This is a genomic window from Saccharothrix sp. NBAS 001, from assembly GCF_056640475.1.
Genome location: NZ_CM153251.1, coordinates 5,675,001 through 5,732,671, shown reverse-complemented (window position 1 = coordinate 5,732,671; position 57,671 = coordinate 5,675,001). Strand labels below are relative to the sequence as shown.

Below are 57,671 nucleotides of genomic sequence, written 5' to 3'. Positions count from 1 at the left end.
ACAACGGGCGTGCTGGCCGGTTGGACTTGGTGCTCCAGAGAACGATCCACACGCCCGACCTCCAGCACCGGCTGGTAATCGAGTTGAAGCGCCCGAAGGTGGCACTGGGCAACAAGGAACTGCGCCAGGTGCGCAGCTACGCACGAGCGCTGAGCAAGAACGCGGCGACCGGGCGGGGCAAGTGGACCTTCTGGCTGGTCGGCGCCTCCATCTCCGAAGAGATCGAAGACGAGGTCAACCAAACCGACCGCGAGTGGGGGCACGTCACCAAACAAGCCGACTACGACATCTATGTGAGACCCAGTGGGGACAGCTGCTCGACGACGCGGCCAAACGCTTGGAGTTCTACCGCGAGCAACTCCGCTACGACATCAGCCAAGAGGAAGCCGTCGCCCGAGTGCGTGAACGCCACTCGGCTCTGCTGCCCGAAGAACAACGCTCTGCATAGGAGCGAAGAGGCTTTCCGTGCAACTTCTTGTGACGTTGGGTGATCAACTTTGTTGATCACGTGGACCGGCGGGGCTCGTGATGGAGGAGGACCAAGGCGGCCGCGACGATGTCCCCGAGGCGCCAAGCCGCGGTAGCGGCGTGGAAGCATCCGCTCCTGTAGCGGTTATGTCCACCGCTCCTGCGTAAGGGGGGCATTGTTCAGTTGATCGCGGAGGGTTCGCCAGTTCGGCATGAACGTGTCCATGAGCTTGGTGAAGCGCGGACCGTGGTTGCGTTCGAGGTGGTGCGTCATCTCGTGAACGACTATGTACTCCAGGCAGTCCGGGTGTTTCTTGGCGAGCTCGACGTTGAACCAGATGTGGCCGGTTTCGCGGTTGCATGATCCCCACTTGGTCTTCATGCGCCTGATAGTCCACCTTGGCACTGACGCATCCAGCCGTGGTTCCCACTTGGCAATCAGGCTCGGGATCGCCTGTCGCAGTTGTTCCCGGTGCCATCGATCGAGCAGTGTGCGTCGATGTTCGGCTGCGGTACCCGCTGGTACATACAGCAGCAGCCGCTCGCCGTCTGTCTCGAAGTGAGCTCGTCCAGAGCGCTCGATGACCTTCAGTCGGTAGCGAGTTCCCCACACGTAGTGAGACTCGCCTGTGACCATCTCGCGTTCGGACTGACGTGCAGCGGAGCGAAGCTCCTCGCGTCGCCGCTTGATCCACGGCAGCCGCTGGATGACAGCCAGCCGGACCTGCTCATCGTCGAGTCTGTCCGGGGCGGCTACACGAACCCGTCCCAGGGGTGGATAGACACCGATGTGTAGGTGCTTGATGTCCTTATAAAGGACGTCGACGTCAATGCCGCGGATGGTCAGGTGCGCACTAGCGGTACTCATGACGTGCCCTGATCAGCTCGAACAGTTCATCGAGATGCTCGAAGTCATCAGGCAGAGCCAGTGCGAGTGCGCGCTTGACCTTCTTCTCCTTGATCGGGTTACCCACCCACGAGTCGGGCTTGGTATGCCACATAGTTTCGTCGATCTTGACGGCCAGTTCGGCCGATGGCCAGCAGAAGTCGATCAGGGCGCGGCGTGCACCGTTGTTGGCCCACTCTGGATACTCGGTATCTGATTCACCCTTGCCGAGCTTCGTCGCATGCTCCAGCAGCTTCGCCAGGTACTCCTTATAGTCCAGAGCTCCCTGACGTCGCTCCTCAAGGATGGCGTCGAGCACCTCGGACATCTTGTCGTAGTACTTCGGGTTCATGGCGCGCTCGTCGATGATGAGCTTGCGCATGTTGTTGGTGATCGTTTCCGCTACCGCTTCGGGGTCCTTCTTGATACCCGAGGGAAGCTTGTCGAGCGCACCAGTTCCCATCTCGACGATGAGCTGGATCAGCCCGGTGTCCTGGAAGTTGGAGACCACTTCGGAGGGCTTGGCGCTGATGTAGGTGTCGAGCAGGTGGCGCATGCCAGCCTCGTACTGCTTGAAGTCGACGTTCTCGCCGGCTCCGAGCTTGACCTCGTCACGCACGTTGGCGTAGTGAGCGATCTCGTCCTTGATCGCTACGGCTTCGGCATCGCTGTAGCCAGCGGCGCTCATCTCGTTGGCGAGGTTGCCGTACGCCCGGGTTACAGCCGCGACCGCCTTGTAGAGTTCGACGCGCTTGGGCTCGTTTGCTTTTAGCTGCTCGGCGTTGCCCTGCTCGTGGGCGCAGAAGTACTGCTGATAGTGCAAGGTGTTCTTCGGCGGTTCAACCGGCTCGCACAGCGCTCGCATCTTCTCCAGCGCTTCATCGAGGTCTTCGCGGGCCTTCTCGATGCGGTCGGATAGCAGGCCCTCGATGTCCTTCTTCTCGTAGCCATCCAATGCACCGCCGGTATAGTCGGTGATGGCGGACTCAAGGGAGTTGAATAGGTCTCGGTAGTCGACGATGTAGCCGTAGTCCTTGTCGTCGCCGTCGAGGCGATTGACCCGGCAAATTGCCTGGAACAGACCGTGGTCCTGCATCTTCTTGTCGATGTACAGGTACGTCGCGCTCGGTGCGTCGAATCCAGTCAGAAGCTTGTCGACGACAATGAGTAGCCGCATCTGGCCCGGATGGTTGATAAACCGGTCCTTGACGTCCTTCTCGAACTGTTCGACCTTAGTCATAGCCTTATCGGCAGGCTCATTGAAGTGATCGGCGAGCATCTGCCGATAGATCTCGTACTGGCGCAGCCGCTCCGTAGCGCCGTGGCCAGAGTCCTCCTTGGCGATATCGCCAGCCTGCGGTGTGTAGGACGTGACGATGGCGCACTTGCCCTTGAATCCAGCCCGAGTGAACAGCTCGTAGAACTTACATGCCTGGTAGATGCTCGAACTGACGAGGATCGCGTTGCCGCGGCCATCTGACAGGCGCGGCTTAATCTCCATATCGAGCAGGATGTCGTCGACGATCTGTCGGGCGCGCGGCTCCGAGCTGACGACCTTCTGCATGGTGCCCCAGCGCTTCTTGAGCTCGGCACGGGACAGGTCCGTCATGCCCCTCGTTTTAGCTTCGAACCACTTGTCGACCTTCTCGGGCGAAGTCAACTCCTGATCGATACTGCGCGCCTCGTAACGCAGGTCCAGCACGACGCCGTCGGCCACACCCTCATCGAACCTGTAGATGTGGATGAAGCTGCCGAACTTCTCGATGGTGGTGGCTTTGTCTGCCTTGAGCAGCGGTGTGCCGGTGAAGCCGATGAACATAGCGCCCGGCATGAGCGCTTTCATGGCGTCGTGCATCTTGCCCGACTGGGTGCGGTGGGCCTCATCGACGAAGACGAAGATGTTGCCCTTGGCGTGGAAGTCTTTGGGGATGGTTGCGTTCAGCTCCCGGATGAAATCGCTCTCGGCCTGGTCATCAGCAAGGTCGCCTTCCGTGCTGCGGAACTTGTGAACCAGCGAGCATATCAGCCACTCCTCGCTCGCGTTCAGCGTAGCGATGAGGTCAGCGCCGCTCTTGGTGCGGTAGATGGACTCGTTGACCCCGCCGAACACCTTCTCGATCTGATCATCCAGCTCGGTACGGTCGGTGATCAGCAAGACTCGTGGGTTTGTCCCAGCCTGAGACTCCCGGATCCACTTGGCCAGCCACACCATCGTCAGCGACTTGCCAGAGCCCTGCGTGTGCCAGATGATGCCGCCCTCGCGCTTGGCTATCCGCTCTTGAGCCTCCTTGACCCCGAAGTACTGGTTATGCCGACACGTCTTCTTCTGGCCCGAGTCGAAGACCATGAAGTCATGGACCAGCTCAAGCAGGCGCTTCTTCGAGCAGAGCTGCGCCAAGGAACGATCGAGCGGGTCGGCGATATCGGACGGCTCACGCCACGCCAGCCAGTATTTCTCCGGCGTATCGATGACGCTGTAGCGCAGCCCTTCCACGTCGTTACCGGCCATTACGAGCTGCACTGTCGTGAAGAACGACCGAATGAACTCGGGCCGTTGGTTTCCATAACTTTGCCGAATACCCTCGGAAACGGCGACCTTCGAGCGCTTCAACTCGATCGTCCCGAGTGCGATTCCGTTGACGTACAGCACGATGTCCGGGCGCTTGGTGTGCTGGCCCAGCACCGTCACTTCCTCCGCCAGGGCGAAGTGATTGGCCTCCGGGCGTGCCCAGTCGATGAGCCACACCGTCTCCGTCTGCTCGCCAACGCCGGGCTTGGCCTTCACCCCATACCGCAGCAGGCCGTAGACATCACGGTTTGCCTCATACAGGTCACGACCACCACCGAGCGAAGCGTCGCTCTTTAGCTTGTCAACCGCCTTGTTGATCAGGTTGTCACTGTAGCCGCGAGCACGGAGGTTCTGCGCGAGCAGTTCGACCTCAACGTTGGAGTTTCCCTCGCGATACTCCCAGTTGCCGAAGTATTCATAGCCGAGTCGCTCGCGGAACAGGTTGACGACGCGCTCTTGGGCCTTGCGCTCAGGTTGTCCGACGTTACTCATACCTCGCTCTCCTTGACCGGAAGGCGGGTACGGCCAGTCAGTAGCTGCTGCATCATGCCTTGCCTGACGGCATCGACTTTGGCCAGACGCTTATCAAATAGACGGACCTCTTCGTCGACCTTCTGTACCGCGCTGACGATGGCCTGCTGTTCTCGAATGCCCGGCACTGCTATCTGAAGTTGCGCATACTCGCGTCCGTTAATACCTGGCTGACCGCTACGAACAGAAGTCCGACCTACCCAGTCCCAATAGCGCGTCGTCTGCGCAAAGAAGGCTAGATATTTTGGCTCAAGAACTTCCGGGTTTGGAGCAATGTTAATAAGGAAGCCCGCATAGACGAGTACCCCATCCCGGGTGTCGTACAAATATGACTTACCCACACTGGCACCTGTACGCGCGAAGACGAGTTCTCCGTCATGGAGTATGTAGTCGGCCGCATTACGGTGCCTAACGCCTACCCGCGGGTGAGGTGTAAAGCGTCCGGAATCGTCGATATCTGTGATGCGGATGTAGGTGTGTGTGTCAACCGAAATCGACACTGCTGCCGCATTGATTCCATATCGAGGCGGACGCTTCAAGAGACTTTCCAACCTAGCTTCGCGCCAAGGGTCGTCGAATCCAGGCAATCGCGTCCTGCCCGTCAAGAGCTGCTGAATCATACCCTGCTTGATCGCCTGCTTCTTGGCGATCATCCGTTCTAGCGTGGCGATGTGGTCGTCGGCATCCGTTAGAGCGTCTGCAATTCTCGATTGCTCCGCCAGCGGGGGAACTACAGTCGACAACGCCGCAACAGCGGTAAGATTCATTCCAGCCTTAGCTCCGGTATCCGTCGATCCGACGAACCGGCGCTGCGGCTCCCAACTTGCGAGGTAATACGCAACGAAACGGCTATCCACAAGTCTAGGATCCAGGCGTACTCGTGCAATATGCTGGTTGATATACGCAGGCTTGGGGACTTGATCGTCGACGTAGCCAATAATCCCGATGTCTGCCGTGATCGAGATTAGGAGATCGCCAGATTCGAGTCTTGTGCGCCGCGCCTCGGCATCGTTGGGATCGATTTGAACAAACCGTGAACTGCTCAGGTCGAGGTGAATGTTGCTTCGATCGAGATTCGTGATTCGAACGAACAGGTTGCCGTGATCAGCGTAGTATGCTGCCCAGCCTCGCGACCCGCTAGTGACCTGGCCGCCGAGCTCGGCCAATGTTTTGACTTGCCAGTCCTGCGGAATTGTGGCCCTATGAGAAGTCATCGATGAACTCCCATCGTAGCAAGGTGCTCTTCGATTCTTGCCTCAATGCCCGCAAGCGATGCGTTCAAGTGTTCGACTGTCTCGGCGTAGCGCTTGCCCAACTGCTCGATACGGCGCACGAGGTCGAGTGTCAGCGACTCAGTCTCCGACGCCACGCGGTTGATAACCGTTGCGCGCCACTTGTCATCGAGCACCAGTTGCTTGATCTCGGGTAGCGTGAGGTCGCCGTACTTTTTGAGAATCACCAGATCGAGCGCAGCCTGGGCTTCCTTGACGGTTTTCTTGGCGATGGCCTCGTCGTTGTACAGCCTGATCAGATGTTGGAGAGCATTGATTTCCTCGGGGTCCGCTCTTTCGTGCTGTGCCACCTTGAGTCGGGTGGAAGCAAGAGCCTTAGTGATCTTGCCATCATCGATCACCTCGGCGAGCACGCCGTCTTCGGCGGCATGTTCCTCGATGTACTCCTCGACAGCACGGCTGGCTTCCTCAGCTGCCGCGTTTAGCATGTCGACCTCGGCCTGCTCGTCCGCAAGGTAACGCGCGACGACAAGTGGAGGAGGGATGAGGTCCATCTTGTACTTGGTGGCGCTACGCCCCGACCCGACGACAAGGTCCGGCGTCTCGGAGAGCTTGCGCTCCTTGTCTTCGATGGTCTTGCGAGGCTTCGCCGCGTCGGTCCATCCCTCGTTCATGATGAGGAAGACATCGTCGTGCATGACGCCGTGCCAGTACGTCATGAGCTGCTCGTAAACGTCGTACTCGTCGAGCAACGGCGTGTCCTTGAACCGCGCCAGTAGGTCGTCGCTGATGTGGGCGATCAGATCCTTCGGGACGGTGTCAGCGTTCAAGGCTTGCAGGATCGGCCGGTGAGTCGCAAACCAGTCGTTGACCTGGCCGCGCACATCGGTAGCGAACTTCTGAAACTCGACCGAGTCCAAGATGGTCTGCTGCACCTCGCCTACGCCGACCGCCAGGTCGCTGTAGCCGGGGCGGTTTGGCTTGAAGAGTGTGGCGCGAAGGCTTGGGAACGCCTTCCAGTACTCGCTGAGTGCGTCCAGATCACGGTCCGGGATCCCACCATGCAGGTGAGCGTGAAGGTCTTGGATGTCCTCTGGCTCGGAGGAATCGATGTAGCGCGGGATGTTGAGATTGTAGTCGTTCTTCGGGTCGGCGATCTCGTGGAGCGGCACCATGCGTGAGTAGCGCTCGATCTCGAGCTGCCTGTTGAAGACGTCGACGATCTTGTGGATGTCCTGGCTGCGAAGACGGTTCTTGTTACCGTCCTTGATGGACCCCTTGGATGCGTCGATCATGAACACGCCGGTGCGCGCCTGCGCGTTCTCCTTGTCGAGGACAATGATGCAGGCCGGGATGCCGGTGCCGTAGAAGAGGTTGGCGGGCAGGCCGATGATGCCCTTGATGTAGCCGCGGCGCAGCAGCTCCCTGCGGATGCTGGCCTCGGCGTTGCCACGGAAGAGGACGCCGTGCGGCAGGATGACCGCGGATTTGCCGTTGCTCTTGAGCGACTTGAGAATGTGTAGAAGGAAGGCGTAGTCACCGTTCTTCTCTGGCGGCCGGCCGAACTCGAATCGCCCGTATTCGTTCTCCAAGCCGTTGCTCCACGACTTGAACGAGAACGGCGGATTGGCCACGGCGAAGTCGAAGGTCCGCAGCTGGCTTCCCGCGGTGAATTGCGGGCTGGTGATCGTGTCACCCTTGAGGATGTCTGCGTCCTCGTTGCCGTGGAGGATCATGTTCATTTTGGCCAGCGCCCAGGTGGCGTTGTCCTTCTCCTGGCCATAGATCGTGATGCCGCGGGGTGCCTCGTCGGCCACTTTGAGGAGCAACGAACCCGACCCACACGTGGGGTCGTAGACCGTGTGATCCTGCCGAGTGCCCGGTCCGACGCCGACAACCTTGGAGAGTACGCGCGAGACCTCGGCCGGGGTGTAGAACTGCCCCTTCGACTTGCCTGACTCGGTTGCGAAGTGCCGCATCAGGTACTCGTAGGCGTCGCCGAGCAGGTCGTCGCCCTCAGCGCGGCTTCCCCGGAAGTCCAGGTCAGCGAAGATCGTCACCAGCTTGGAGAGCCGGTCCTGCATCTCCTTGCCCTTGCCGAGCTTCTCCTCGTCGTTGAAGTCGGCAAGGTCGATCACCTTTTCGAGCTCGTTGGCCTTGGCGAGCCGGCCGATGATCTTATTGATCTTGTCGCCGATCTCCTTGTCACCCTTGAGAGCGACCATGTCGTCGAACGACCCACCCGTCGGGACGTCGATCAACGAACTTCGGTCGGCCTTGGCCTTGTCCGTCACGTACTTCACGAACAGCAGCGTGAGGATGTAGTCCTTGTACTGGCTGGCGTCCATGCCGCCGCGCAGCTCGTCGCAGCTCCGCCAGAGCGAGCTGTACAGGTCCGACTTCTTGAGAGCCATTACGCCGTCACCCCCTTGCCCGCGTCGAGATCAGAACCTGGCCGCGAATCCGCGGCGAGGCGTGCGGGTGACCTATCCATTCTGCGGTATCCATCCCTTACGTCACGTTGTGTGACGGTCCTGTTGCGAGCCGTGACAGTCAAAGTCGAGTGTCTCAACGATAGTGTCGAACACGAACGAAGCCTGTCGTCGACGCGCATCTCGTTGAGCACCTTGACCAGCCGCTCGAACAGCGAGGCGTGCTCAGGCGCCATGCGCACGCGTGCTCCGATGATCTCTGCCCGGAACGGCCCTGTGGCCGTACAGTCGCGCACCCGCGCCTGGGCTGCGGCGGGCGCGCGGGCACCTGGCACGAGACGAAGGTAGTCCGGCCGCGGGGAACGGGGCTTCGCCCGCCTCGATTCGCGCGGCCAGTGTCACCTCGTCCAGACCGGGTGCCAGCTGCGGCCGACGGCGCTCGGGTGGGTGTTCCAAGGAGTCGGAACACGGCTCTGAACCGGCCTGTTAGGGGTGGCGAGAAGGAAGCCGTGGTGCTCTGACCGTGGCCGGAACGCGGCTTATTCGTGCAGATCAACGGCTGTTCGCTTGGCCACAGTGAGGTCGGAACAGGGCGCAGGGGTCGGAACGGATGTTCCGACCCCTGCGCCCTGTTCCGACCTTCCTCAGCCAGCGATCATGGCCTGGACTGCAGCCAGATCCACCACGGACACCGGGTTGGGGTAGCCATCCACGCGCCGCTTGCCAGCCGAGGGCACTCCGGCTGTGCGCAGCGCCTCCCCGAGCCGCTTGGCGTCCCAGCCGATGCGCCCGGCCAGCTCCGACGTAGGCACCACGCCGTGTTCGTCGTCATTCAGCACATCGGCCAGCAGCGTCAGTACCTCGGGAAGCTCGTGCACCAGCTCGGCGTCTACCGGCTCCGGACCGGTCACGGTGGCGGTCACCTCGTCGGCCAGGCGCACGGCCACCGTCGCGTCCAGCATTGCCAGGTTGTGCTGCCCGGCCGCGTCCCCGGTGAGTGTCCCGGCTTGCTCGCGCAGCGCCCGACCGCGCTCGCACGCGGCCCGGATCGCGGCGATGTGCAGCAGGTGCATGCGCACCGTAACTGCGTCCCCGGCGGACAGCTCGGTCTCACCGTCCGCGCCCAGCAGCAGGCCGACGCCCTTGTGGCTGGTCAGCAGCTTTGAGGTGTCCAACCCGGCCTTGTAGGTGCCCGCGCCGAGGATAGTTTCCGATGCCTGGTAGGTCATGACCTTCAGCGCGAAGCGGGTGCCGAGCTGCCCGCGCAGTCCGTCCGGGATGACTTGGGCGTCGGGCTTCTGGGTGGCCAGGATGAGGGAGTAGCCGGCAGCTGGGCCGGTCTTGGCGATGTAGGTCAGCAGCTCGCAGATCCGCTGCCCGATCTTCTTGCCCTTGGGGTTGTCCTCGCCCAATGGCACGTCCAACCCGAGGAAGTTCTGGACCTCGTCGATGCCGATCACGGTCAGCGGCATCCGGTGGGCGGGGTCGCGGGTGATCTCCGGCGTCACCTTCGACTCCGGGCACAGCTCGTCGTCCATCTCCGCCAGCCGGTCGAACCGGTCGGCCAGGTCCGCCGCGCACTCCTCCAGCACGTGGATCAGGCGGCGCGCGTCGGTCTCCCGGGAGCCCCGGATGAACCGGTGCGCCACCTGCTCGAACGGACGGAAGTCCTTGCCGCCCTTGCCGTCGGCGATGACCACCCGCACGTGCGGGTCCAGCGCGGCGGCGGTGAGCGGCAGGCGGGCGACGAAGGTCTTGCCCTGGCGGGGGATCGCGCCGATCAGCAGCGAGGTCCACACCACCGGCAGGGTCACCGCCGCGCCGCGGGCCGTGGTGCCGAACGGCACCGGCCGCCACAGGTCCCACGAAGCCGCCGACGCCAGCGGGCTGGGGACCGGTTCGGCGGCGTTCGGGTCGGCATCGCCCACCCACAACGCCAGCCTGCCCGCGTGGCCGTCGTCGCCGCGCACCCGCTCCACGATCAGCCGCACCTCGTCCACCGCCAATGCCGAAGCCAGCGCCTCCCACTTGCCGATCACGTCGGACGCCTTGCGCGACGGTGGCAGGTCGAGCGTGAGTGCCCACCCGGCGCCGTCGTGGCGCGGGACCTTGACCAGCATCAGCGACTCGTCGCGGCCGATCAGCCTGGCGTCGCGGAACGCGGTCACCAGGTGGTCGCCGTTCATCAGCCACGCCAGCGACCGGGAACCGAGCTGCGTCCTCCGGCCGCCCGCGCCGTCCTTGCGCCGACCGGCGACCGCCAGGAGCACCGACACCGCGCCGCCCGCGACCAGCAGCGGCAGCGAACCGGCGGTCAGCCCGGTGATGAACCCGCCCACGATCCCGCCGACGGCCACCACCGAGATCACGCCTCGGCTGCGGCGCACAACGGCGATCTCCTGCCACTTGTCGGCCAGCCGGTCGGCGGCCTTGGACGCCTCGTAGAAGTCGGCCACCCGTACCCACACCCACCACGCGCGGGCCGACGCCGTCAGGCCGCGCCCGACGGCCGCCGGGTACCGCACCGGCACCAGCACCGCCCGGCCCGCCAGCTCCGCCCCGGCCTGGCGTGCGGACTCGGCGGTCTGCCACTGCGCGGGCAGCCGCGACACCGCCGACTCGGCCAGCCGGCGGGCACGGGAACGCTGGTGCTCGGCCTCGGTGATCAGCTCACCGTCCAGAACCGGCGCAGCCTGCACCACGCTCGTCCCCTCGGCGTCCGCCCCGCCGGCCACGGCGGCGTTCGGGAACGGGATCAGCTCGCCAGCCACGTCGTCCTTCTGCTCGGTCAGGCTCACGCCGCACCGCCGCGCAGGGCGTCGCGGACCTCACGGGCGGTGTCGGTGCCGCACCCCAGTGCCTCCCGCAGCCGGGTCGCGGACGGGTTGCCGGGCAACCGTCCGGCGGCGATCAACCGCAGGGCACGGTCCACGAGTAGGGCCATCCGGTCGTCGGTAGCCCCGTGCTGTTCCGCACCCGTCTGGGGGGCGTTTTGCCTGTACTGCGCGTCGGTAGGGCCTACTGGGACGCCGTGGTCGAGGTCCGCGAACGCCGACCAGATCACCGGCAGCACCGCCACCGCGCCGACCGCCACCAACGGGCCGATCGCGTGGGCGAGGAGTTGCATCGCGTCGAACCGCGACCACGGCACCGACACCCACGGCAAATACGGCCACACGTTGAACGTCAGCGTCACCGTCAGCGCTCCGTACTCGACCACCGCCAGGTGAGGGTGGCGCAGGGTCCGGCTGCGGGTCGCCAGGTACGCCCGTGCGCCGACTATCGCCAGCAGCACCGCCGAGATTGCTGGCTCGACCGCCCACGCGCCCCACCAAGCTGCGCCCTGCTCGGTCATCGACCGGGTCAGGGTGTGGTGTACGCCTGTGGTTGACCAACCCAGCGCGCAGACCAGCGCGGTCAGGGCAACGACGGTGAGCACCAGGCGCACCCGCGCCGCCTGCCACGCCCGTGCCGCAGGGTCCTGAGCCAGCTCGTGCAGGCGAGCGGCTTCGGCAGCGCGTTTGCGGCTGCGCCGGACCCGGTCGGTATCCAGTAGCAGTGGCGCGGTGTCGGCCTGCAACTTGAGCAGCACGTGCGCCTCATCTACTTCGGCGCGCAACTCCTGGACCCGTTTGGTGGCTGGAGGCTCGGCCGCTTGAGTTGGGTCGGGTATGGCAGGGGCATGCTCAGCGACGTACCTCTCCACTTCCGTCACGGTTCGCCGCACGTGGTCGTCATCCGGCTCGGGAATCGGCAGTGTGGCGGTCATCGCTGCACCCCGCAGTCGTCGCCGGGGCAGTCGGTGATGTGCCAGGTCCGACGCCGTGCAGCGGCCTGCCCGGACAGCAGGTTCGTCGCGTTGCGCAGTCGCTCGGCGGCAGCCCGGTCCTCCAAGCAGTCCGCTGGGGAAAGCCACCCGTTCGGGTGGAAGCCGGTGGCTGGCTCCCGGTAGGCGAGGTGAACACGCCGGCTCATCGCACACCCGCCAACCGCTGCGGCGCGCAACGCGGGCACGGAGTGGACAGGGTGCGATCCTCATCGGCCCACACCACCCGGGCACTGACCGGGTCACCTGGCCGGGCATCGCACTGGCCACATTCTGGCCACGTTGCCGAGCGCCCATCGGGCGCGCTCGGCGTAGGACGGTTTCCTGGACGGTTGAAGGACGGTTCGGGCGTCATGCTGACGCCCCGTCCGGTTGCTGTTGACGCCCCGCTCGGGCCTTGCTGACGCCCCGTGCTGGTCAGCGGGGCGTCGTCTTGACGCCTCGTCGTTGGGCCTGTGGACAACCTGGCTGACAGAACGAGGTCGTAGACCTGTGGGCGCTGGTCGGCGCGTTCGATTCGGGCATCCCGGACGCGGGTGTTGCCCTTGCGGATCAGGCCCAGTTCTTCCAGAGACCGCAGCGCACGCTGGACGGTCCGCCGGGACAGCCTGGTGTAGCCGATCATGCGTTCCACCGACGGGAACGCCTCGGACCCGTCCGGGCCTGCGTGGTTGGCTAACGCGATGAGCGTGATGGCCAGAGCGGCGGCGTCTTTGCGGTCGGTGGGGATGGGGGCGTGGTTCAGCGCCCAGTTGATCGCCTCGATGCTCACGGTTCCACCACCGGTGAGCGCGAGTTGCGGCACGATGTGCGCACGGTCGGACCTCCAGCGTCCGATCGAGGCCCCGTCGCGCTGGTGCAACAGCAAGACGGGGCCGCCTGATAGTCAGGCGGCCCCGTCCGGGAAGTGCTTCAGCTCACCAACCTCGCTCGCGCCACTCGCCGAGCTTGGGGCGTTCCACGCCTAGCGTGGAGTCGTCGCCGTGACCGGGGTAGAACCAGGTGTCGTCAGGCAGTTCGCCGAAGACCCTGGCCTCCAGGTCGTCCATCAGGCTGGTGAAGTCCTCCGGACTTGTTGTCCGTCCAGGTCCGCCGGGGAACAGCGAGTCGCCGGTGAACAGGTGGGCACGGCCGGACGGCTCGCGGTACAGCAGGGCGATCGAGCCCGGCGTGTGGCCGCGCAGGTGGATCACGGTCAGCGCCACCTGGCCCACGTGCACCGTGTCGCCGTGCTCCACGAACTGGTCCGGGGGGATCGGGAGGACGTCCGCGTCCAGGGCGTGGGCGACGGTGTTCGAGCCGTTCGCTCCCGCCACCGCCCCCAGCGCTCCCCAGTGGTCGCCGTGGCGGTGGGTGGTCACGACGGTTTTCAGGCGGGGGCGTTCCAGGCCGTGGCCGACGAGGTCCGACAGGCGGGTCGGGTCGGCGGCCGCGTCGATCAGCAGGGCCTCGTTCGTCGACCGGCACACGAGCAGGTAGGCGTTGTTGTCCATCTCGCCCACCGAGATCTTCGTGATGGTCAGTTCGTCCAGCGTGCGGCGGGTGGCCGGGCCGTTCGGCTCGACGTGGCCCGTGTAGTCCTCAAGTACGTCCACGAGGGCCGACGGTAGCCGAACCGACACCCTTCAGGGTCCCTACAGGTTGGTCCAATAGGCTTAGTAACGATCAAGCTCGGACCGACGACCTCATTTGAATACGCTCTGAACTGGGTAACACGCTCTCGTGCCAACACCTCGCCGAATCAACTGGGACGTCCTGCGCGTCCTCGCCGTGGCTGCCGTGCTGCTCCAGCACGCCACCCACGCGGGGCCGTCCGTCCACCAAGAACTCGGCCCGCCTGTGTTCACCGTCTCCCTGGAGATGGGGGCGAGCACGCTCGTCGTCATCTCGGCCTTCTTCGCCTGCGCTTCCCTGGCCAAGGGCGAACCCGGCCGCTTCCTGCGCAACCGGCTCGCGCGCCTGCTGCCGCCCTACGCCGCCGCGGCCACCCTGACCTACTTCGTGCTGACCCGCCTCGCCCCCGAGGGCTGGAGCCAACTCGAACCGCGTGACCTGGTCGTCAACGTCTTCATGCTGCAGAACTGGTTCCCCGACGCCCGCCTGGTCGACTTCTCCTACTGGACCCTCCCGGTCCAGGTGACCGGGTTCGTCGCGGGCGCGGTGCTGGCCTCCCGGGTGCGCGGCCACTCGCTGCGGGTGATGCTCTGGGTGCTCGTGGTGGGCCCGCTCGTGCTGCGGTTCTGGACCGACGACCCCGGGCTGGTCCGCACCCTCTACGACGGCCTGGGCATCCACCGCGCGCAGCTGTTCGCGGCCGGCGTCGGCATCTGGCTGTGGTCCAAGGACCGGCTCGGCACTGGGCACCTGGGGGCGCTGCTGGTGGCCGCGCTCACCGCGCAGGCGATCCACAGCGACGACCTCAAGTCCACGCTCGGGCTCGGTGTGATGCTGCTCGCCGTCGCCGCGTGCGCCAAGGGGCCGGACTGGGACGTCCGGCCGGTGCGCCTGCTGCGCCGCCCGATCAAGTGGCTGGCCGGCATCTCCTACGGCGTCTACCTGGTCCACCAGGAGATCGGCTACGTGGTGATGGCCGCCGTCGCCCGGTACGGGCCGTGGGTCGAGCTGCTCGCGTTCCTCGGGGTCGCGGTCGTGCTGGGCTGGCTGCTGACGAAGTTCGTCGAACGGCCCGCCCACCGGGCGCTGACCGCGAGTTCACGCCCGGTGCTGGTGCGGCTGGTGCTCGCCGCCCGCCTGCGCTCCGCTCAGAGCCACCTGGGCAGCTCGGGCGCGCTGCCGCTCAGCAGCGCCCCGCTCTGGCGGCCGGTGAGCCACCCCAGCGCGACCGCCGCCGACCCCTCGACCACGGTGGACGGCTCGGCCCCGGTCAACGCCCAGCTGCGTTGACGGCCGTCCGGCAGGGTCACGTCCAGCCGCACGTCGGGCACGTCGGCGCGGTCGGCGTACTGCCCGACCGCGCTGTCCACGAAGCCCTCCAGCAGGTGCTCGGGCAGGTGTTCGAAGCCCGTGCCCGCGTCCAGGTCGACCAGGTGGAACCACACCTCGCGCAGGCGCAGCCACGGCACCCGGTGCGCCAAGAACGGCCCGTTGACCGGGTGCGCGACCTCCGCCTCCCAGGCGGTCGGCGGCAGCTCCCGGGCCGCGGTGTCGAACCGCTGGCAGGCCGCGTCCAGGTCGGCGCGCAGCAGCTGCGGCAGCCGGGTCGCGCCCTCGGCGATGTCGGCGTCCCGGTCGGCCGGGCTCGGGTACATCTGGTGCTCCACCCCGGTCTTCGCCCAGGTCAGGAGGTTGACCAGGGCGTCGGCGTTGCGCGCCAGGTGGGTCACCACGTGCGCCCGGCTCCAACCGGGCAGCAGGCTGGGGCCGCGCAGCGCGGCCAGGTCGAGTTCCCCGACCGTCTCGTACAGCACCCGGGTCGCCCGTTCCACTTCGGCGAGTCCCGCCACGGCGTCCTGCACCGCGGCGGACTGCTCGCGCGGCGCGGGTACGCTCGTCTGGGCGGACCGCACCCGGGCGGCATCAGCGAAGCTCATGAGCACCTCATCCCCGACGTCTGCGGCCGAATGGCCTATCGTGCCAGCGTAGGGCTGTTCGCTACCGACCGGTAGAGCCGTTGGCGCACGATCGCGGATCCGCCCGCCCGTTTTTGTCGGTGGTCGCCTTTAGCATGGTGGCCGCCCTCCCCGACAGGCCCGCCGAGGTGGTCCAGTACGCTTTTCGAACGTCTGTTCGGGGGATGGTCGAATACCGAAGGGAACCGTTGTGGCTGACCGCCTTGTCGTTCGCGGCGCGCGCGAGCACAACCTGCGGGGGGTGGACCTCGACCTGCCGAGGGACAGCCTCATCGTGTTCACCGGGCTCTCCGGCTCGGGCAAGTCCAGCCTGGCCTTCGACACGATCTTCGCGGAGGGCCAGCGCCGCTACGTCGAGTCGCTCTCGGCCTACGCGCGCCAGTTCCTCGGCCAGATGGACAAACCGGACGTCGACTTCATCGAGGGCCTCTCGCCCGCGGTGTCCATCGACCAGAAGTCGACCAGCCGCAACCCGCGGTCCACGGTCGGCACCATCACCGAGGTCTACGACTACCTGCGCCTGCTCTACGCCCGCGCGGGCAAGGCGCACTGCCCGACCTGCGGCGAGGCCATCTCCAAGCAGACCCCGCAGCAGATCGTGGACCAGGTCCTGGCGATGAAGGCGGGCACCAAGTTCCAGGTGCTCGCGCCGGTCATCCGGGGCCGCAAGGGCGAGTACCTCGACCTGTTCTCCACGCTCCAGTCGCAGGGCTACTCGCGGGCCAAGGTCGACGGCGTGGTCCACTCGCTGGCCGAGGTGCCCAAGCTCAAGAAGCAGGAGAAGCACCACATCGCGGTCGTCATCGACCGGCTCAGCGTCAAGGCGAGTTCCAAGCAGCGGCTCACCGACTCGGTGGAGACCGCGCTGCGGCTGGCCGACGGCCTGGTCGAGCTGGAGTTCGTGGACCTGCCGGAGGACGACCCGGCCCGGGTGCGCGGCTTCTCCGAGAACCTGGCCTGCCCGAACGGCCACCCGCTGGCCATCGAGGACCTCGAACCCCGCTCCTTCTCCTTCAACTCGCCCTACGGCGCGTGCCCGACGTGCACCGGCATCGGCGTGCGCAAGGAGGTCGACCCGGAGCTGGTCGTCCCGGACGACGAGCTGTCGCTGGCCGACGGCGCGATCGCGCCCTGGGCGTCCGGCCAGACCGCCGAGTACTTCGGCCGGCTGCTGGAGGCGCTGGCGCTGGCCATCGGCTTCCGGATGGACACGCCGTGGCGGCAGCTGCCCGCGAAGGCGCAGAAGGCGGTCCTGCACGGCGTGCCCGAGCAGGTCAACGTGCGCTACCAGAACCGCTACGGCCGCGAGCGCTCCTACTACGCCAACTTCGAGGGCGTCATCCCGTTCCTCGAACGGCGGCAGGAGCAGACCGAGTCCGAGCTGATGCGGGAGAAGTACGAGGGCTACATGCGGGAGGTGCCGTGCCCGGTGTGCCAGGGCACCCGCCTCAAGCCGGAGATCCTCGCGGTCACGCTGCACCACGGGCGCAAGGGCGACAAGTCCATCGCCGAGGTGTGCGCGATGTCGGTGGCCGAGTGCTCGGAGTTCCTCGACGGCCTCAAGCTCGCCAAGCGCGAGTCGATGATCGCGGGCGCCGTGCTCAAGGAGATCCAGGCCCGGCTGCACTTCCTGCTCGACGTCGGCCTGAACTACCTGTCGCTGGACCGCGCGTCCGGCACGCTGTCCGGCGGCGAGGCGCAGCGCATCCGGCTGGCCACCCAGATCGGCTCCGGCCTGGTCGGCGTGCTCTACGTGCTCGACGAGCCGTCGATCGGCCTGCACCAGCGCGACAACCACCGGCTGATCGAGACGCTGACCAGGCTGCGCGACCTGGGCAACACGCTGATCGTCGTGGAGCACGACGAGGACACCATCCGCACGTCGGACTGGGTGGTCGACATCGGCCCCGGCGCGGGCGAGCACGGCGGCCGGGTCGTGCACAGCGGCCCGTACCAGGAGCTGCTGGCCAACAAGGACTCGATCACCGGCGCCTACCTGTCCGGCCGCCAGCAGATCCCGATGCCCGCGACCCGCCGCAAGGTCGACAAGAAGCGCCAGCTCACGGTGGTGGGCGCGCGCGAGCACAACCTGCGCGGCATCGACGTGTCGTTCCCGCTGGGCTGCCTGGTCTCGGTGACCGGCGTGTCCGGGTCCGGCAAGTCGACGCTGGTCAACGACATCCTGGCGACGGTCCTGGCGAACAAGCTCAACGGCGCGCGCCAGGTGCCCGGCCGGCACACCCGGATCAAGGGCCTGGAGCAGGTCGACAAGCTGGTGCAGGTCGACCAGTCGCCGATCGGCCGCACGCCGCGCTCGAACCCGGCGACCTACACCGGCGTGTTCGACCACATCCGCAAGCTGTTCGCGGCGACCACCGAGGCGAAGGTGCGCGGCTACCAGCCGGGCCGGTTCTCGTTCAACGTCAAGGGCGGGCGCTGCGAGGCGTGCGCGGGCGACGGCACCATCAAGATCGAGATGAACTTCCTGCCGGACGTCTACGTCCCGTGCGAGGTGTGCAAGGGCGCCCGGTACAACCGGGAGACCCTGGAGGTGCACTACAAGGGCAAGACCATCTCCGAGGTGCTGGACATGCCGATCGAGGAGGCCGCGGGCTTCTTCGAACCGATCAACGCGATCCACCGGCACCTGCGGACGCTGGTCGACGTCGGCCTGGGCTACGTCCGGCTGGGCCAGCCCGCGCCGACCTTGTCCGGCGGCGAGGCGCAGCGGGTGAAGCTGGCGTCGGAGTTGCAGAAGCGCTCGACCGGCAAGACGGTCTACATCCTCGACGAGCCGACCACGGGCCTGCACTTCGAGGACATCCGCAAGCTGCTCGGCGTGATCAACGGCCTGGTGGACAAGGGCAACACGGTGATCGTGATCGAGCACAACCTGGACGTCATCAAGACCTCCGACTGGGTGGTCGACATGGGTCCGGAGGGCGGTTCCGGCGGCGGCACGGTGATCGCCGAGGGCACGCCGGAGGACGTCGCGGACGAGGCGGAGAGCTACACCGGCCAGTTCCTGCGCGAGGTCGTGGGCACGGCCGAGGCCGCCGCGGGCTGATCGGCGTGGGCACGCCGAGCGCCCGGCCCGGCGGGTTCCGACCCGCCGGGCCGGGGCGCGCTCGCGGTGGCGGCCCGCGGCGAACCCGAAGCGGGCAGGAGTGCCACACCACCCGGGATCCGAGTATCGCCCGAATGGCGCATTGGTGGGCTGTTCGGGCTGGACGACCATCTCGACCATGGCGTTGAACTCGTACCGCTTCCGCAGCGTCTGGCTGGTCGACTCCCCGCCCGGCGAGACCTTCGACGTGCTGGCGGACCTGGCCAGTTACCCGCAGTGGTGGCCGGAGGTGCGCGAGGCGCGGCAGGTCGCGGACCAGGCGGCCGAGCTGCGCTGCCGCTCGCTGCTGCCCTACGACCTCGTCTTCGAGACCTGGCACAACACCAACGACCCGGGGTCGGGGCTGCTGCGCGCCGACCTGGTGGGCGACCTGGAGGGCACGGCGAGCTGGCGGGTCGGGCCGGACGGCGCGGGCACCCGGCTGGTCTACGAGCAGGAGGTGGAGGTGCGCAAGGCGCTCCTGCGCCGGATCGCGTTGATCAGCCGCCCGCTGCTCAAGGCCAACCACGAGTTGATGATGCGCCACGGCCGGCGCGGGCTGCGCGCGTACCTCGCCGGCTTCCGGGCGGCCCGCCGGGGGTAGCGCGGGCGAGTCGGCCGGGGGACCGGCGCGGGAACCGGCGCGGAAAAATCTTCGGATCGGGGTGAACCGCCTCGGGGCGGCGTCCGTGTTGGTGGCAAGTCGGTTGCCGCAGCGGATGCGAGCGATCACCCCCCAAGGAGGTTTGCCATGACCCGCACTCGTGCGCTCGTTTTCGGGGCCGTCGCCCTCGCCGGTGTCGCGCTGCTCGGTGCGTGCGGCCAGGCCGCCGAGTCGGGTGCGCCGCGGGCCGTCGCCCAGGAAGCCGTTGTGCCGCAGGTGGAAGAGGTCCAGAAGGTGGCCGGTGACGCGGCCGTGCTGGCGACCGCCGTGGTGCCGCAGCTGGGCACGGTGCTGACCGACGGCAAGGGTTTGACGCTGTACCGGTTCGACAAGGACACCGCCAACCCGTCGGCGTCCGCCTGCAACGGCGAGTGCGCCGAGAAGTGGCCGCCCGTGGTGGCTCCGGCGGCCGATTTCGAGGTGCAGGGCGTCGACAAGTCGCTGGTGTCCACCGTGGACCGCAAGGACGGCGCGAAGCAGGTCACCGTGGCGGGCTGGCCGGTCTACCGCTTCGCGCAGGACGCGGCCCCCGGCGACGCCAAGGGCCAGGGCGTGGGCGGCACGTGGTTCGCCGCCGCGCCGGACGGCAAGAAGGCCGTGCGGGCGTCCGCCGGACTGGCCCTGACCACCGCGTCGGTCGGCGACCTGGGCACCGTGCTGACCGACAAGGAAGGCATGACGCTCTACCGCTTCGACAAGGACTCCACGAACCCGTCGGTGTCCAACTGCAACGGCGACTGCGCCGTGAAGTGGCCGCCGCTGCTGGTGGCGTCGGAGAACTTCGAGGTGCAGGGCGTCGACAAGTCCCTGGTCGGCACGGTGGTCCGGGCGGACGGTCAGAAGCAGGTCACCGTCGCCGGTTGGCCGCTGTACCTGTTCGCCGAGGACGAGCTGTGCGGCGAGGCCAAGGGCCAGGGCGTGGGCGGCGTGTGGTTCGCGGCCAAGCCGGACGGCAAGAAGGCCGGCGTGTAGACCACCTGAATACCCCTCGAAAGACGCCAGTGCCCGCCGGGACCGCCCCGGCGGGCACTGGCGCGCGGTCACCGGCGCGCGGTCACACCACGAGGCTGAGCAGGGCCGCGACCGCGAAGCCCACCACGGACAGGACGGTCTCCAGGACCGTCCACGTCTGGAGGGTTTCCTTGACCGACAGGCCGAAGTACCGCGACACGATCCAGAACCCGCCGTCGTTGACGTGCGAGGCGATGATCGACCCGGCCGCGATGGCCATCACCACCAGCGCGAGCTGCGGCTGCGAGTAGCCGAGTTCGCCGACGACCGGCGCGACGATCCCGGTCGTGGTCACGATCGCCACGGTCGCCGAGCCCTGCGCGATCCGCAGCGCGCAGCTGATCACGTAGGACAGCGCGATCACCGGCAGGCCGAGGGCGGCCAGCGACATCGAGAGCACCTTGCCGACGCCGGTCGCGGCCAGCACCGCGCCGAAGAACCCGCCCGCGCCGACCACCAGCAGGATCATCGCCACCGGGCGCAGCGAGGCCGCCGACAGCTCGGTGATCTGCGCCCGGGTCATCCCGCGCCGGTAGCCCAGCAGCCAGAACGCCAGCAGCACGGCGATGGTCAGCGCCACGGCCGGGGTGCCCAGGAACGCGAACACGCCGAGCACCGCGGAACCCTTGGGCAGCAGGATGCTGCCGAACGTGCCGGACAGGATCAGCACCAGCGGCACCGCGATGATGCCGAGCACCAGCGACAGCGGCGGTTCCGGCCGGTCCTCGTCGCCGCGCAGCTTCTCGGCCGCCGCGAGCATCTCCTCGGGCACCGGCACGACGATCCGCTTGCCCACCCACGCGGAGAACAGCACGCCGCCGATGAACCACGCCGGGATCGCCACGGCGAGCGCCATCACGATGATCCACCCGAGCGACACGTGCAGCAGCCCCGCCGCCGCGACCGGGCCGGGGTGCGGCGGCATGAACGCGTGCATCACCGACAGGCCCGCCAGCAGCGGCAGCGCGTAGAGCACGATCGACCGGCCGCCGCGCTTGGCCGCCGCGTAGACCAGCGGCGCGAGCACGAAGATGCCGATGTCGAAGAACACCGGCACGCCGAACACCAGCCCCGCGAGGCCCATGGCGAGCGGCGCGCGCTTCTCCCCGAACGCGCGCAGCAGCGAGCGGGTGAGCACCTCGGCCCCGCCGGACGCCTCCAGGATCGACCCGAGCAGCGTGCCCAGCCCGATGATCGCCGCGACGTGCCCGAGGATGCCGCCGAAACCGTTCTCCAGCAGCGTGCCGGACGCCTTCTGCGCCGAGCCGACGATCTGCTCCACCGGCAGGCCGGCGGCCAGCGCCACGGTCAGGCCGACCACCAGCAGCGCGATGAACGGTTCCACCTTGAGCCGGATGATCAGCACCAGGAGTAACGCGATGGCCAGGCCGGACAGCGTGAGCAGTCCGCCGGTGGTGTGCTGCAGCCAGTCGATCACGCGCGGCCTCCCGGGTTGCGCAGCGAATGCCCGGCCAACGCGCCGGTGTGCCTGCCGTCGTCGATCACGGGAACCCCGTTGACCAGCACGTACGGGATGCCCGCAGCGGCCTGTCGGGGTTCGTCGAACGTCGCGGTGTCGCGCACCGCGTCGGGGTCGAACAGCACCAGGTCCGCCGCCCACCCCTCGCGGACCAGACCGCGGTCGGTGAGGCGCAAGCGCTTGGCGGCACGTCCGGTGAGGTGCGCGACGCACTCCTCCAGCCCCAGCACGCCCAACTCGCGCACGTACCGGGCCAGGTAGCGCGGGAACGTGCCCCACGCGCGCGGGTGCGGCCGGTCGCCGACCAGCAGCCCGTCGCTGCCCCCGGTGTGCGCCGGGTGCCGCATGATCGCCTGCACGTTCTCCTCGTGCCCGACGTGCATCAGGCACGACGTGCCGAGCCGTTCGGCCACCAGCACGTCGAAGTACAGGTCGGCGGGCGCGCGCCCGGCGGTCCGCGCCGACGCGGCCACGCTGTGCCCGACCAGGTGCGCGTGCTCGGCCTTGCGCACGCCGTTGATCTCGATGGTGTCCCAGTCGACCGGCACGCCGTGGCACCCGTCCGACCCGGTTTCCTCGATCTCCGCCCGGATCCGCTCGCGGGTGTCCGGGTCGGACAGTCGCGCCAAGGTCGCGTCCGGTCCGCCCTCGCCGCTCCAGCTGGGCAGCAGCGCGGACAGGTAGGTCGCGCCCGGCAGGTACGGGTAGGTGTCCAGGGTGATGTCCACGCCGTCCGCGATCGCGTTGTCCAGCAACGACAGCAGCTCGCCCGCGCGGCCCCGGTTGACCTCGAAGTTCATCGTGGCGTGCGCGAGGTGCAGCGGGCAGCCCGACGCCCGCGACACGTCCACCATCTCCGCGTACGCCTCCACCGCTCCCGCGCCGTAGCTGCGGTGGTGGGGGCTGTAGTAGCCGCCGTGCTCGCCGACCACCCGGCACAGCGCGACGAGTTCGTCCACGCCCGCGTACATGCCGGGCGTGTAGGTCAGGCCCGACGACATGCCCATCGCGCCCTGTGCCAGCGATTCGGCCAGCACCGCCCGCATCCGGTCCAGTTCCGCCCCGGTGGCGGGCCGGTCGTCCCAGCCGACGCACAGCATCCGCAGCGTGCCCTGCGGCACCAGGTAGGCGGCGTTGACCGCGGTGCCCCGGTCCAGCCGGTCGAGGTACTCGCCGACCGACCGCCAGTCCCAGTCGAAACCGGGCGGGTCGTCGTTCCAGCCCGCGAGCTGCCCGCGCAGGGCGGCCAGGACGGCGTCGTCCACGGGCGCGTAGGACAGCCCGTCCTGGCCCAGCACCTCGGTGGTCACGCCCTGGGAGACCTTGGCCAGGTGGTCGGGCTCGGCGAGCACCTGGAGGTCGGAGTGCGAGTGCATGTCGACGAACCCGGGCGCGAGCACCAGGCCGTCCGCGTCGACCGACCGCCCGCCGCCCACCTCGCCGATACCCGCGATCCGGCCGTCCCGCACGCCCACGTCCGCCCGGTAGCCGGGCGCGCCCGTGCCGTCCACCACGAGCGCGCCCTTGAAGACGATGTCCACGCCGCCGTCCTTTCTCAGAAGTACGTGCGCACCAGGTCCACCACGGTGGTGCCGTCGACCACCGGAAGCAGTTGCCACTTGTCGAACACCGTGCACGGGTGGGACAGGCCGAAACCCACCCAGTCGCCGACCTCGACCGCTTCGCCCTCGGGCAGCGCCAGGAACGTGTGCTGGTCGTTGAGCGCGGTCACGGTCCCCCCGATCGGCCGCTGCGCGCCGTCGCGGCCGCGCACCACCTGCGGCTCGGGCAGACCCTCGTCGAACGACGCGTCCCGCTTGCCCATGGTCAGCAGGGCGAGGCCGGGCTCGGGCCGGGAGGTCACCTGCGCCCACGCCCGCAGCGCCGACCGGAACGGCTGCGCGCCGTCGACCCGGCCGAACGGCGAGATGCCCCGGTAGAAGCCGTCGTCGTGGGTCACGTACGCGCCGCTGCGCACCACGGGCCGCACCGGGAACGGCCACGGGCCGCCCAGTTTCGCCGCCACCTGGTCGAAGTACGCGCTGCCGCCCGCCGTGACGATCGGCTCGGGCACCTCGAACAGGCCGTGGACCTCCTCGGTGAAGGCGCGCAGGTCGTCCAGGTACCCGTCCACAGTGGACAGTGCGGCGGGGGAGGCGTCGTGCGCCAGTGCGCCTTCGTAGCCCGCGACGCCGGCCAGCCGCAGCGCCGGGCTCTGCGCGACGGCCCGCGCGACCCCGGCCGCGGTCGCCCGGTCCCGAGCCCCGGTGCGCCCGCCCGGCGCACCCAGCTCGACCAGCACGTCCACCGGCCGCTCGACCGGGCCGAGCGCCTCGGTCATCCGCTCCACCCCGGCGACGGAATCCGCCCAGCAGGTGAACTCGAACGAGGCGTCGGCGGCCAGCTCGGCGGCGACCCAGGCGAGCCCGGCGGGGTCCACGAGCTGGTTGGCCAGCAGCACCCGCCGCACGCCGAACGCCCGGTACACCCGCAGCTGGCTGGTGTTCGCGGCGGTGATGCCCCACGCGCCGTGCGCCAGTTGGCGGGCGAACAGCTGAGGTGCCATGGTCGTCTTGCCGTGCGGGGCCAGCGCCACGCCGTGCGCGGCGCACCATCGCGCCATGGTGACCAGGTTGTGCTCCAGCGCGGCGGAGTCCAGCACGACCAGCGGTCCGACGAAGCCGTCGGCGAACAGGTCGGGCCGGCGGTCGGCCACCTCCCCGATGGTCGCGCCGAACGCGCTCGCGGGCAGGCCCTTGAACCGCCAGTCCACGCGCTCCGCGCGGATCGCGGCCACGGCGTCGTGGTCGATGTCCACTGTCTCGCTCCTCACGTTGCGTATTCCGCAACGGCTATTGCGCGATGTGATGATGAGTTGTGTAACATTCGGCTGCCGCCTCGTCAATCAAAGGGCTCGGAGGAGCGGATGCGGTTCGACCTAACGGGCGGCGTGGTGTGCCTGGGCGAGACCATGGTGGTGCTGGTGCCCGCCGAGGCCGGTCCGGTGCGCGCGGTGCGCACCTGGACGCGGGCCGTCGGCGGGGCCGAGTCCAACGTGGCCATCCACCTGGCGCGGCTGGGGCTGCGCAGCCGGTGGGTGGGCGCGGTGGGGGACGACGCGTTCGGCGGCGCCGTGCTGGACTTCGTGCGCGGCGCGGGCGTCGACGTGTCGGGGGTGCGGGTGGACCCGACCCGGCCCACCGGTCTCTACGTGAAGGAGGCGGACGCGGCGGGCAGCCCCGTCCGGTACTACCGGAGGGGTTCGGCGGCGTCCGCGATGGGGCGCGACGCGCTGGACCGGATCGACCTCGACGGCGTGCGGCTGCTGCACCTGAGCGGCATCACCGCCGCGCTGTCCGACAGCTGCCTGGAGTTGGTGCGGGAAGCGCTGTCCCGGCCGCGCCGGCACCTGGTGTCGTTCGACCTGAACTGGCGGCCCGCGCTGTGGCCGGACCGCGACCCGTCGGTGCTGCTGGAACTGGCCGACGCGGCGGACATCGTGCTGACCGGCGCGGACGAGGCCGAAGCGGTGTGGGGGACCGGCGACCCGGCCAAGCTGCGCGCGCTGCTGCCGACCCCGCGCACGATCGTGGTCAAGCAGGGCGAGCAGGGCGCGACCCTGGTCGAGGACGACGTGACCACCTACCAGGAGGCCCTCCGGGTCGAGGTCGTGGAACCGGTCGGGGCGGGCGACGGGTTCGCCGCCGGCTACCTGGCCGCGCACCTGGCCGGGCTGGAGCCGACACGCCGACTGCGCGCCGGGCACCTCCAGGCGGCCGCGGCCCTGCTCACCAGCGAGGATGTGGGCGAACCGCTGCCGGCCGGGGTGACCGGGCCGCTGCTGGACGCCGATCCGGCGACGTGGGCCGCCGCGCACCTGAGGAGACGAGTGGGATGAGTCAGAGCCTGGACCGGGCGTTGACCCTGATGGGGGAGCTGGCGAAGGGCGCCAAGACGCTGGACGAGCTGTCCGCCGTGATCGAGGTGCACAAGTCGACCACGCTGCGGTTGTTGCGCACGCTGGAGTCGCACCGGTTCGTCAGACGCGACGGCGTGCACCACTACCGGCTCGGCGCGGCGCTATTCGACCTCGCCAACCGCGCGCTGGAGGAACGGGACGTCCGCCGTGCGGCCGAACCCGCCCTGCGCGACCTCAACGCCCGCTTCGGGTACACCGTGCACCTGGCGTCCTACGAGGGCGGCGAGGTCATCTACATCGACAAGTACGACAGCACCCACCCGATGCGCATGTACTCGCGGATCGGCCGACGCGCGCCGCTGCACTGCACGGCCGTGGCGAAGGTGCTGCTGTCGGACCTGCCGGAAACCCGCCGCCGCGAGGTCGCCGAGACCATCGACTACGTCCCGCTGACGGCGAACACCATCACCACGCCCGCCGCGTACCTGGAGGAGCTGGAACGGGTGCGAGCGCGCGGGTACGCCGTGGACAACGCCGAGCACGAGGACTTCATCCACTGCCTCGCCGTGCCGATCAGGGGCGCGCGGGGCGAGTTCGTGGCGGCGCTGTCCATGTCCGTGCCCAAGGTGATGCTCGACTTCGACGGCCTGATGGCCCACCTGCCCGACCTGCTGGCCACCGCCCGAGCCGCCTCCCTGGAGTGCGGCTGGTCCCCCCGGGACTGACCTCCCGGGTCCCTTGCGTCCGACCTCCCAGACCACCCCCCGCGCCGACCTCCCAGACCACCCCCCGCAGTATGAAAACCCAACCACCACGCGAAGCCGCGTCGGTGGGTCGGACCTCATTTCCCGCCGATCACGCTTCTCGATCGGCGGGAAATCAGGGCCGACCTACCGACTTCCAGGCGGCTTCGCCGGACTCGGCGAAGCCGAGTTAGGAGACAACACAGTGCCGAAGACCGAGATTCGCACGGCCAACGCGCCCGCCCCGGTCGCCGCTTTCTCGCAGGGCGTCCGCAAGGGCAACGTGCTCCAGATCGCGGGCCAGGTCGCGTTCGACCCGGCGTCCGGCGCGATCGTCGGGGAGACGGTGGCGGAGCAGACCAAGCAGGCGCTGGCCAACGTGGTCGCGGTGCTGGAGGCGGCCGGCGCGTCGCTGGACGACGTGCTGATGCTGCGCGTCTACCTCACCGACACCGCCCACTTCGGCGAGATGAACGAGGCGTACGGCCAGGTCGTCACCGCGCAGCCGTTCCCGGCCCGCACCACGGTCTACGTCGGCCTCCCGGCGGGCCTGCTGGTGGAGATCGACGCGCTCGCCGTGGTGGGCGACTGACCGTGACCCCGGTGCGCGGAGACCACTGACCGGGTGACTCCGCGTACTTCTGCCGGTTGTTCTGCGTGGTGCGCGGCCCGGTCCGGCGGTTGACTTGGGACATCCCCAGTCGCGCGCCACGGAAGGACCACGGCGATGGCCAGGAACGCCTCACCGATCGGCTGACCGCGATTCGGCGGCCCGTGAACGGCACTCGGTTGCCGCGTCCGGGTCGCCGAGTTCATCGTGCACCTCGGCCAACTCCTCGAACACCGCACCGGCCAAGTGGTCCCGGCGCACGGTGGCGAGACCGGCCGCCTCGACCAGCTCGGCCCGCGCCCCGACGAGGTCGCCCAGCCGGCGCATCGCCATCCCGCGCAGGTACCGCGCGTCGCACGCGGTCGCGGGCGCGCCGGCGGCGAGCGCGCGCGTCAACGCCTCGGACGCCGCCTCCAGCGCCTCCGGCCAGCGCTCCAGCGCCACCAGGCTCTCCGCGGTGCGCGTCAGCAGGCTCGCCAGGATCTCCTCCACCAGCGCCGGCGCCATGTCGAGCAGCCCGGCCCGCACGTTGGCCACCAGCCGCCGGTGCACCTCCAGCGCCTCCTCGTAGCGGTGCAGCGAGTGCAGCACCAACCCCAGGCACGACAACGAGATCTGCTCGCCCAGCGGGAACTCCGCGCGGCGGAACAACCCCTGCGCGCGCTCGGCGCTCTCCCGGGCCGCGTCCAGGCTGCCGGCCCGCATCTGCGACGCGGCCCGGTAGTGCATCGCCCAGCCCTGCTCGACCACGTCCCCCGCCGCGACCGCCGCGCGCCACGCCTCGTCGTGCAGCGCCAGCGCCTCCTGCGGCTTGCGCAGCAGCACGGACCACGTCCACGTCAGGAAGTTCAGCTGCACCGCCTCGTCGCGCACGCTGCCCAGCGCGCGCGCCGCCGCGACGCCCGCGCCGAACACCTCCGCCCACGTGTCGCCGGTCCCGTGCTGGTCGGAGTACCAGTGCGCGGCGGTCGCCAGGTCCAGCACCTCGCGGTGCGCGCCGTGCGCCGCCGCCCACCGCAGCGCGCCCAGCCAGTTGCCGGTCTCGGCGGACAGCCACGCGTCGGCGTCCTCCCGCCCGCCGAACGGGCCGGCGGGCTCGGCACGGGCGTCTGACCCGAAGAACGAGGCCGCCGTCACCGCCGTCTCCAGCAGCCACGACACCACCCGCCGCCGGGTGTCGTCGTGGTCGGGCTCCTCGGCGACCAGCCGCTCCCCGGCGAACACCCGCACCAGGTCGTGGAACACGTACCGGCCCGGCGTGTCCGCCGACTCCAGCAGGCTCATGTCCACCAGGTCTTCGAGCGCGTCCTCCGCCGCGTACCGGTCCACGCCCGCCGCCACCGAGGCCAGCTCCGGCGTGAACGTCGCACCGGGCGCCAGCGACAGCCGCCGGAACAGCAGCGCGGCCTTGCCGTCCAACTGCCGGTAGGACATGTCGAACGCGGTCCGCACCTGGAGGTCGCCCGCCGTCAGCGCGGTCAGCCTGCGCCGCTCGTCGGCCAGCTGCCCGGCCAGGTGCGCCACCGTCCACTTCGGACGCCCGGCCAGCCGGTTGCCCGCGATCCGCAGCGCCAGCGGCAGGTGCCCGCACAGCCGGGCCACCTCCTCGGCCGCCTCCCGCTCGGCCGCCACCCGCGCCCGGCCCGCGATCGCGCCCAGCAGCACCACCGAGTCGGCGGGCCCCAGCACGTCCAGGGCCAGCCGCCGCACCGCCGCCAGCCCGCCCAGCACCTGCCGGGACGTGACCAGCACCAGCGACCCGCGCCCGGTCGCCAGCAGCGGCCGGACCTGCGCCTCGTCGGCGGCGTTGTCCAGCACGACCAGCGTCGACCGGGTGCGCAGCAGCTCCCGGTACAGGTCGGACCGCTCCGCGTCGCCGACCGGCGGGTGCTCCACGCCCAGCGCCAGCAGCATCCGGTGCACCACCTCGGTCGGGCGCACCGGCCGGGCGTCCATGCCGCGCAGGTCGAAGAAGAAGCACCCGTCCGCGAACCTCGGCCCGAGCAGGTACCCGGCGCGCACCGCGAGCGCCGTCTTGCCCGCACCCGGCGGGCCGTGCACCACGACCACCGACGTCGCGGCGGCGTCGTCGGCGGCCTCGGCCAGCACGCCCAGCGCCCGCTCCCGCCCGGTCAGGTCCGCCACGTCCGGCGGCAGCGCGGACGGCGCAACCGCCGGCGCCCGCCGCGCCCGGCCTTCCTTGGCCGCGGCCACCAGCGCGTCCGACTCGTCCCGGTCCAGCTCCAGCACGGCGGCCAGCGCCTCGACCGTGCGCCGCTGCGGGCCCCTGGCCCGGCCGCGCTCCATGTCGCTGATCGCGCGGACGCTCACCCCGGAGCCCTCCGCCAACTCCTCCTGGGTCAGCTTCCCGCGCCGCCGGTGCCGGCGCAGCAGATCACCGAAGGTCGTCCCCACTGTCCCGACCCTAGCGGGCGGCGCGGACCTCCCGGCACCGCCGCCCGCCGCCGGGCCGTGATCAGCGACTACCGCCGCGACGGCGCGAAGTCCGGTGCCGCCGGGGCGAATCGTTGTCCGAACGCGGTGCGCGGCAACCCTCCCCGGCGTCCGCGGGACTGGTATTGCTTCAGGCATGAAGTGGTACGCGGACCGGCCCGGCCGGTTGTGGCGACAGTTGGCCGCCGACCTGCTCGCGGCCGTGTGGGTGTGGTTCTGGGTGACCGCGGCGCTGGCCGCCCGGGACACCGTGCTGGCGCTGCGCGCGCCGGGCGACCGGTTGACCCAGGCGGGCGGCGGGCTGAGCGACACGTTCGCCGACGCCGCCGCCAAAGCCCGCGAGCTGCCGCTGGTCGGCGGGAAGCTCGGCGAGGCGCTGGACAAGGGCCGCGACGCGGGCGACACCCTGGTCGACGCCGGCCAGAGCCAGATCGAGGCGGTCGAGACCACCGCGCTGTGGCTGGCCATCGCGCTGATCGCCGTGCCGGTGGCGTTCCTGCTCGTCACCTGGCTGCCGCTGCGGCTGCGCTACGCCCGCAAAGCCGCCGCGACCGCCCGGCTGCGCGACACCGGCCGGTACGACCTGCTCGCGTTGCAGGCCCTCAACAGCCTGCCGCTGCGCGAACTCGCCCGGTTCGACACCGACCCCGCCGACGGGTGGCGACGGCGCGACGTCGCGGTGGTCGAGGCGCTGGCGGCGCGGCAGATCGCGGTGTGCGGGCTGCGCGCCGCCAGGTGAGCCTCACTGCTTGCGGTGCCAGAACACCTCGCCGGACGGGCCGTACAGCACCACGTTCCCGTCGTTCTGCACCACCAACCGGTCCGCTGCCGTGCCCCACGTCCGGGTCGACCAGCGGGCCACCTCGGCGGCCGAGTACAGCACGAGGTTCCCGTCGGTCTGGAGGATCGCCCGGACCGCGTCGCCGCCGCCGGTGTTGGTGGCCCACAACGCCTCGCCGTACGCGGAGTACAGCACCAGGTTGCCGTCGCCCTGCATGGTCAGCCGGTACGCGCCGTCCGGTGACACCTTGCTCTGCCCGGCCGGCAGCGACTCGCCGCGGGTCAACCGGTCCGCACCGGGCGTCGGGGGCGTGATCACCCCGGTGTAGAGCAGGCGGTTCGGCGAGCCGGCGGCGTCCGCCACCCGGCCGCGCGTGGCCGCGTAGGAGATCGCCGCGCGCACCGACGCCGGCGAGTCGTCGGGGCGCACCGACAGGTGCAGCGCCACCGCGCCGGCCACGTGCGGCGTGGCCATCGACGTGCCGTCCATGTACATCGTGGAGGTGTCGTCGGTGTACCAGTCCGACCGGATGCCCGCGCCCGGCGCGAACAAGTCCGCGCACGGACCCTTGTTGGAGAAGGACGCCCGGCGGTCCGCGTTGTCCGACGCCGCCACGGTCAGCGCGTCCGGCACCCGCGCGGGCGACGTGCCGCACGCGTCCTCGTTGTGGTTGCCGGCCGCCACCGCGTAGGTGATGCCCGCGTCGATCGACCGCTGCACGGCCGCGTCGATCAAGTCGTTGGCGCCGGCGGTCAGGCTCATGTTCGCGACCGCGGGCTTCACGTGGTTCGCGGTCACCCAGTCCACCCCGGCGACGACGCTGGACACCGTGCCCGCGCCGTTGCAGCCCAACACCTTCACCGCGTGCAGCCGGGCCAGCTTGGCCACGCCGAAGGCGGACCCGCCGATCGTGCCGGCGACGTGCGTGCCGTGGCCGTTGCAGTCGGCGTCCTCGGTGTCGAGGGTGTTCACGTCGAAGCTCGCGCGCCCGCCGAAGTCCTGGTGCGACGCCCGGATCCCGGTGTCGAGCACGTAGACGTGCACGCCCGTGCCGGTCTCGGCGTCGTCGAACCGGCGGTTGAGGGGGAGGTCGCGCTGGTCGATCCGGTCCAGGCCCCACGACGGCGGGTCGGCCTGCTCGGTCGCGGTGCGCACCACCCGGTCCTGCGCCACGTAGGCGACCTCGGGATCGGCGGCCAGCCGCTTGGCCGACGACTCGCTCATCGTCGCGGCGAAGCCGTTGAGCACGCTGCGGTACCGGTGGGTCACCCGGGCGCCGGACCGGCCGGCGACGGCGTCCGTCCGGTTCGGGGCCTTGAGCACCACGATGTACCGGTCGGCGATCGCGTCGGAGCTGTTCGCGCCCACGATGGCGGGCTGCGCGGCAGCGGGTCGCGGCGAGTTGGTCTGCGCCTGGGCGGGGGCGGCGGCGAGGGCCAAGGTCAGCGCCGTGCCGGCCACGACCCCGGTCAGGGGTCTCCAACGCCGTCTCCAGGGCGCGCCGAACTCTCCCATGACGGGTCTCCCTCTGGTGCGGGTACTTGGCGGCAAAGAGGTTCGCGCGAACCGCCGAGAAGCCTAGGCAGCGCGAGCGCCGACCACAATCAAATCGGGTGATCCCGGGAAAACCAACAAAGGCGTACCCCGGTTGGGAGCACCCCTCGTACATACCTAACCACAGGGGTACGACAGCGTGGCGTGATCGCGAACGTGACGGGCGACGGCGAACGCGGCCACCACGGCGAAGGTGACGGCCAAGGCGTTCGCGACAGGGAGGGCTACCGAGGTCGCCGGACCGGCTCAGTAGACCGGTCCGGTGAACTTCTCGCCGGGACCCTGGCCCGGCTCGTCGGGCACGGCCGACGCCTCGCGGAACGCGCGCTGCACGGACTGCAGGCCCTCGCGCAGCGGGCCCGCGTGCGGGCCGAGGTACTCCGCCGACGCGGTGACCAGACCGGCCAGCGCGGTGATCAGCCGGCGGGCCTCGTCCAGGTCGCGCCGGGGGCTGTTGTCCGGGTCCTCGTCGGCCAGGCCGAGGCGCTCGGCGGCGGCCGAGAGCAGCATGATGGACGCCTTGCTGATCACCTCGATGCTGGGAACATCGGAGAGGTCGCGGACGTTGTCGGTAGGCAGGTCGGTCACGGGAGCCATTCTCGCAACCGCCCCGGACGGGTCGCCGATTCGGGGGTTGACAAGGCCGTCTGGTAGCATTCTCCGCGCGACCAGTCTCCACCCGTGTGGGGACGGCAAGTGGAGCCCCGCTCCCACCCGCGCTCCACCGCTTGAGGTGGCCGGGTCCGGTCACCTCGACGGGTGGACTGCGCCCTTCGTTGTGCGATCGGTCGGAAGCGGGCCTCACACCGGGCAGGTGTGGGGCCTCTTGTCTTTGGCGCACAACGAGTCACAAAGGACGTGAATGACAAGTCCCTCGAACCGAGGTGCCCCCGTCAGCACCGAGCCGCGCATCAACGACCGCATCCGCGTGCCCGAGGTTCGTCTGGTCGGGCCGAACGGCGAGCAGGTCGGGATCGTTCGCATCGAGGACGCGCTCCGACTCGCCCAGGAAGCGGATCTCGACCTCGTCGAGGTCGCCGCGCAGGCACGGCCGCCGGTCTGCAAGCTCATGGACTACGGCAAGTTCAAGTACGAGAGCGCGCAGAAGGCCCGCGAGTCGCGCCGGAACCAGCAGCTGACGGTCATCAAGGAGCAGAAGCTCCGCCCGAAGATCGACCCGCACGACTACCAGACGAAGAAGGGCCACGTGGCCCGCTTCCTGTCGCACGGGAACAAGGTCAAGGTGACCATCATGTTCCGGGGCCGTGAGCAGTCCCGGCCCGAGCTGGGTTACCGGTTGCTGCAGAAGCTGGCGGAGGACGTCGCGGAGCTGGGCTTCGTCGAGTCGAACCCGAAGCAGGACGGCCGCAACATGATCATGGTGTTGGCGCCGCACAAGACCACGAAGACCCGCCCGGTGAGGCAGGACGGCGGCGACGCCGACCACGAGGCCGACGCCGCGGAGTCTGTCGAGGAGTGAACTCCCGGCCCCCGGGCCGGGAGCACGCAAGGCCGCCCCATCCCGGTGGCTGCACGAGACGAGGACGGAAATGCCCAAGAACAAGAGCCACAGCGGGACCTCCAAGCGAGTGAAGGTCACCGGCAGCGGCAAGCTGGTGCGGGAGAAGGCCGGCAAGCGCCACCTGCTGGAGAAGAAGTCCAGCAAGCTGACGCGCCGCCTGGCCGGCACCACCGAGGTCGCCAAGAACGACGTGCCGCGCTTGAAGAAGCTGCTCGGACTCTGAGCCTTCACTCCCCCCGTGAACACCCGGGGCCCTGACCGGCCCCACGAGATCGACAGGATGGACCCGTGGCACGCGTCAAAAGGGCAGTGAACGCCCAGAAGAAGCGCCGTACCACCCTTGAGCTGGCCAGCGGCTACCGCGGTCAGCGTTCGAGGCTGTACCGCAAGGCCAAGGAGCAGGTGCTCCACTCGCTCAACTACGCGTACCGCGACCGCCGCGCGCGCAAGGGCGACTTCCGGAAGCTGTGGATCCAGCGCATCAACGCCGGTGTCCGCGCCAACGGCATGACCTACAACCGCTTCATCCAGGGTCTCCGCCTCGCCGAGATCGAGGTCGACCGCAAGATCCTGGCCGAGCTGGCCGTCAGCGACCCGGGCGCGTTCGCCGCGCTGGTCGAGCTGGCGAAGGCCGCGCTGCCCGCCGACGTGAACGCGCCCGTCGAGGACCCGGCCTGAGCGTCGCACCACGACCCGAGGACGCTCCGTTCACCGAACGGACTCCTCGGGTCGTTGCCGCTCGGCGCCTGACCCGCCGCCCCGGCCGCGACCGGGCCGGCCGCTTCCTCGCCGAAGGCGCGCAGGCGGTGCGCGAAGCACTGTCCTGGTCCGCCGCCGGCCGGGGACGGCTGCACGAGCTGTTCGTCACCGAGGTCGCCGCCGACCGCAACCCGGAGCTGGTGCGCGCGGCGGTGGACGCCGGCGTGCCGGTGAGCGCGGTGACCGACAAGGCCGGCGCGGCCCTGTCGGAGACCGTGACGCCGCAAGGCATCGTCGCGGTGTGCGACCTGGTCGAGGTGCCGCTGTCGCTGGCCGGCGCGCGCCTCGTGGCGGTCCTGCACGGGGTGGCCGACCCCGGCAACGCGGGCACGGTCGTCCGGGTCGCCGACGCGGCCGGTGCCGACGCCGTGGTGTTCGCGGGCGACACGGTCGACCCGCACAACGGCAAGTGCGTGCGCGCCTCCACCGGCAGTGTGTTCCACCTGCCGATCTCGCGCTCGCGGTCGGCGGACGAGGTGTTCGCGGCCTGCCGCGAGGCCGGGCTGCGCCTGGTCGCGGCGGACGGCTACGCCGACGAGGACCTGGTCACGGCCGACCTGCGCGGAGACCTGGAGCGCCCGACGGCGTGGGTGTTCGGCAGCGAGGCGCACGGCCTGCCGGACGACGTCGTCGCCTCCCTGGACACGTCCCTGAAGGTCCCGATCTACGGCGGCGCGGAGAGCCTCAACCTGGCCACCGCCGCCGCGGTCTGCCTCTACGCCTCGGCCCGCGCCCAGCGCGCCACCCGCTGACCGGCGCTGCGACCGGCCCACCGCCCGAACCCCGGTGACCCGCCCGGTCGAGGCGGGCCACCGGGGGTCCGGTCAGTCGTCCAGGCGCGCGGTCAGGCCGCGCAGGACCGGGTCGGCGGTCGGCTTGTCCTGGGCCCGCAGGGCCTCCTCCAGCACGTTCGCCGTGTCGCCGACGATCTGCGGCGGCGTCTCGTCGTTGATCAGCGCGGCCGCCCGACGGGCCTCCGCCTCGGCGTTGCCGGGGTCGCCGGACTCCAGCAGGAACCGCGCGCCGCGCTGGGCCAGGAACGTCTGCCAGTCGACGTCCCCGAGCCGGGCCGCCAGCTCCTCGGCCACGCCGTTGCGCTCCACCGCCGCCGCGTGCTCACCGGCCTGGTAGCGCAGGAACGCCCGGATCGCGGCGATCCGCGCGGCCAGGTGCGTCCGGTGGTCCTCGTCCTCCACGGCCGGCACCAGCACCTCGGCCGCCTCCAGCGCCTCGACCGTCGCCGCGTGCTCCTCCTTCGGCAGCGCCGCCGCCGACTCGACCCACGACCCGGCGGCCTCGGCCTCGTCCGGCACCTCCTGCCACGCGCGGGCCGCGTCGGCGTACGCGCGGGCGCCCTCCTGCGGCTCGTCCAGCCGGCGAAGCACGCCGCCCAGCACGTCGAGCACCAGCGCCCGCCGCCACGGCTCGTCGGCCGGGACCAGCGGCAGCGCCACCTCCAGGTGCCGGCGGGCCGCCTCGTTCTCGTCGAGCCGCGAGCACGTCTGCGCCAGCCGGTAGCGCACCGGCACCACGAAGTCGTAGGACACGTCGTGGCCCTCGATGACGCGAACCGCTTCCTCCAGCGCCTCGGCGGCCTCCACGAACCGGTTCGACTTGAGGTAGCCGCCCGACAGCGCGTGGCACGCCTTGGCCACGTCCTCGGGCACGCCCAGCTCGTGGCCGACCGCGATCGCCAGGCGCAGCTCCTCCAGGTGCTGCTCCTCGACGCCGAGCCGCTCGATCGACGCCACCCGCTGCCGGTGCGTCTCGGCCGTCCACGGCCCGCGCGGCGAGCTGAACGACGTGACGAACTCCGTCGCGGTCGCCAGCGCCGCGGTGTCGCCGCGGACCGTCTCGATCTTCAGCCGCAGCCGCAGCGCGTCGAACCGCACCGACGGCGACGGCCCGCCCGCGAGCACGCCGTCGACCAGCGCGGTCGCCTCGTCCAGCTCGCCGATCGTGGCCCGGTGCTGGGCCAGGTCGCAGCGCGCCCGCGCCACCAGGTCCGGCAGTTCGGCCTCGGCCAGCGCCAGCGCGGCGGCCACCAGCTCGCCCTGCTCGTCGAACTCGTCCGCGTCGGCCAGCAGGTCGGCCAGCAGCAGCCGGGCCAGCACGCGGGTGTGCGCGGTGCCCGCGCGGTCGGCCTCGGCGACGCACTCGCGCGCCACCAGCGCGCCGGCCTCCGGGCCCTCGTCCTCGGCGAGCAGCACCGCGCCCCGGCACCGGTAGCGGTTGGCCAGGTCGGCCTCGCCCGCGGCGGCCAGCCGCTCGACGGCGGCGTCCAGCTCCGCGCGCACCCCGGCCGGCTCCCGCGACTCCCGGCCGACCAGGGCGCGCCGCGCCGCCACGACCGCCGCCAAGCCCTCGGGCAGCAGCGGGTCCAGGTCGGCGGGCAGCGACCGGAGCAGCCGGATGCCGGTGATGAAGTCGCCCCGGTCGAACGCGCCGGCCAGCTCACGGGCCAGCTCGACCGGGTCGGCCGCGACCAGCGGCTCCTCCGCCGGCTCGGGCTCGGGCGCGGTCGGCACCGGCACGGCCAGCGGCACGTGCGCGGTGTCCTCCAGCGCCAGCTTCGCCTTGATCCGCCGGCTCACCGCGTCGGTGCCGTTGCGCTCGTCGAACCGGGCCGCGATGGACAGCGCCCGCTCTTCCAGCAGCGCGCGCAGCTCCGGCGCGCCCAGCACCTCGACCTGGCCGTCCTTGGGCACCGCGAACTCGACCGGCGCGGTCACCCGGCCGAGCAGCACCGCGCCGCCCGCCGCGAAGTGCATCGCCTGCGACGGCGACGGGGCGTGGTGCACCCGGTGCAGCTGCCGCTGGAGCAGTTCCACGCCGCGCTGCACGTTCCCCGACGTCGCGCAGAACACCAGGTGGTCGTCCAGGTAGCCGCCGTACCGGTCGTCGCGGACCAGCCGGTACGCCACGGTGTGCGCCTGCCGGGCCCGCTCCAGCTCGCCCAGCGTCACGAACGCGGGTGCCAGCGTGGTCAGGATGCCCTGCGGCTGGGTCGCGCAGCCGGTGTCCTTGTCCAACTGGTGCTCGGCGTGCGCGACCGCCTCGGCGAAGCGGCCCTGCCGGATCAGGTGGCCGGCCTGCTCCTCGACCACGCACGCCTCGCAGTCGCTCATCGGGCCCCGGTCCATCGCCAGGTACCGGGCGAAGTGCTCGCGGTAGGCCTCCTCGTCGCCGACGTGCTCGGCGAGGTCGGCGCGCGCCCCGTGCACCGGCTGCATGGAGAAGCCGTGCTGCTGGTAGCGGGTGGTGAGCTGGTCCACGAACGACTCGATCTGGGCCAGCGAGAACCTCGGGTCGGCGATCAGCCCACTGACGATCCACTTGTGCGCCCAGTCGTAGCTGTGCGTCTCCCACTCGTCGAACGCGGTCGGGTCGCGCTTCTCGGCCGCGCCGCACCACGCGAACGGGGCCAGCATCAGGTCGTAGCGGCCCAGGTCGTAGGCGGAGCGCAGCAGCGCGATCCGGCAGCTCACCGCCAGCGGCAGGTGGTCCACGGCGTCGGCGGCCCGCGCGGCGCGCTCCAGCGCCTCGTGCCGGGGCATGCCCTCGGGCAGGTGGTACGCCTCGACGAACTGCTGCTCGGCGGCGTTCTTCTCTTCACTCACGAGTGGCCTCCGACGGCGCGGTCCAGCAGTTCCAGGAACGAGCGGTTGAGCGCGGCGGTGTCCTTGGGGCGCATCGGCCGCCGCGCCTGGAGCAGGGCGTGCACGTAGAGCGACTCCACCGTCAGCTCCACCAGGGCCGAGTCGTTGAGCCCGGCCAGCCGCCGCACCAGCGGGTTGCGGCAGTTGAGCACCAGCCGCTGGGACGCGTCGGACTCGGCCGACACCAGGCTGCCCAGCAGCTCCGCCCACAGCGGGTCGGCCTGCTCGCCCACCTGCTCCACGTCCCGCTTGCGCTCGCCCTCCACGTTCGTGACCAGCAGCGCGGGCAGCGAACCGGGGTCGAAGTCGCGCGGCACGGCCTCGCAGTCGTGCCGCTCCAGCACGTCCTTGGCCAGCGCCAGCCGGTCCCGCAGGGCCCGCTCCACCTCCGGCTCCGGGTCGCCGAGGGCGGCCAGCACCTCGTTCGGCGCGACCCGCCGGGCCGCCGCCGGGCCGTCCAGCGCGACCAGCCGGTCGAGGATCTCCACGTCGTAGGCGTAGCCCGCGTTCAGCAGGCCCATGCCCTGCGCGTGCGCGACCGGCGCGAGCTGGCGGAACTCGTCCACGTCCGGCACGAACGCGACCGTGCCGTGCTTGCGCTTGAACTGGCGCAGCGACTGGGCGCCGTCGGTGGTCTCGAACGGCAGCCACCGCTCGACCAGCCGGAACATCTCGTCGTCCACCCGGGCCAGCGACTTGATGCCCAGGTGGTGCGCGTCGAGCAGGGCGGCGGTGCGGTCCGGGTCGGTCGCGTCCAGCCGGACCAGCCAGTCGCGCACCTGCCGGCCCAGCTCCTCGCGCACCGCGAGCAGCGTCTCGTCCTGGTAGAGCGACTCGCGGCTGGCGGTCGGCCGCAGCGACGACGAGTCGACCACGCAGCGGACGAAGTACGCCCACTCCGGCAGCAACCCCTCGATCGAGTCACCCACGAGCATCCGCTTGAGGTAGACCCGGTGCGACTGCCGCGCGCCGGGGTGCACGCCGCGCGGCAGCACGTACGCGACACCCGTCAGGCCCACGGTCGGCACCTCGACCGGGATCGCGTCGAACGGCTGCACGCCCAGCACGCGCGCGCCGTAGCCGAGCGCGTCGTCCAGCCACGGCAGCGCCTCGCTGGTCACCACCTCGCCCGCCACGGTCACCCGGTAGGGCAGCAGTTCGCCGTACTCGGTGACCAGCGCGCGCACGACCTCGCGCTCCAGCCAGTGCTCGGAGTCGCGGTGCGGCACCAGTTCGATGGTCGTGCCCACGGGCAGGTCCTCGTCGAGGGTCTCCACCTCGTAGTTGCCGGCCGCGTCGGCGGTCCAGCGTACGGCCGGCCCGCCCGTCGCGGAGCGCGACACGAGTCGGATCCGCTCGGCGACCAGGAAGGCCGAGAGCAGGCCCACGCCGAACTGGCCGAGGAAGCCCTGGCGGGCGAACCCCAGTTCGTCGCGCTTGGAGGTGCGGCCCAGTGTGGACAGCAGGTCGTGCACCTCGCGCTCGGTCAGGCCGATGCCGGTGTCGGTGATGCGCAGGGTGCCGCCCGTGCCGGAGTCGATCGGCTCGATCACCACCTCGCCGGGCGCGTCCGGGTGGAGCGCGCGGCGTGCGGTGATCGCGTCCACCGCGTTCTGCAGCAGCTCTCGCGCGTACACGCGTGGGCTGCTGTAGAGGTGGTGGCTGAGCAGATCGATGATCCCGCGCAGGTCGACACCGAAGGTGTGTGCCATTGGAGTGGAATTCACCTCGGGTCAGGTCACGTAGGACGGTCGATTCTAGGTGCGCGCAGACGGCGGCGGACCCGGTTTTCGGCGGTTCGCCCGCCGGGTCGGCGGCTCGTGGCACCCACTGTGCCGGCACCCACCGACACTCTGTCGAGACCGGGCCTCTGACCAGCGGGAACGCCGATGGCGGGTGGTCGGCGCGGCCGGTCCGGCGGAGACCGACCTCACGGTGGGTCACGGGTAACGGGTCAGTCACGGCCGCGGTGGGCCCCCTCCCGGCCCGATCACCTAGGATCGACCCGCCGCTCCGTGACCAAGACGGAGTGGCTTTCACACGGCACGCGACGGGAGCTGTCCACCAACCATGTCCGGAGCCAACGACCCGTACGACCCCAAGCAGGTCGCGGCGCTCTCACCGGAGGCGCTCGACACGGCGGTGGAGCGGGCCCGGGAGGCGTTCGCGAAGGCGGCCGACCTCGACGGGCTGGCCGCGGTCAAGCCGAGCCACCTGGGTGACCGCGCCCCCGTCCTGCTGGCCCGCCGCGAGATCGGCGCGCTGCCGCCGGCGGCGAAGGCCGACGCGGGCAAGCGGGTGAACGAGGCGCAGAACGCGGTCAAGCTCGCGTTCGAGGAGCGCCGCGCCGTGCTCCAGGCCGAACGCGACGAGCACGTGCTCCGCGAGGAGTCCGTCGACGTCACGCTGCCGTGGGACCGGGTCCCGCGCGGCGCGCGCCACCCCATCTCCACGCTCGCCGAGCGCATCGGGGACGTCTTCGTGGCCATGGGCTACGAGGTCGCCGAGGGCCCGGAGCTGGAGGTCGAGTGGTTCAACTTCGACGCCCTGAACTTCGGCAAGGACCACCCCGCGCGGACCATGCAGGACACGTTCTACGTGGCCCCCGAGGGCTCCGGCCTGGTGCTGCGCACCCACACGAGCCCCGTGCAGGCGCGCACGCTGCTGGAGCGCGAGCTGCCCGTGTACGTGGTGTGCCCCGGCCGCACGTTCCGCACCGACGAGCTGGACGCCACGCACACGCCGGTGTTCCACCAGGTCGAGGGCCTGGCCGTGGACAAGGGCCTGACCATGGGCCACCTGAAGGGCACGCTCGACGCGTTCGCGCGGGCCATGTTCGGCGAGGACTCCCGGACCAGGCTGCGGCCCAGCTTCTTCCCGTTCACCGAGCCGTCCGCCGAGGTGGACGTGTGGTTCCCGGAGAAGAAGGGCGGCGCGGGCTGGGTCGAGTGGGGCGGCTGCGGCATGGTCAACCCGAACGTGCTGCGCAACTGCGGGGTCGACCCGGAGGTGTACTCCGGGTTCGCGTTCGGCATGGGCCTGGAGCGCACCCTCCAGTTCCGCAACGGCCTGCCCGACATGCGCGACATGGTCGAAGGCGATGTCCGCTTCACCCAGCCATTCGGAACGGAGGCATGACCGGTGCGTATCCCGGTTACCTGGCTGGTCGAGCACCTCGAATTCCCCGAGCTGCCGACGCCCGAGGCGATCGCCGAGGCGTTCGTGCGGATCGGCCTGGAGGTGGAGGACGTCCACACGCTCGGCCCCGTCACCGGACCGCTCGTCGCGGGCCGCGTGGTCGAGGTCGAGGAGCTGACCGAGTTCAAGAAGCCGATCCGGTACTGCCGGGTCGAGGTGGGCCCCGACCAGGTCAACAACATCATCTGCGGCGCGCGCAACTTCGTCGAGGGCGACACCGTCGTGGTGGCGCTGCCCGGCGCGGTGCTGCCCGGCGACTTCGCGATCGCCGAGCGCAAGACCTACGGCCGGGTCAGCCAGGGCATGATCTGCTCGGCCCGCGAACTGGGCCTGGGCGAGGACCACGCGGGCATCCTGGTGCTGCCCAGCGGCACCGCGCAGCCCGGCGACGACGCCCTGGAGCTGCTCGGCCTGGGCGACACGGTGATCGAACTCGCGCCCACCCCGGACCGGGGCTACGCGTTCTCGGTGCGCGGCCTGGCGCGGGAGATCGCGTGCGCGTTCGACGTGCCCTTCGGCGACCCCGGCCTGGCCGAGGTGCCCGAGGGCGAGGGTGACGTGCTGCCCGTGCACATCGAGGACCCGACCGGGTGTTCCCGGTTCGTGGCGCGTCGGGTGACCGGGGTCGACCCGACCGCGCCCACGCCGTGGTGGATGCGCCGGCGGCTGATGCTCGCCGGCATCCGGTCCATCTCGCTGCCGGTCGACGTGACCAACTACGTGATGCTGGAACTCGGCCAGCCGCTGCACGCGTTCGACGCGTCCTCGGTCCGGGGCGGGTTCGTGGTCCGGCGGGCGACCGCGGGCGAGAAGCTGACCACGCTGGACGAGTCGGTGCGCGCGCTGGACCCCGACGACATCGTGATCGCCGACGACAGCGGCGTGATCTCGCTGGCCGGCGTCATGGGCGGCGCGTCCACCGAGGTCCGCGACACCAGCACGGACATCCTGCTGGAAGCCGCGAACTGGGACCCGAAGTCGATCGCGCGGACCGTGCGGCGGCACAAGCTGCCCTCCGAGGCGGCCAAGCGGTTCGAGCGGACCGTGGACCCGGCGCTGGCCCCGGTCGCGCTGGAGCGCGCCGCGCGGCTGCTGCACATGTTCGCCGAGGGCAGCATCAAGCCCGGCCGCACCGACGTGGGCAAGCCCGCGCTGCCGGCCCCGGTGACCATGCCGATCGACCTGCCCGACCGGGTGGCCGGCGTGCGCTACGCGCGCGGCGTCACCGCCCGCCGGCTCGGCCAGATCGGCTGCCTGGTGGAGGTCACGACCGGTGACGACGGCGGGACCCTGGTCACCGCCGTGCCGCCGACCTGGCGCGCCGACCTCACCCAGCCCGCGGACCTGGTGGAGGAGGTGCTGCGGCTGGAGGGCTACGACACGATCCCGTCCACGCTGCCGCCCGCACCCGCCGGGCGCGGGCTGACCGAGCAGCAGCGACGCCGCCGCACGGTGTCGCGTGCGCTCGCCGAGAACGGGTTCGTCGAGGTCAAGCCGTTCCCGTTCCTGTCGCCGGCGGTGTTCGACGCGCTCGGCCTGCCGGCGGACGACGTGCGCCGCCGGACGGTGAGCGTGCTCAACCCGCTGGAGTCGGACAAGCACGCGCTGGCCACCACGCTGGTGCCGGGGCTGCTGGAGACGGTGCAGCGCAACCTCGCGCGCGGCGCGAAGGACGTGGCGCTGTACACGATCGCGCAGGTGACGCTGCCGCGCGCGCAGCCGGTGCCGGTGCCCGAGGTCGGGATCGGCGAGCGGCCGTCGGCCGAGGTGGTGGCGTCGCTGGGCGCGGCGCTGCCGCAGCAGCCGGTGCACGTGGCGGGCGTCCTGGTGGGCCAGCGCGAGCCGGCCGGCTGGTGGGGCAAGGGCCGCGCGGCGGACTGGGCGGACGCGGTGCAGGCCGCGCGGCTGGTCGGCGCGGCCTACGGCGTGGAGCTGACCGTCGTGGCGTCGGACCTGCCGCCGTGGCACCCCGGCCGGTGCGCCGAGCTGCGGGTGGGCGACTGGCCGGTCGGGCACGCGGGCGAGCTGCACCCGAAGGTCGTGGACGCGCTCGGGCTGCCCAAGCGCGCGGTCGCGTTCGAGCTGGACCTGGACGCATTGCCGCTGACCGACCACCGGCCCGCGCCGATCGTGTCCGCCTACCCGCCGGTCCTGCTGGACGTGGCGGTCGTGGTGGACGCGTCGGTGCCGGCCGCCGAGGTGGCGCTGGCGCTGCGGACCGGCGGCGGCGGGCTGCTGGAGGACCTGCGGCTGTTCGACGTGTTCACCGGGGACCAGGTCGGCGAGGGCAAGCGGTCGCTGGCCTACGCGCTGCGCTTCCGCGCGCCGGACCGCACGCTCACCGTCGAGGAGGCCGCGGCGGCGCGGGACGCGGCCGTGGCCGAGGCCGCCGAGCGCTTCGGCGCCGCGCTGAGAGCCTGACGCAGAGTCCCGGGTCCGCACTGGTGCGGGCCCGGGACTGGTCCGGCCGAGTGAAGTTCTCGGTGGCCGACCTGCGGGGAACGTGCAGTTCAGAGTGCTCGGCGTGACCTGTCAAGAGGTCTTTGGACCTGTCTTTCCGGGCCTGCTTGGTTCTTGCGCCGAGGTTGAACGTTCTCCAAGATTGGCTTCGCGGCCCGTGGGGCCGAGGGGCGAAGCGATGAACCGCCGGGCGAGTCTGGTCGCCGGTCCGACGGGGAGCTAGCGGCGAACCCACCGCCTGATGCAGCAGTCGTAGCGAGGTTGCCTCATGCGTAGCTTGGGACCACGGATGGAAGTCGCGGTCGCGATGACCATCCTGGGGGTAGGGGCCGCCGTGGTGGCCGCCATGCACCTGACCTGGCCCGAGCCCGAACTGCCCGCCATGGCCTACGCGGTCAGCAACGGCGAGGCCGGTGTCGCCGACCTCCAGCCGTTCGAGATCAACGACATCTCCGGTGCGCCGGTCGAGTTGACGCCGGGCAGCGAGGGTTCCCGCCTGGTGCGGCTGTCCAACCCCAACAGCGTGGACATCGTGGTGATGACCCTCCAGGCGGTGCCCGGCCAGCCGTTGGACGCCGCGCACAACCGGGTCGTGGACTGCCCGTCCGGGGTGCTGACGGTCGTGCCGATGCCGCAGCCGGTGGCCATCCCGCCCGCCGGGTCGGTCGAGGTGGAGATGGTCGTGCAGATCTCGCCGGACGTGCCCCCGGCGTGCAAGGACTCGGTCTTCCCGCTCACCTACACGGGCAGAGCGGCGCGCGGCTAGCCCGCGTTCACAGGTGCTTGAGCGCTTCCCGGCGCGACAGCGGGGACAGCGCCGGGTGCTCGTCCACGAACGCCCGCACCCAGCCCGGGTCGACCCGGGCGTGCTGCCGCAGCGCCCAGCCGATGCCCTTGCGCAGGAAGAAGTCCGGGTCGGCGAGGTTCGCCTCGATCGCGTCGCGCAGCAGGTCCAGGTCCGTGTCGCCCTTCGCCCCGAGCTGGCAGATCACCGACACCCGGCGCCGCCACCGGTCCGGGTCGGTCGACCACGCGCGCACCACCGGCTCCACCTCGTCGGGGTGGTCGCGCAGCAGGGGGCCGACCCGCCGTGACGCGATCTCGTCCACGTAGTCCCACCACGCGCCGGTCACCACCATCTCGTCGTACACCGGCAGCACGGTCGGGTCCTGCCACCGCGGGTAGCGGCCGACGAGGTCGAGCGCGGCGTAGCGCTCCTCGCGGTGCGCGGCCTCCCGCCACAGCTCCAGCACGCACTCCAGCCACTGCTCGCGCGAGGTGAGCGGGTGCGCGGCGAACACCGCGCGGGTGAGTTTCGCGCGTTGCGGCTTGGCCACGCCGAGGAACGGCATCTCCGACTTCATGTACCGCTGCATCTCCGGCGCCTTGGCCGGGTTCGCCGCGTCGGCCAGTTCCCGCCGGATCGCCGGCACGAGTCCGTTCACGGCACCACCGTAGGCCGGTCGGGTGTGAAACGCTTCCGGCATGAGCGAGTACGACTACGACCTGGTCGTCATCGGATCCGGCCCGGGAGGGCAGAAGGCGGCGATCGCGGGCGCGAAGCTCGGCAAGCGGGTCGCCATCGTGGACAAGGCGGACATGGTCGGCGGGGTGTGCGTGAACACCGGCACCATCCCGTCGAAGACGTTGCGGGAAGCCGTGATGTTCCTGACCGGCATGAGCCAGCGCGAGCTGTACGGCGCGGACTACCGGGTGAAGAAGGACATCACCATCTCCGACCTGCTGGCCCGCACCCAGCACGTGATCGGCCGCGAGGTGCAGGTGGTGCGGGCGCAGCTGCACCGCAACCAGGTCGACCTGCTCACCGGCACCGCGCGGTTCGTCGACCCGCACACCGTGGCCGTGCAGGGCGCGCACCGCGGCGAGCACCAGACCGTGACCGCCGACAAGATCGTGATCGCCACCGGCACCCGGCCGGCCCGGCCGGCGCAGGTCGACTTCGACGAGGAGCGGGTGCTCGACTCGGACGAGGTGCTGGCGCTGGAGGAGATCCCGTCCTCGCTCGTGGTGGTGGGCGCGGGCGTGATCGGCATCGAGTACGCCTCGATGTTCGCCGCCCTGGGCAGCCGGGTGACCGTGGTCGAGCAGCGCGAGCGGATGCTGGAGTTCTGCGACCCGGAGATCGTCGAGTCGCTGAAGTTCCACCTGCGCGACCAGGCGGTGACGTTCCGCTTCGGCGAGAAGGTGGTGGACGTCAAGGTCTCCGAGAGCGGCACGGTGACGACGCTGGCCAGCGGCAAGCGGATCCCGGCCGCCGCGGTGATGTACTCGGCGGGCCGGCAGGGTTCGACCGAGGAGCTGGACCTGGCGGCGGCCGGCCTGACCGCCGACCACCGGGGCCGGCTGTCGGTGGACGAGCACTACCGCACGCCCGTGGAGCACATCTACGCGGTCGGCGACGTGATCGGGTTCCCCGCGCTGGCCGCCACGTCCATGGACCAGGGCCGGCTCGCGGCCTACCACGCGTTCGGCGAGGCGGCGCGGGAGCTGGCCGCGCTCCAGCCGATCGGCATCTACACCATCCCGGAGATCTCCTACTGCGGCGCGACCGAGGCCGAGCTGACGTCCTCGGCGGTGCCTTACGAGGTCGGTCTGGCGCGTTACCGCGAGCTGGCGCGCGGCCAGATCATCGGCGACGCGTACGGGATGCTCAAGCTCCTGGTGTCCACTGTGGACCGCAAGCTGCTGGGCGTGCACCTGTTCGGCACCGGGGCGACCGACCTGGTCCACATCGGACAGGCCGTGATGGCGTGCGGCGGCACGGTCGACTACCTGGTGGACACGGTGTTCAACTACCCGACGCTGTCCGAGGCGTACAAGGTGGCCGCGCTGGACGTGACCAACAAGATCCGCGCCCTGGACCGCTTCGGCGGGTGACCCGGGCGGCCTCGCGTACGCCGTGCGGGTCGGAAATCGGCTCGACCCGCACGGTCGTCGTTTGCCAGGGTCGGGGGATGGTCGACCGACTGTTCGCCGATCCCGCCCTGGCCGCGCTCTACGACGAGTTCTGCGCGGGCCGCCGCGACTTCGGCTTCTACCTGCCGCTGGTGATGTCCGCCCGATCCGTCCTCGACGTCGGCTGCGGCACGGGCGAACTGCTGCGCCTCGCCCGCGCCGCCGGCCACACCGGACGCCTGTGCGGCCTCGACCCGGCAGACGGGATGCTCGCCCAGGCCCGCAAGCGCACGGACGTCGAGTGGGTGCGCGGCGAACTCGCCACCACCTCGTGGCAGCGGGAGTTCGACCTGGTCGTGATGACCGGGCACGCGTTCCAGGTCTACGTCACCGACGACGAGGTGCGCACCGCGCTGCACGCCGTCCGCGCCGCGCTCGCCGCCGGCGGCCGGTTCGTGTTCGAGACCCGCAACCCGGCCGCGCGCGCCTGGGAGCGGTGGACGCCGGAGCACGCGGTCGACGTCGAGGCGGGCGGTCGGACCGTCCGGGTGACCACCGACGTGCACGAGGTGGCGGGCGACCTGGTCACGTTCACCCAGTCCTGGGCCGCCCCGGGCTGGTCCGACGCGAGCCGGAGCACGCTGCGGTTCCTGGACGTCGACGCGCTCGACGCGTTCCTGGCCGAGGCGGGCCTGCGGGTGGCCGACCGGCGCGGCGACTGGGACGGCGGCGGGTTCACCCCGGCCAGTCCGGAGGTGATCACCACCGCGGTGGTCGGCGCGGGGTGATCAGCGCCGGCGGGCCCGACTGGCCGCGCGCACGTGCTCGTCGGGGTCGTCGGCCAGCCGGCGCAGCAGTTCGGCCCCGTCCCGGTAGCTGGTCAGCGTCTGGGCGAGGACCTCGCGCACCTCGGGGTCGGGGTGGTGCAGCAGGTGCGCCAGCTCGGCCGCGCCGCCCCGGCTGCGCGAGCCCAGCCGCTGCAAGGCGTAGCAGAGGTCGAACTCGTCCTCCGCCGCGGCCAGCTGTGCCATCAGCTCGGACTTCTTCTTCGGCAGCGGCGGGTCGCCGAAGCGGGCCCGGAAGTCGGCGGCCTTGAACGCCCCGACGGGCAGGCAGGCCGGGCACCCGCAGGGCCTGCGGCCGTGCGCGTCCGGCTGGTACCGCCACCCCACGCCCTGCCGGATGTGCCTTACGCGCCGGATCTCGTCACGTGCCACCGCGCGGCGCAGGAGCACCTCGTACCCCCGCGCGTCGTCCAACGCCCGGAACGCCGCGATCGCCTGGGCGGCGGTCATCTCCTGTTGCGGTCTCCCGTAGTGGCCGAACGACACGGTCTCGCTGTCGGGGACGCGGAAGTCCACGGCCACGTACGTCCGTTGTCCGCTCCACCGCCGCAGTTCGCGCACCCACTGGTGCGACACGTCGTGGGGGAGCATGGAGGGCACGCTGAACACGTGCCGACCGGTGATCCCGGACCGCCGGACGCTGCGGGCGTTCTTCTCCGGTGTCAGGTGCGTGAACAGCGCCATGTGCGCTTCCGTGGCTCGTGGGGCATGGCGGCCACGTTAGGTGCGCGGCCACGCCGCAGGCGACCGAATTCGGGCCTGTCGAGTCAGGGCGACACCTGCGCCGTCGCACGTCTTACGATGCCGGTGCGGAACATGTGAACCCTCCTCTGTTTCGCGTTGTCGACGGCCCGCCCGTCGTCCCGGCGGGTGTGGCCTGCCCGACAAACCGGTTTGAGTGACGATGCACAAGCGTGCATACTTATCCGCATGACGGTACGGATCGCGGTCGCCGGAGCCAGCGGGTACGCCGGGGGGGAGCTGCTGCGCCTCCTGCTCGGTCACCCGGAGGTCGAGATCGGCGCGCTGACCGCCGGCGGCAACGCGGGCACCCCGCTGCTCGCCCACCAGCCGCACCTGCTCCCGCTCGCCGACCGCACCCTCGCCGAGACCACCGCCGACCGGCTCGCGGGCCACGACGTCGTGTTCCTCGCCCTGCCCCACGGCCACTCGGCCGAAATCGCCGCGCAACTCGGCGACGACACCCTCGTGGTCGACTGCGGCGCCGACCACCGGCTCACCGACCCGGCCGCCTGGGAGCGCTGGTACGGCGGCACGCACGCCGGCAGCTGGCCCTACGGCCTGCCCGAACTCCCCGGCCACCGCGACGCCCTCAAGACCGCGAAGCGGATCGCCGTCCCCGGCTGCTACCCGACCGTGTCGTCCCTCGCGCTCGCGCCCGCCATGGGCCTGGTCGAACCCGAGGTGACCGTGGTCGCGGTGTCCGGCACGTCCGGCGCGGGCAAGTCCCTCAAGCCCAACCTGCTCGGCTCCGAGGTGATGGGCTCGCTGAGCGCCTACGGCGTCGGCGGCACCCACCGGCACACCCCCGAGATCACCCAGAACCTGTCGCACGTCGCCGGCGGACCCGTGAAGGTGTCGTTCACGCCCGTCCTCGCGCCGCTGCCGCGCGGCATCCTGGCCACCTGCTCGGCCACCCTGACCTCCGACGTGGACGTCCGCGCCGTCTACGCGGAGGCGTACGCGGACGAGCCGTTCGTGCACCTGCTGCCGGAAGGCCACTGGCCGACCACGGGCGCGGTGCTCGGCTCGAACGCCGTGCAGCTCCAGGTCACCGTCGACGCCGACCTGAACCGCCTGGTGGTCGTCGCCGCGGTGGACAACCTGGCGAAGGGCACCGCGGGCGCCGCGGTGCAGTGCATGAACCTCGCACTCGGCCTGCCGGAGACCACCGGCCTGTCCACTGTTGGAGTAGCCCCGTGACCACCGAGAACGGCCCCGCACCCGCGCAGCGCCCCACCCGCGACCGCGGTGTGACCGGACCGAAGGGCTTCAAGGCCGCGGGCGTCGCCGCCGGCATCAAGGAGTCCGGCGCGCTCGACCTGGCGCTGGTCGTGAACGAGGGCCCCGGTCGGGCCGCCGCCGGCGTGTTCACCACGAACCAGGTGAAGGCCGCGCCCGTCCTGTGGTCGCAACAGGTGCTCAAGGAGCGCAGGCTCGCCGCCGTGGTGCTCAACTCGGGCGGCGCGAACGCGTGCACCGGCCCCGAGGGCTTCCGGGACACCCACGCCACCGCGGAGAAGGTCGCCGCCGTGCTCGGTGTGGGTGCCGTCGAGGTCGCGGTGTGCTCGACCGGCCTGATCGGCGAACGCCTGCCGATGGGCAGGCTCACGGCGGGCGTGGAGGCCGCCGCCGCGGAACTCGCCGCCGGCGACGCCGCCGGGCTGGCCGCCGCGACGGCCGTGATGACCACCGACACCCACCCCAAGCAGTCGTGGGCGGCGCACCCGGACGGCTGGTCGGTCGGCGGTTTCGTGAAGGGCGCGGGGATGCTCGCCCCGAACATGGCCACCATGCTCAGCGTCATCACCACCGACGCGGTGATCGACGGCGACACGCTCGACCAGGCCCTGCGCGCCACCACCGCCCGCACCTACGACCGGCTCGACGTCGACGGCGGCACCTCCACCAACGACACCGTGCTGGTGCTCGCCTCCGGCGCGTCGGGCCTCGCGCCCACCCCCGAGGACTTCGCCGCGCTACTCACCGCCGTCGCGGGCGACCTGGTCAAGCAGCTCCAGGGCGACGCCGAGGGCGTGACCAAGGAGATCTCGATCACGGTCACCGGCGCGGAGTCCGAGCAGGACGCGGTCACCATCGCCAAGACCGTCGCCGAGGACAACCTGGTCAAGACCGCCCTGTTCGGCTCGGACCCGAACTGGGGCCGGGTCGCGATGGCCGTCGGCCGCGCGCAGGCCACCGTCGACCAGCACAAGCTCGGCATCGCCATCAACGGCGTGACCCTCTTCGAGGACGGCCACAAGGCCGCCGACCGCAGCGAAGCCGACCTGTCCGGCCGCGACGTCGCCATCGTGGTCACGCTCGGCCTCGGCACCGGCGAGGCCACCGTGCTCACCACCGACCTGTCGCACGCCTACGTCGAAGAGAACAGCGCCTACAGCTCATGAGCCGCAGCGCGCAGGACAAGGCCGAGGTGCTGATCGAGGCGCTGCCGTGGTTGCAGCGCTTCCGGGGCGCGACGGTCGTGGTCAAGTACGGCGGCAACGCGATGGTGGACGACCGGCTCAAGCGGGCGTTCGCGCAGGACATGGTGTTCCTCAAGCTCGCCGGCCTGCACCCGGTCGTGGTGCACGGCGGCGGCCCGCAGATCGCCGCCATGCTCACCAAGCTGGGCATCCACAGCGAGTTCCGCGGCGGCCTGCGGGTCACCACGCCCGAGGCGATGGACGTGGTCCGGATGGTCCTGGTCGGCCAGGTCCAGCGCGAACTGGTCGGCCTGATCAACGAGCACGGGCCGTTCGCGGTCGGCCTGTCCGGCGAGGACGCGCACCTGCTCACCGCCGAACGCCGGGGCGCGGTCGTGGACGGCGAACAGGTCGACCTCGGCCTGGTCGGCGACATCGTCCGGGTGAACCCGGAAGCCGTGCTCGACATCGTGCGCGCCGGCCGCATCCCCGTGGTGTCCACGGTCGCACCCGACGCGGCGGGCGTCGTGCACAACGTCAACGCCGACACCGCCGCCGGCGCGGTCGCCGTGGCGCTGAACGCGCGGAAACTCGTGGTCCTCACCGACGTGGAGGGCCTGTACGCGGACTGGCCGGACAAGTCGTCGCTGCTGCACCGCGTCGGTGCCGACGACCTGGCGGAGATGCTGCCGAGGCTGGACAGCGGCATGGTCCCGAAGATGGAGGCGTGCCTGCGCGCGGTGCGCGGCGGCGTGCCCGAGGCGCACGTCATCGACGGCCGGCTCGCGCACTCGGTGCTGCTGGAGGTCTTCACCTCCGACGGTGTGGGAACGATGGTGACCGAACAGATGGGGGAGTCATGAACGACCGGCAGCGGTGGCAGGCCGCGATGATGGACAACTACGGCACCCCCGGCCTGACCCTGGTCCGCGGCGAGGGCGCCTACGTGTGGGACACCGACGGCAACCGCTACCTCGACCTGCTCACCGGTCTCGCGGTCAACGCCCTGGGCCACGCCCACCCGGCGGTCGTCGCGGCGGTCACCGCCCAGATCGGCACGCTCGCGCACACCTCGAACCTCTACATCAACCGGCCCTCGCTCGACCTCGCCGAGCGGCTGCTCGACCTGGCCGGCGTCGACGGCGACGGCCGGGTGCTGTTCTGCAACTCCGGCGCGGAGGCCAACGAGACCGCGTTCAAGCTCAGCCGGCGCACCGGCCGCACCAAGGTCGTGGCCACCGACGGCGGCTTCCACGGCCGCACGATGGGCGCGCTCACGCTCACCGGCCAGCCGCCCAAGCGCACCCCGTTCGAACCGCTGGTCCCCGGCGTCTCGCACATCCCGTTCGGCGACGTCGCCGCGCTGGAGGCCGCGATCGACGACGAGACCGCCGCGTTCGTCGTCGAGCCGATCCAGGGCGAGCAGGGCGTGGTCGTCCCGCCCGAGGGCTACCTCCAGGCGGCCCGCGAGATCACCGCCCGGCACGGCGCGCTGCTGGTGCTGGACGAGGTGCAGACCGGCGTCGGCCGGCTCGGCTCCTGGTTCGGCTTCCAGCAGGTCGGCATCGTGCCCGACGTGGTCACCCTGGCCAAGGGCCTGGGCGGCGGCCTGCCGCTGGGCGCCTGCCTGGCGTTCGGCCCGGCCAAGGACCTGTTCGGACCCGGCCACCACGGGACCACGTTCGGCGGCAACGCGGTGTGCTGCGCGGCGGGCCTCGCGGTGCTGGACACCATCGCCGCCGACGGCCTGCTGGAGCACGCCTCCGCCGTGGGCAAGGAGATCGTGGCCGGCGTCGAGGCGCTGGGCCACCCGCTGATCTCCGGGGTGCGGGGAGCCGGCCTGCTGCTCGGCATCACGCTGCGCGAGGCGGTCTCGGCGAAGGCCGCGGCGGCCGCGCAACGGGCCGGCTACCTGGTCAACCCGGTCCAGCCGGACGTGCTGCGGCTGGCCCCGCCGCTGATCCTGGACGAGGCCGACGCGCACCGGCTGGTCGCCGACCTGCCGTCGCTGCTGACCGAGGAGTCCTGATGGTGCGGCACTTCCTGCGCGACGACGACCTGAGCCCCGCCGAGCAGACCGAGGTCCTCGACCTCGCCGACCGGCTCAAGGCCGACCCGCTCGACGCCAAACCGCTCGCCGGCCCCAAGTCCGTCGCGGTGATCTTCGAGAAGAACTCCACCCGCACCCGGCTGTCGTTCGAGGTCGGCATCGCCCAACTGGGCGGCAACCCGGTGATCATAGACGGCCGCTCCATGCAGCTCGGCCGCGAGGAGACCATCGAGGACACCTCCCGGATCCTGTCCGGTTACGTCGACGCCGTGGTGTGGCGGACCTTCGCCCAGAAGCGCATCGAGGCCATGGCGTCGGTCTCCCGCATCCCGGTGATCAACGCGCTGACCGACGAGTTCCACCCGTGCCAGGTGCTCGCCGACCTCCAGACCATCCGCCGCGTGCACGGCACCCTCGCCGGCCTCACCGTCACCTACCTGGGCGACGGCGCGAACAACATGTCCAACTCGATCCTGCTCGGCGGCACCACCGCCGGGATGCACGTCCGGATCGCCGCCCCGGCCAACTTCGCGCCCCAGCCGTGGGTGCTCGACGACGCCCGCGAGCGCGCCGCCGAGACCGGCGGCAGCATCGAGGTGATCACCGACCCGCGCGCCGCCGTCGACGGCTCGCACGTGCTGGTCACCGACACGTGGACCTCCATGGGCCAGGAGAACGACGGCCGCGACCGGGTCGGCCCGTTCCGGCCCTACCAGGTCAACGCCGACCTCGTCGCCTCCACCGGCGTCAAGACCACCGTCCTGCACTGCCTGCCCGCGCACCGGGGCTGGGAGATCACCGACGAGGTCCTCGACGGCCCCGACAGCGCCGTCTGGGACGAGGCCGAGAACCGCCTGCACGCCCAGAAAGCCCTCCTGGTGTGGCTGCTGGAGCAGTCACGATGACCCGCACCGCGCGGCAGGCCCGCATCGTCGAACTGGTCAGCCAACGCGCCATCCGCAGCCAGTCGGAGCTGGCCAAGACGCTGGCCGTCGAGGGCATCGAGGTCACCCAGGCCACCCTGTCCCGGGACCTCGACGAACTCGGCGCGGTCAAGCTGCGCGGCGCGGACGGCGGCGCGCCGGTCTACGTGATCCCCGAGGACGGCAGCCCGGTGCGCGGCGTCCAGGGCGGCACGTCCCGGCTGGTGCGGGTGCTCACCGAACTGCTCGTCTCGGTCGACTCCTCGGGCAACCTCGCGGTCCTGCGCACCCCGCCCGGCGCGGCGTCGTTCCTGGCCAGCGCCCTGGACCGGGCCGCGCTGCACGACGTCGTCGGCACCATCGCGGGCGACGACACCATCCTGGTGGTCGCCCGCGAACCGCTGACCGGCGCGGAACTGGCCGCCCGGGTGAGCGCCCTGGCCGCGGGCGAGGAGGACGGCGGTGACTGAGCTGGTCGTCCTCGCCGGCCCCGCCGACCGGATCGCGGAGGGGGCGGCGGTCGTCGTCGTCGTCGACCTCGGCCAAGGCGGCGAGGACCCCGAGACCACCCGCCGGCACGCCCTCGCCTCCGGCGCGGCCGAAGTCGTCGTGATCGACGCGCGCGACGAGTTCGTCGAGCACTACGGCCTGCCCGCGCTGCGCGCCGCGACACCCCACCCGGACCTGGTGCCCGCGCTGTCCCAACCGCTGATCGCCCAGCACGTCGTGCGGGTCGCGCAACGCCTCGGCGCGACCGCCGTCGCCGGCGCGGACCCCCGGTTCGCGCTCGCCGTCCACGCGCTGGCACCCCACCTGGAAGTCCGCGCGCCGACCACCCGCCCCGCGCCGCCCGTCCCGCGACCCGCCCACCCCTACGACAACGAACTGGTCGTCACGTTCGACCAAGGCGTCCCGGTCGCTCTCGACGGCGAGACGGTGACTGCCCGCCAGGCCGTCCGGGAACTCAACCTCCGGGCCGGCGGCCGGCACCGCGAACGACTCGACGCACCCGGCGCGCTCGCCCTCGCCGCGGCCCACCGGGAACTCGAAGACCTCACCCTGGAGCCCGAACTCGCCCGCTTCACGCGGCAGGTCGGCCGGCAATGGGGTGAACTGGTGCGCGACGGGCAGTGGTTCTCGCCCCTCAAACAGGCGTTGGACAGCGTCCTCGACACCGCCCGGCGGCACGTCTCCGGCGAGATCCGGATCGTCCTGCCCGGCGGTCGCGACGCCGTCCGCCCGGCCGCCGAACCCGGCGGCAACCCGTTGCACCAGACTGTCGCCAAGGGCTTCGTGCAGCTGTGAGGCCCGTCGAGCAAGATCGCAGCGAAGAGGGATCAGAGCTAGTGAGTTCACTTTGGGGCGGGCGGTTCGCCAGCGGACCCGCGGACGCCATGGCACTCCTGTCGGCTTCCACGCACTTCGATTGGCGACTCGCGCCTTACGACATCAGGGGCTCCCGTGCACACGCCCGCGTGCTCAACCGCGCGGGCCTGCTCACCGCAGACGAGCTGGACCGGATGCTCGCGGCGCTGGACGCCCTGCAAGCCGACGTCGAGTCCGGGGCGTTCACCCCCACCCTCGCCGACGAGGACGTGCACACCGCGCTCGAACGCGGCCTCATCGAACGCGCCGGACCCGACCTCGGCGGCAAGCTCCGCGCCGGCCGGTCCCGCAACGACCAGGTCGCCACGCTGTTCCGGATGTGGCTGCGCGACGCCGCCCACCGCGTCGCCGAAGGCGTCCTGGACGTCGTGGACGCCCTGGCCGGCCAAGCCGAGGCGCACCCGACCGCCGTCATGCCCGGCCGCACCCACCTCCAGTCCGCGCAGCCCGTGCTGCTCGCCCACCACCTCCTGGCCCACGGCCAGGCGCTGCTGCGCGACGTCGAGCGCCTCAAGGACTGGGACAAGCGCGCCGCCGTCTCCCCGTACGGCTCCGGCGCCCTGGCCGGCTCCTCGCTCGGCCTCGACCCGGCCGCCGTCGCCGCCGAACTCGGCTTCGACGCCCCGGCGGAGAACTCCATCGACGGCACCGCCTCCCGCGACTTCGCCGCCGAGATCGCGTTCGTGCTGGCCATGATCGGCGTCGACCTGTCCCGGATCGCCGAAGAGGTGATCATCTGGACCACCGCCGAATTCCACTTCGCGGTGCTCGACGACGCGTGGGCCACCGGCAGCTCGATCATGCCCCAGAAGAAGAACCCCGACGTCGCCGAACTCACCCGGGGCAAGTCCGGCCGGCTCATCGGCAACCTCACCGGCCTGCTGGCCACCCTCAAGGCCCAGCCGCTGGCCTACAACCGCGACCTCCAAGAGGACAAGGAACCCCTGTTCGACTCCGTCGAGCAGCTCGAACTCCTGCTCCCCGCGATCACCGGCATGATCGCCACCACGCGCTACGACACCGCGCGGATGGCCGAGGTCGCCCCCGCCGGCTTCACCCTGGCCACCGACATCGCCGAGTGGCTGGTCCGCCAGGGCGTGCCGTTCCGGGTCGCCCACGAGGCCGCGGGCGCGTGCGTCCAGACCGCCGAGACCCGAGGCGTCGGCCTCGCCGAGCTGACCGACGCCGAGTTCGCCGCCATCTCGCCGCACCTCACCCCCGACGTGCGCGACGTGCTGACCGTCGAGGGGTCCATCGCGTCCCGCGACGCGTACGGCGGCACCGCGCCCGACCGGGTCGCCGAACAGCTCAAGCGGCTGCGCGACAAGGCCGGCCTGGCCCGCCGTGGTTAGACAGCTCACCGAGCAGGAGCTGGCCGTCGACCCCGTGGACGCGGCCCGGCTCCTGCTCGGCGCGGTCGTCCAGAGCACCACTCCGGACGGCGTCGTGGGCGTGCGGATCGTGGAAGTCGAGGCGTACCGGGGCGGCGACGACCCCGCGTCCCACTGCTACCGGGGCCGCACCCCGCGCAACGACGTCATGTTCGGGCCGGCCGGACGCCTGTACGTCTACTTCGTGTACGGGATGCACTTCTGCGCCAACGTCGTGTCGTCGACCGACGGCGTACCCGGCGCCGTGCTGCTGCGCGCGGGCGAAGTGGTGGAAGGCGAAGACCTCGCCCAGATGCGCCGCCCGACCGCCCGCAGCACCGCCGAACTCGCCAAAGGTCCCGCACGGTTCACCGGCGTCCTCGGCCTCGCCCGCGAGCACAACGGCACCGACCTCACCGCCGAAGACGCCACCGTGCGCCTGTTCGCGGGCGACCCGGTCACCGACATCCGCACCGGCCCCCGCGTGGGCGTGGCGGTGGCCATGGACGTGCCGTGGCGGTTCTGGATCGACTCGCCCGCGGTCAGCACCTACCGCCGGGGCACCAGGCGCACACGCGTCGGCTGAGCCCCCCGGACCGCCCACCGCGCCGGACCTCGTGAACGACACGCCCGAGGTCCGCGCGCGGCACCCGTCCTAGACCTCGCCGAACACGTGCGTACCCGGCGCGTCCTCGTCGTCACCCGCCCAGAACTCCACCCAGTGCCGGGCGAACTCGCCCTTCGAGATGTGCCCGTCGCCGTTGACGTCCAAGCGGGCGAAGACGGCTTCGGTCGAGGTCTCCGCACCCGTCCAGGCGCGGATCATCCAGCTGTACTCCTCGGCCGAGATCTCGCCGTCGCCGTCTTCGTCCACCGCCTCGAACATCGACTCCGCCGTGGCGACCACCAGGTCCAGCATGGCGCCCAGGTTGTCGATGACCGACAGCAGTTCGTCGAACGAGACCTTCTCGTCCCGGTCCTCGTCCGACGCCGCGAGCAGCGTCTCCCACCAGCCCATCATCAACTCGCGCAGCCGGGCCTCGCCGCTGTCGCCGCGGATCGCGACCCAGCGGTCGGTGAGCGCCTCGAAGTCCGCCCGCTCCAGGAAACCGTCGTCGTCGGCGTCCATCGCACGGAACACGATGGCGCCCTTCCGCTTCTGCAAGTCGCTGGCCACCCGCCAAACCTGGCCGCCACGCGCGCGTACGACAATTGGCCACCGGGGCGAATTTTCCTCACCCGAGTGAATCTTGTGGTGACCCTCGGTAGCGCTACCGGACGGTCCTGCGGTACCAGACCCGCCGTTCGCCCGCCGGCAGCGCCACCCGGGTGATCAGGTTGGTCAACACCGCGCCGATCACCAGCCACAGCACCGCCGCGAGCCCGTCGTTCAGGAACGTCCGCAGGCCGTCGCTCGCCGGCGTGAACAGCCCGCGCAGCCCCAACGACACCCCCGCCGACCACGACTCGATCATCTGCGCGAACCCGTTGCCGGCGTTGGCACCCGCCACCACCAGGAAGATGTGCACCGCCAAGACGATCGCGAACACCCAGCAGATC

47 protein-coding genes and 1 pseudogene (2 of these 48 cut by a window edge) are annotated in these 57,671 nt (G+C 70.8%); 27 read left to right on the top strand and 21 right to left on the bottom strand.

All coding sequences use genetic code 11. From position 1 onward, the window contains the following. Window positions 1–491 carry the 3' end of an ATP-binding protein gene (locus AC0HI0_RS23985; RefSeq protein ID WP_480925747.1) on the top strand. It extends 1,360 nt beyond the left edge of the window, so only the last 491 of its 1,851 coding nucleotides appear in the window; its start codon lies off the left edge, out of view; the stop codon is at window positions 489–491. A 122-nt stretch (window positions 492–613) separates the two neighbouring features. Here the strand turns inward: AC0HI0_RS23985 and AC0HI0_RS23980 are convergent, their stop codons facing one another. From AC0HI0_RS23980 to AC0HI0_RS23945, 8 genes are all read right to left on the bottom strand, one after another. Further along, a complete protein-coding gene (locus AC0HI0_RS23980) occupies window positions 614–1,336 on the bottom strand; it encodes a M48 family metallopeptidase (RefSeq protein ID WP_480925746.1) in 723 nt (240 codons plus the stop codon). Then, window positions 1,323–4,415, bottom strand: coding sequence for a type I restriction endonuclease subunit R (locus tag AC0HI0_RS23975; RefSeq protein WP_480925745.1), 3,093 nt, complete (start codon window positions 4,413–4,415; stop codon window positions 1,323–1,325). The genes AC0HI0_RS23980 and AC0HI0_RS23975 overlap by 14 nt, the downstream gene beginning before the upstream one ends. Beyond that, window positions 4,412–5,668, bottom strand: a complete 1,257-nt coding sequence (locus AC0HI0_RS23970) for a restriction endonuclease subunit S (protein ID WP_480925744.1) — start codon at window positions 5,666–5,668, stop codon at window positions 4,412–4,414. The genes AC0HI0_RS23975 and AC0HI0_RS23970 overlap by 4 nt, the downstream gene beginning before the upstream one ends. Next, window positions 5,665–8,100 carry a type I restriction-modification system subunit M gene (locus AC0HI0_RS23965; RefSeq protein ID WP_480925743.1) on the bottom strand — a complete coding sequence of 812 codons (2,436 nt, stop codon included), beginning with the start codon at window positions 8,098–8,100 and terminating at the stop codon, window positions 5,665–5,667. Before AC0HI0_RS23965 ends, AC0HI0_RS23970 begins: the two co-directional genes overlap by 4 nt. Before the next feature lie 662 nt (window positions 8,101–8,762). Then, window positions 8,763–10,916, bottom strand: a complete 2,154-nt coding sequence (locus tag AC0HI0_RS23960; protein WP_480925742.1) for a cell division protein FtsK — start codon at window positions 10,914–10,916, stop codon at window positions 8,763–8,765. Further along, on the bottom strand, window positions 10,913–11,887 hold the full coding sequence (locus AC0HI0_RS23955) for a hypothetical protein (protein ID WP_480925741.1): 975 nt from the start codon (window positions 11,885–11,887) through the stop codon (window positions 10,913–10,915). Before AC0HI0_RS23955 ends, AC0HI0_RS23960 begins: the two co-directional genes overlap by 4 nt. 202 nt (window positions 11,888–12,089) lie before the next feature. After that, complete coding sequence (locus AC0HI0_RS23950; RefSeq protein WP_480925740.1) at window positions 12,090–12,716, bottom strand: helix-turn-helix domain-containing protein; 627 nt, start codon at window positions 12,714–12,716, stop codon at window positions 12,090–12,092. A 145-nt stretch (window positions 12,717–12,861) separates the two neighbouring features. Continuing rightward, window positions 12,862–13,539, bottom strand: a complete 678-nt coding sequence (locus AC0HI0_RS23945) for an MBL fold metallo-hydrolase (protein ID WP_480925739.1) — start codon at window positions 13,537–13,539, stop codon at window positions 12,862–12,864. A 127-nt stretch (window positions 13,540–13,666) separates the two neighbouring features. Here AC0HI0_RS23945 and AC0HI0_RS23940 point away from each other — a divergent pair, with 127 nt between their 5' ends. Further along, window positions 13,667–14,848, top strand: a complete 1,182-nt coding sequence (locus AC0HI0_RS23940) for an acyltransferase family protein (protein ID WP_480925738.1) — start codon at window positions 13,667–13,669, stop codon at window positions 14,846–14,848. Here AC0HI0_RS23940 and AC0HI0_RS23935 read toward each other — a convergent pair. Beyond that, window positions 14,821–15,495: pseudogene (locus tag AC0HI0_RS23935) on the bottom strand (maleylpyruvate isomerase N-terminal domain-containing protein); the annotation flags it as partial. The gene AC0HI0_RS23940 and the pseudogene AC0HI0_RS23935 sit on opposite strands and share 28 nt — an antisense overlap. Before the next feature lie 229 nt (window positions 15,496–15,724). On the opposite strand from AC0HI0_RS23935, the gene uvrA reads away from it, so the two are divergent. From uvrA to AC0HI0_RS23920, 3 genes are all read left to right on the top strand, one after another. Continuing rightward, window positions 15,725–18,601, top strand: a complete 2,877-nt coding sequence (uvrA, locus tag AC0HI0_RS23930; protein WP_480925737.1) for an excinuclease ABC subunit UvrA — start codon at window positions 15,725–15,727, stop codon at window positions 18,599–18,601. Between the two features lie 178 nt (window positions 18,602–18,779). Next, entirely contained in the window at window positions 18,780–19,244 is a 465-nt protein-coding gene (locus tag AC0HI0_RS23925) for an SRPBCC family protein (protein WP_480925736.1), read from the top strand. A 147-nt stretch (window positions 19,245–19,391) separates the two neighbouring features. Continuing rightward, window positions 19,392–20,276, top strand: a complete 885-nt coding sequence (locus AC0HI0_RS23920) for a hypothetical protein (RefSeq protein WP_480925735.1) — start codon at window positions 19,392–19,394, stop codon at window positions 20,274–20,276. An 82-nt stretch (window positions 20,277–20,358) separates the two neighbouring features. On the opposite strand, the gene AC0HI0_RS23915 is transcribed toward AC0HI0_RS23920, so the two are convergent. The 3 genes from AC0HI0_RS23915 to AC0HI0_RS23905 are packed head-to-tail and all read right to left on the bottom strand — an operon-like array spanning window position 20,359 to window position 24,628. Further along, window positions 20,359–21,753, bottom strand: coding sequence for a GntP family permease (locus AC0HI0_RS23915; protein WP_480925734.1), 1,395 nt, complete (start codon window positions 21,751–21,753; stop codon window positions 20,359–20,361). Further along, window positions 21,750–23,414 carry an N-acyl-D-amino-acid deacylase family protein gene (locus tag AC0HI0_RS23910; RefSeq protein WP_480925733.1) on the bottom strand — a complete coding sequence of 555 codons (1,665 nt, stop codon included), beginning with the start codon at window positions 23,412–23,414 and terminating at the stop codon, window positions 21,750–21,752. The genes AC0HI0_RS23915 and AC0HI0_RS23910 overlap by 4 nt, the downstream gene beginning before the upstream one ends. After that, window positions 23,351–24,628, bottom strand: a complete 1,278-nt coding sequence (locus AC0HI0_RS23905) for an amino acid deaminase (protein WP_480925732.1) — start codon at window positions 24,626–24,628, stop codon at window positions 23,351–23,353. Before AC0HI0_RS23905 ends, AC0HI0_RS23910 begins: the two co-directional genes overlap by 64 nt. 93 nt (window positions 24,629–24,721) lie before the next feature. On the opposite strand from AC0HI0_RS23905, the gene AC0HI0_RS23900 reads away from it, so the two are divergent. From AC0HI0_RS23900 to AC0HI0_RS23890, 3 genes are all read left to right on the top strand, one after another. After that, window positions 24,722–25,693, top strand: coding sequence for a sugar kinase (locus tag AC0HI0_RS23900; RefSeq protein ID WP_480925731.1), 972 nt, complete (start codon window positions 24,722–24,724; stop codon window positions 25,691–25,693). Beyond that, window positions 25,690–26,439, top strand: a complete 750-nt coding sequence (locus AC0HI0_RS23895; RefSeq protein WP_480925730.1) for an IclR family transcriptional regulator — start codon at window positions 25,690–25,692, stop codon at window positions 26,437–26,439. The genes AC0HI0_RS23900 and AC0HI0_RS23895 overlap by 4 nt, the downstream gene beginning before the upstream one ends. 223 nt (window positions 26,440–26,662) lie before the next feature. Then, a complete protein-coding gene (locus AC0HI0_RS23890; protein WP_480925729.1) occupies window positions 26,663–27,049 on the top strand; it encodes a RidA family protein in 387 nt (128 codons plus the stop codon). Window positions 27,050–27,199: 150 nt separating this feature from the next. Here the strand turns inward: AC0HI0_RS23890 and AC0HI0_RS23885 are convergent, their stop codons facing one another. After that, window positions 27,200–29,482: an ATP-binding protein gene (locus AC0HI0_RS23885; protein ID WP_480925728.1), complete on the bottom strand. Its 2,283-nt coding sequence runs from the start codon at window positions 29,480–29,482 to the stop codon at window positions 27,200–27,202. Between the two features lie 175 nt (window positions 29,483–29,657). Here AC0HI0_RS23885 and AC0HI0_RS23880 point away from each other — a divergent pair, with 175 nt between their 5' ends. Then, the gene (locus AC0HI0_RS23880) at window positions 29,658–30,260 is read left to right on the top strand and encodes a hypothetical protein (RefSeq protein WP_480925727.1); all 603 of its coding nucleotides are present in this window, start codon (window positions 29,658–29,660) and stop codon (window positions 30,258–30,260) included. A gap of 3 nt (window positions 30,261–30,263) precedes the next feature. On the opposite strand, the gene AC0HI0_RS23875 is transcribed toward AC0HI0_RS23880, so the two are convergent. Together AC0HI0_RS23875 and AC0HI0_RS23870 are read right to left on the bottom strand one after the other, a co-directional pair. Continuing rightward, the gene (locus AC0HI0_RS23875; RefSeq protein WP_480925726.1) at window positions 30,264–31,817 is read right to left on the bottom strand and encodes a S8 family serine peptidase; all 1,554 of its coding nucleotides are present in this window, start codon (window positions 31,815–31,817) and stop codon (window positions 30,264–30,266) included. A 285-nt stretch (window positions 31,818–32,102) separates the two neighbouring features. Then, window positions 32,103–32,453 carry a DUF1844 domain-containing protein gene (locus tag AC0HI0_RS23870; protein ID WP_480925725.1) on the bottom strand — a complete coding sequence of 117 codons (351 nt, stop codon included), beginning with the start codon at window positions 32,451–32,453 and terminating at the stop codon, window positions 32,103–32,105. A gap of 265 nt (window positions 32,454–32,718) precedes the next feature. Here AC0HI0_RS23870 and infC point away from each other — a divergent pair, with 265 nt between their 5' ends. The 4 genes from infC (at window position 32,719) to AC0HI0_RS23850 (ending at window position 34,889) form a co-directional block, all read left to right on the top strand. Next, window positions 32,719–33,336, top strand: a complete 618-nt coding sequence (gene infC / locus AC0HI0_RS23865) for a translation initiation factor IF-3 (protein ID WP_480925724.1) — start codon at window positions 32,719–32,721, stop codon at window positions 33,334–33,336. A 70-nt stretch (window positions 33,337–33,406) separates the two neighbouring features. Then, window positions 33,407–33,601, top strand: coding sequence for a 50S ribosomal protein L35 (gene rpmI / locus AC0HI0_RS23860; RefSeq protein WP_123746324.1), 195 nt, complete (start codon window positions 33,407–33,409; stop codon window positions 33,599–33,601). A 65-nt stretch (window positions 33,602–33,666) separates the two neighbouring features. Further along, window positions 33,667–34,056 carry a 50S ribosomal protein L20 gene (gene rplT, locus AC0HI0_RS23855; RefSeq protein WP_480925723.1) on the top strand — a complete coding sequence of 130 codons (390 nt, stop codon included), beginning with the start codon at window positions 33,667–33,669 and terminating at the stop codon, window positions 34,054–34,056. Next, a complete protein-coding gene (locus tag AC0HI0_RS23850; protein WP_480934370.1) occupies window positions 34,053–34,889 on the top strand; it encodes a TrmH family RNA methyltransferase in 837 nt (278 codons plus the stop codon). Before rplT ends, AC0HI0_RS23850 begins: the two co-directional genes overlap by 4 nt. 72 nt (window positions 34,890–34,961) lie before the next feature. Here the strand turns inward: AC0HI0_RS23850 and AC0HI0_RS23845 are convergent, their stop codons facing one another. Together AC0HI0_RS23845 and AC0HI0_RS23840 are read right to left on the bottom strand one after the other, a co-directional pair. Next, on the bottom strand, window positions 34,962–37,757 hold the full coding sequence (locus AC0HI0_RS23845; protein WP_480925722.1) for a hypothetical protein: 2,796 nt from the start codon (window positions 37,755–37,757) through the stop codon (window positions 34,962–34,964). Continuing rightward, a complete protein-coding gene (locus tag AC0HI0_RS23840; protein WP_480925721.1) occupies window positions 37,754–39,508 on the bottom strand; it encodes an HSP90 family protein in 1,755 nt (584 codons plus the stop codon). Before AC0HI0_RS23840 ends, AC0HI0_RS23845 begins: the two co-directional genes overlap by 4 nt. 358 nt (window positions 39,509–39,866) lie before the next feature. Here AC0HI0_RS23840 and pheS point away from each other — a divergent pair, with 358 nt between their 5' ends. The 3 genes from pheS (at window position 39,867) to AC0HI0_RS23825 (ending at window position 44,220) form a co-directional block, all read left to right on the top strand. Further along, window positions 39,867–40,934, top strand: coding sequence for a phenylalanine--tRNA ligase subunit alpha (pheS, locus tag AC0HI0_RS23835; protein ID WP_480925720.1), 1,068 nt, complete (start codon window positions 39,867–39,869; stop codon window positions 40,932–40,934). Between the two features lie 3 nt (window positions 40,935–40,937). Beyond that, a complete protein-coding gene (gene pheT, locus AC0HI0_RS23830) occupies window positions 40,938–43,415 on the top strand; it encodes a phenylalanine--tRNA ligase subunit beta (RefSeq protein WP_480925719.1) in 2,478 nt (825 codons plus the stop codon). Between the two features lie 328 nt (window positions 43,416–43,743). Further along, window positions 43,744–44,220, top strand: a complete 477-nt coding sequence (locus AC0HI0_RS23825; protein WP_480925718.1) for a hypothetical protein — start codon at window positions 43,744–43,746, stop codon at window positions 44,218–44,220. Between the two features lie 7 nt (window positions 44,221–44,227). Here AC0HI0_RS23825 and AC0HI0_RS23820 read toward each other — a convergent pair whose 3' ends face one another. Further along, window positions 44,228–44,941 carry a DNA alkylation repair protein gene (locus AC0HI0_RS23820; RefSeq protein WP_480925717.1) on the bottom strand — a complete coding sequence of 238 codons (714 nt, stop codon included), beginning with the start codon at window positions 44,939–44,941 and terminating at the stop codon, window positions 44,228–44,230. Here AC0HI0_RS23820 and sthA point away from each other — a divergent pair. Both sthA and AC0HI0_RS23810 read left to right on the top strand, forming a co-directional pair. Next, complete coding sequence (sthA, locus tag AC0HI0_RS23815; protein ID WP_480925716.1) at window positions 44,940–46,352, top strand: Si-specific NAD(P)(+) transhydrogenase; 1,413 nt, start codon at window positions 44,940–44,942, stop codon at window positions 46,350–46,352. The two genes, AC0HI0_RS23820 and sthA, sit on opposite strands and share 2 nt — an antisense overlap. A 77-nt stretch (window positions 46,353–46,429) precedes the next feature. Continuing rightward, on the top strand, window positions 46,430–47,158 hold the full coding sequence (locus AC0HI0_RS23810) for a class I SAM-dependent methyltransferase (RefSeq protein ID WP_480925715.1): 729 nt from the start codon (window positions 46,430–46,432) through the stop codon (window positions 47,156–47,158). Here the strand turns inward: AC0HI0_RS23810 and AC0HI0_RS23805 are convergent, their stop codons facing one another. Then, window positions 47,159–47,899, bottom strand: a complete 741-nt coding sequence (locus tag AC0HI0_RS23805; RefSeq protein ID WP_480925714.1) for a HEAT repeat domain-containing protein — start codon at window positions 47,897–47,899, stop codon at window positions 47,159–47,161. It lies immediately after the preceding gene. 246 nt (window positions 47,900–48,145) lie between these two features. Between AC0HI0_RS23805 and argC the strand changes: the two genes are divergently transcribed. From argC to AC0HI0_RS23760, 9 genes are all read left to right on the top strand, one after another. After that, window positions 48,146–49,159, top strand: coding sequence for an N-acetyl-gamma-glutamyl-phosphate reductase (gene argC, locus AC0HI0_RS23800; protein WP_480925713.1), 1,014 nt, complete (start codon window positions 48,146–48,148; stop codon window positions 49,157–49,159). Next, window positions 49,156–50,364 carry a bifunctional glutamate N-acetyltransferase/amino-acid acetyltransferase ArgJ gene (gene argJ, locus AC0HI0_RS23795; protein WP_480925712.1) on the top strand — a complete coding sequence of 403 codons (1,209 nt, stop codon included), beginning with the start codon at window positions 49,156–49,158 and terminating at the stop codon, window positions 50,362–50,364. Before argC ends, argJ begins: the two co-directional genes overlap by 4 nt. After that, complete coding sequence (gene argB, locus AC0HI0_RS23790; protein WP_480925711.1) at window positions 50,361–51,245, top strand: acetylglutamate kinase; 885 nt, start codon at window positions 50,361–50,363, stop codon at window positions 51,243–51,245. Before argJ ends, argB begins: the two co-directional genes overlap by 4 nt. Beyond that, window positions 51,242–52,411: an acetylornithine transaminase gene (locus AC0HI0_RS23785; protein ID WP_480925710.1), complete on the top strand. Its 1,170-nt coding sequence runs from the start codon at window positions 51,242–51,244 to the stop codon at window positions 52,409–52,411. Before argB ends, AC0HI0_RS23785 begins: the two co-directional genes overlap by 4 nt. Then, the gene (gene argF / locus AC0HI0_RS23780; protein WP_480925709.1) at window positions 52,411–53,337 is read left to right on the top strand and encodes an ornithine carbamoyltransferase; all 927 of its coding nucleotides are present in this window, start codon (window positions 52,411–52,413) and stop codon (window positions 53,335–53,337) included. Before AC0HI0_RS23785 ends, argF begins: the two co-directional genes overlap by 1 nt. Further along, window positions 53,334–53,825 (top strand): arginine repressor, encoded by a 492-nt coding sequence (locus AC0HI0_RS23775; RefSeq protein ID WP_480925708.1) that lies wholly within the window; start codon window positions 53,334–53,336, stop codon window positions 53,823–53,825. Before argF ends, AC0HI0_RS23775 begins: the two co-directional genes overlap by 4 nt. Further along, the gene (locus AC0HI0_RS23770; RefSeq protein ID WP_480925707.1) at window positions 53,818–54,660 is read left to right on the top strand and encodes an argininosuccinate synthase domain-containing protein; all 843 of its coding nucleotides are present in this window, start codon (window positions 53,818–53,820) and stop codon (window positions 54,658–54,660) included. The genes AC0HI0_RS23775 and AC0HI0_RS23770 overlap by 8 nt, the downstream gene beginning before the upstream one ends. Window positions 54,661–54,749: 89 nt before the next feature. Next, window positions 54,750–56,093: an argininosuccinate lyase gene (gene argH, locus AC0HI0_RS23765; RefSeq protein ID WP_480925706.1), complete on the top strand. Its 1,344-nt coding sequence runs from the start codon at window positions 54,750–54,752 to the stop codon at window positions 56,091–56,093. Further along, entirely contained in the window at window positions 56,086–56,697 is a 612-nt protein-coding gene (locus AC0HI0_RS23760) for a DNA-3-methyladenine glycosylase (RefSeq protein WP_480925705.1), read from the top strand. Before argH ends, AC0HI0_RS23760 begins: the two co-directional genes overlap by 8 nt. A 69-nt stretch (window positions 56,698–56,766) precedes the next feature. Here AC0HI0_RS23760 and AC0HI0_RS23755 read toward each other — a convergent pair whose 3' ends face one another. Both AC0HI0_RS23755 and AC0HI0_RS23750 read right to left on the bottom strand, forming a co-directional pair. Then, a complete protein-coding gene (locus tag AC0HI0_RS23755) occupies window positions 56,767–57,288 on the bottom strand; it encodes an EF-hand domain-containing protein (protein ID WP_480925704.1) in 522 nt (173 codons plus the stop codon). Window positions 57,289–57,382: 94 nt separating this feature from the next. Then, a protein-coding gene (locus tag AC0HI0_RS23750; protein WP_480925703.1) for a hypothetical protein crosses the window boundary here: on the bottom strand, window positions 57,383–57,671 show its 3' portion. The gene runs 110 nt beyond the window's last position; only the last 289 of its 399 coding nucleotides appear in the window; its start codon lies off the right edge, out of view; its stop codon occupies window positions 57,383–57,385.

Bases quoted from the DNA above. Each gene is read 5' to 3' on its own strand.
- AC0HI0_RS23955 (WP_480925741.1), bottom strand. From the start codon at position 11,887: ATGACCGCCACACTGCCGATTCCCGAGCCGGATGACGACCACGTGCGG.
- AC0HI0_RS23820 (WP_480925717.1), bottom strand. From the start codon at position 44,941: ATGCCGGAAGCGTTTCACACCCGACCGGCCTACGGTGGTGCCGTGAAC.
- AC0HI0_RS23785 (WP_480925710.1), top strand. From the start codon at position 51,242: ATGAACGACCGGCAGCGGTGGCAGGCCGCGATGATGGACAACTACGGC.
- argB (WP_480925711.1), top strand. From the start codon at position 50,361: ATGAGCCGCAGCGCGCAGGACAAGGCCGAGGTGCTGATCGAGGCGCTG.
- AC0HI0_RS23775 (WP_480925708.1), top strand. From the start codon at position 53,334: ATGACCCGCACCGCGCGGCAGGCCCGCATCGTCGAACTGGTCAGCCAA.
- AC0HI0_RS23870 (WP_480925725.1), bottom strand. From the start codon at position 32,453: ATGGCTCCCGTGACCGACCTGCCTACCGACAACGTCCGCGACCTCTCC.
- AC0HI0_RS23825 (WP_480925718.1), top strand. From the start codon at position 43,744: ATGGAAGTCGCGGTCGCGATGACCATCCTGGGGGTAGGGGCCGCCGTG.
- AC0HI0_RS23975 (WP_480925745.1), bottom strand. From the start codon at position 4,415: ATGAGTAACGTCGGACAACCTGAGCGCAAGGCCCAAGAGCGCGTCGTC.
- AC0HI0_RS23805 (WP_480925714.1), bottom strand. From the start codon at position 47,899: ATGGCGCTGTTCACGCACCTGACACCGGAGAAGAACGCCCGCAGCGTC.
- pheS (WP_480925720.1), top strand. From the start codon at position 39,867: ATGTCCGGAGCCAACGACCCGTACGACCCCAAGCAGGTCGCGGCGCTC.
- AC0HI0_RS23965 (WP_480925743.1), bottom strand. From the start codon at position 8,100: ATGGCTCTCAAGAAGTCGGACCTGTACAGCTCGCTCTGGCGGAGCTGC.
- AC0HI0_RS23980 (WP_480925746.1), bottom strand. From the start codon at position 1,336: ATGAGTACCGCTAGTGCGCACCTGACCATCCGCGGCATTGACGTCGAC.
- AC0HI0_RS23925 (WP_480925736.1), top strand. From the start codon at position 18,780: ATGGCGTTGAACTCGTACCGCTTCCGCAGCGTCTGGCTGGTCGACTCC.
- AC0HI0_RS23880 (WP_480925727.1), top strand. From the start codon at position 29,658: ATGAAGTGGTACGCGGACCGGCCCGGCCGGTTGTGGCGACAGTTGGCC.
- rpmI (WP_123746324.1), top strand. From the start codon at position 33,407: ATGCCCAAGAACAAGAGCCACAGCGGGACCTCCAAGCGAGTGAAGGTC.
- AC0HI0_RS23895 (WP_480925730.1), top strand. From the start codon at position 25,690: ATGAGTCAGAGCCTGGACCGGGCGTTGACCCTGATGGGGGAGCTGGCG.
- AC0HI0_RS23920 (WP_480925735.1), top strand. From the start codon at position 19,392: ATGACCCGCACTCGTGCGCTCGTTTTCGGGGCCGTCGCCCTCGCCGGT.
- AC0HI0_RS23900 (WP_480925731.1), top strand. From the start codon at position 24,722: ATGCGGTTCGACCTAACGGGCGGCGTGGTGTGCCTGGGCGAGACCATG.
- infC (WP_480925724.1), top strand. From the start codon at position 32,719: ATGACAAGTCCCTCGAACCGAGGTGCCCCCGTCAGCACCGAGCCGCGC.
- sthA (WP_480925716.1), top strand. From the start codon at position 44,940: ATGAGCGAGTACGACTACGACCTGGTCGTCATCGGATCCGGCCCGGGA.
- argC (WP_480925713.1), top strand. From the start codon at position 48,146: ATGACGGTACGGATCGCGGTCGCCGGAGCCAGCGGGTACGCCGGGGGG.
- argF (WP_480925709.1), top strand. From the start codon at position 52,411: ATGGTGCGGCACTTCCTGCGCGACGACGACCTGAGCCCCGCCGAGCAG.
- AC0HI0_RS23840 (WP_480925721.1), bottom strand. From the start codon at position 39,508: ATGGCACACACCTTCGGTGTCGACCTGCGCGGGATCATCGATCTGCTC.
- AC0HI0_RS23875 (WP_480925726.1), bottom strand. From the start codon at position 31,817: ATGGGAGAGTTCGGCGCGCCCTGGAGACGGCGTTGGAGACCCCTGACC.
- argH (WP_480925706.1), top strand. From the start codon at position 54,750: ATGGCACTCCTGTCGGCTTCCACGCACTTCGATTGGCGACTCGCGCCT.
- AC0HI0_RS23970 (WP_480925744.1), bottom strand. From the start codon at position 5,668: ATGACTTCTCATAGGGCCACAATTCCGCAGGACTGGCAAGTCAAAACA.
- AC0HI0_RS23810 (WP_480925715.1), top strand. From the start codon at position 46,430: ATGGTCGACCGACTGTTCGCCGATCCCGCCCTGGCCGCGCTCTACGAC.